A 55,274-nucleotide genomic window follows, 5' to 3' on the forward strand; every position below is an offset into this window, starting at 1 on the left:
CCGACGGCATCCCACTTCTCCGCGAGGCGCGGCGGGTAGTGGCGTTCGATGACGTCGAGGATCTCGGCTAGGGCAGGCACCACGGGATCTTCCCACGACGGCGGTGGCGGCCCCGGGACCCCGAGGCGGCGCGACGCCCCGGCGTCCGAGAAGTCACCGGGGGCGTCCGCCCTCCACCGTCGCTGCACCATCGGACGGCGAAGGTTGGAACCCGGCCGCCGCACCGAGGTCGGGGCACCAGGGCGGCGGCCGGGAGCTGGGTCGGGTTGGTCAGGTGTGGGTGGCGTTCTCGGCGGCTCGGTCCTCCGCGGCTCGATCCCCGGCGGGCTGGTGCTCGGAGGTCGGGCCCTCGGCGACCCTGTCTGCGGCGGCGCGGTCCTCGGCAGGTCGGTCCTCGGCAGGTCGGTCCTCGGCAGGTCGGTCCTCGGCAGGTCGGGCCTCGGCAGGTCGGGCCTCGGCAGGTCGGGCCTCGGCGACGCGGTCTCGGGCGGCGTCCTCGGCGAGCCCGTCGTCGGCGCGGCGGGCCTCGGCGGTGTGGTGGCCGGCGGCGCGGCGGCGGCGGGCCACGAGGATCGCGAGGCGGATCAAGGCGTCGCCGCATTGGGCGGTCTTGGCGAGGTCGTCGATGGTGCGCCCCTGTTCGATGCCGGTCAGGGCCCACGCGGCGAAGTCGGCCACGGTGCGCCGGCCGGCGTCGTCGATGATCTGGCCGGTGTCGCGGTCGGTGTCGACTTCGTGGCCGTCGTCGGTGATCCACCAGCCCACGGTCATCGCCTCGCCCGGAAGCACACGCGGCAGTCGCGGGACTTGTCGCGGTCGTCGGCGAGTTCGTCCGATGACAGTTCCGACCGGAAGGCCCAGCGGGCCGGGATCATGAAGCTGTTCAGCACGCAGCCGGGCTGGAAGGTGCCGCGATCGGGGTCTTCGAGTTGCGATCGCAGGTAGCGGTGGTTGCGGGTGTCGACTGCCCAGAAGTGCACCGCGTACAGCCCCCGCTCGACCATCGCCGGCGATAGTTCGCCCGAGATCCTCACCGTCATGCCCCGCTCCCCGTCGCCGCATCTGATCTCCCGCTCCAGCCGGTGCCGCCCTGGTGCCATACGGTGCCGTTTGGAGCCGGGAAACTATGTATCGCGACACTGTTCGGCACAATGCACCGATCGGGTAACTGTTCGCGACTCTGCGTGTGGTTTCCTATGGCACATGGCTGGCACCAGTCCCAGAGCGCGCGCAATCGGCGCCGAACTCCGCAGGGCTCGAGAGGACGCTGGGCTCAGCGCGCGAACGCTCGCGGCCCGTATCGGCGTCGCACACACCACGGTCGGCCGATGGGAGTCGGGTGAACGGAGCCCGCGGCCAACAGACGTGGCCACGGTTCTCGGCGCGCTCGGCACCGACCATGAGCTTCGCGAGGAACTCGTCGAACTCTCTCGCAACACCGACGGGCGGCATTGGGTCGCTTCGGGCCTGCCCGAGCAGCAACGCCAGCTCGCCGCGCTGCTCGAACTGGAACGCGACGCGACTCGGATCGTGAACGTGTCGCCGCTGCTGATCCCCGGTCTGCTGCAGACCTCGGGCTACGCGCGCGCCATCATCGGCGCCGGTGGTGTTCCCGCCGGGGAGATCGAAACCCGGGTTGCGGTGCGCATCGGGCGCCGTGACGTGATCATGCGACGTGAACGCCCGGCCGAGCTGCTCGCGCTGGTCGACGAGTCCGCACTGCGCCGGAACATCGGCGGCCCGGCCGTGATGGCAGAGCAGTTGGGTGCGCTCGAAGAGGCCAGCCACTGGAGCAACGTGACCCTTCGAGCCATCCCGGAGTCCGCGGGCTGGCATCCCGCGCTGGAAGGTCCGTTCGATGTTCTGGAATTCGTCGACCGCACACCGGTGGTTCAGATCGAAAACCGGCGATCAGCCCTGTTCTTCCACGAATCCGTCGACGTCGAGGCGTACCGGCTGGCGACCGATAGAGTTCAGGACATTGCGATGAGTCCGGACGAAACACGTGCGTTCATCGCTGATGTCCTCGGCAACTTGGAGACGAAGGCATGAAACAGCAGCAGTTCTCCGGCTGGCGGAAGTCGAGCCGGTCACAGAACACCTCGAATTGCGTGGAGGTCGCGGTGGCGACCGACGTCGTCGGGATCCGCGACACGAAGGACCGGCCGGCCGGGCACCTGACGGCCACGCGTGACGGCTGGTCGGCGTTCCTGGCGCAGCTCGGACGCTGATCCGTAACGGAAAAACCCGGAGAAGGCCCTCCAGCGATCCGAGAACCCTGGAGGGCTTTCTCGTGTCCGAGCCACCCACCCGAGGAGTGAAGGAAAACCCGTGCTGACTGTGGTGTTCGTGTGTTCAGGCAACATCTGCCGCTCGCCGATGGCGGAGCTGGTGTTCCGGGCGAAGCTCGCAGAGGAGGGGCTGGAGGACGTCGTGAAGGTGTCGAGCGCCGGCACCGGGCCGTGGCACGCGGGGGAGCCCGCGGACCGGCGGGCGCAGGCGACACTCCGTGCGCACGGTTACCCGACGCAGCACGTCGCGTCGGAGGTGAATGACGAAGACCTGGAGGCCGATCTGCTGCTGGCGGCGGACGAGGGGCACCTCGACTTCCTGCGCGGGCGCGTCGAGGATCCGGCGAAGGTGCGGCTGCTGCGTGAGTTCGACCCGTCGGCGAGGGTCGGCGCGGAGGTGCCGGATCCGTATTACGGCGGTGACGAGGGCTTCGAGGACGTGCTGGCGATGATCGAGCGCGCGATGCCCGCCCTTCTCGACTGGGTGCGCGCGCACGGTTAGGACCGGTTTGTCCCGGGGAAAATCACAGGTGGGAGAGGTCGCCGCGCACCCGGTGGGGGCGACGGCCTACCGTGGAGGGGTGCGGTTGCGGTTTCTGCTCCGGCCCGGCTGGCTGGCACTGACGGTGGTGGTGTTCACCTTCGCCGTCTGCTGCTACACCCTTCTCGCGCCCTGGCAGTTCCGGCGCGACGCCGAGCAGGAGGCCCAGAACAACGCGCTCACCGCGTCGTTCACGGCCCAGCCGGCGCCCGCCGCCCAGCTGATGCCGGCCGACGCGACGCCCGACCAGCAGACGGAATGGCACCTCGTGTCGATCACGGGCACGTACCTGCCGTCGGCGGAGGTCGTGGCGCGGTTGCGGACCGTGCAGGGTGAGGCCGCGTTCGAGGTGCTCACACCGTTGCGCGCGGCCGACGGGACCGTCTACCTCATCGACCGCGGTTATGTGCGGCTCGACGACCAGTCCGGCGTGCTCCCCTACGCCGTCGCGCCCGGAGGCCAGGTGACCGTGGTCGCGCGCGTGCGCAGCGACGAGGTGGACCCGAAGCACCGCGACGCGTTCTCCGACGCGTCGACGAAGGGGAAGCTGCAGAGCTACACCGTCGATTCACAGGTGGTGGCGCGCTCGTCCGGCCTGAAGATCCGGCCCGGCTACTTCCAGCTCGACGAGAACCAGCCCGGCGTGCTCGGCGCGCTGCCGCTGCCGCAGCTGGACTCGGGGCCGTTCTTCTCCTACGCGTTGCAGTGGCTGGCGTTCGGCAGCATGGCGATCTTCGGCTGGCTGTACTTCACGATCCGGGAGCTCAAGCCCGGTGGCGCCCTGACGACGGAGAAGCCGGAGCGCACGCGCCGAAAGTCCGTGGCGGAGATGCTGGCCGAGGACGAGGAAGAGTTCACCCCCTCGGCGTAGCCAAAGCGGTTGCCAAGTGGTCACCTGTTCCAGCCTTAAACTGGCCCTGTTTCGGGGCCACTTCGTGGGGCGATACTCGGTGTCATGCTGATCCACCCTTGGGACGCCGGAGACGACGCGGAATGGCGGCAGTGGCTCAGGAGCCACGACTTCGGCCAGCTGGTGGCCGGTGGTCGCGGCCGCGACGTCCCGGTGGTCGTCCCGACGCACTTCACCTTCGACGGCGAGGCCACCGTGTGGCTGCACCTCGCGCGGCCCAACCCGGTGTGGCCGCTGCTGGAGGAGCACCCGCGGGCCCTGCTGACGGTGATCGGCGAGTACACCTACATCCGGTCGGACTGGAACACCGCGGACGATCCGGCGGTGGGCGTGCCCACGTCGTACTACGCGACCGCGCAGCTCGCCTGCGACGTGCGGATCGTCGACGATCCGGCCGAGAAGGCAGAGGTGCTCAACCGGCAGCTCGGGCACTTCGAGCCGGGCAGCGGCCGCACCCCGGTGTCCTCGGTCGACGCCCCCGACCGGCGGCTGCTGCCGGGGATCCGCGGGATCGAGCTGACGGTGACGTCGGTGCAGGCGAAGTTCAAGTACGGCGGCAACAAGACGCCGGCCGACCGGGAGCGGATCTCGGGGAAGCTGGCGGCGCGGGGCGGGCCGTTGGACGCGGCCGCGCTGGAGCACCTTCAGCGGCGCAGCTGACTCACTTGCAACTGACTCACTTGCGACGACGACGGCGGCGCGCGCCGACGAGGAGGGCCACCGTCACCGAAGTCGCGCCCGCCAGCCAGCCGACGACACGCGACAGCTCCACCGCGCGCGTGACGTGACCGGCGTCCGGGTTGCGGCCGACGCCCAGCACGGGCAGCTCGACCACCCCCTGCGGGTACACCGTGCGCCCACCGACACGGATCTCCAGCGCACCGGCGAACGCGGCCTCCACGCGGCCCGCGTTGGGGCTCGGGTGGGCGATCGTGTCCCGCCGCCAAGCCCGCCACGCGCCGCCCGCGGAGCCGCCGACGACGGGAGCGGCCAGCACAGTGAGGGCGGCCGCGGCACGCGTCGGCACGAGGTGGACGAGCTCGTCGAGCCGGGCGACCAGCCAGTGACCCGCCGAGCCGCGCGCGAGGACGCTGATGGTCCGCGACGCGAGCAGCCCCGGCACCCCGGCAAGCGCTCCCCACAGCAGCGGCGCGACGACCACTTCGGACGTGTTCTCGGCCAGAGTTTCCACGGAGGCACGGGAAAGCGCGATCATGCCGAGCCCGTCGGCGACTCGCGGGTCCAGTTCGGACAGTGTGCCGCGCGCGGGTTCGAGGCGGCCCTCTTCGAGGTCGCGCGCGAGCTCCGTGCCCTGCGTCGCTAGGCCGGCGGCGCCGACGACGGCCCAGGTCGTGACGGCCGTGACCACGGCCTGCACCACAGGACGGTCGCGCGCGGCGCGTTCGGCGACCAGCCCGACCGCAACGACGGCACCCGCCAGGCCGAAACCGGTGACGGCGGCGCGGGCGGACATCGAGGCGGCGAGCTCTCCGGCGGGCGCACCGACAGCCTCGGCGCCGGCTGCAAGCGTGACAGTGGATTCCCCAGGCATCCCAACAGCAACACCGCCCCCCGCGCGAAGCGCAGCGGCGGATTCCCCGCCCTGCCCGGCGCCGGAGCCCAGCGTCGCCAAGCGACGGAACGCCGTCACCGGCGGGCGGTGCCGGGGGTTGCCGAGGACGCCGTCGGCCGCCAAGCCGAGCATCAAGCCGATCGCGCGTGCCGCGCTCACCAGTAGCCCCCCGGGAACGTGGTTTCCGGTGTCGCCGCCGGGCCGATGCCCGGCCGGCGAAACGCCGGTGATTTCAGTGCGTGTGGTTACTTCCCGCCGAGATTACTCGACACCGCGGCGGCGATTTCGTCCCGTGCCTGGTCCACGATGTCGCGCATCGCGCGCTCGGCTCGATCGGCGTCGCCGGCGTCCACTGCCACGGCCACTTCCACGTGCAGCGCGACGGCTTCGGACTGCGGTTCCTCGGGCATCAGGCCGTGGGAGGTGCGGCCCGCGAGCACCTCGGCGACCACCGAGGACAGCTGCGCGAACATCGGGTTTCCCGACGCGGTGAGCAGCAGGTCGTGGAACGCGATGTCGTGGCCGAGGAACGTCGTCAGGTCGCGCGCCCGCGCCGTCTCCTCCAGACGGTGGCCCAGCGCGTGCAGCCGGCCGCGGTCCTCCGGCGTCGCGCGCAGCGCCGCGAACCGCGCGGCCGACGGCTCGACGCCCGAGCGCAGCTCCGTCAACGTCCGCAGCGCCGTCGCGCGCCCGGAACCGTCGAGCTGCCAGCGGATCAGGCGCGGGTCGTAGTGGTTCCACCCGGCCGGGCCGCTCACGATCACGCCGACGCGGCGGCGGCTCGTGGTGAGCCCCATCGTTTCCAGCACGCGCACGACTTCTCGCGCGACCGTGCGTGAGGCGCCGAAGCGTTCCTGCAGCTCGTCGGAGCGCAGCACGGCGCCGGGCGCCAGCTCGCCGTTGGCGATCGCCGCGCCCAGCACGTCGAGGACTTCCTCGTGCCGATCGCTCCCCATCCGGCCAACTTACCGCTCTGATTCGATTAAGTACTACTTCTTCTTGAATAAGTAGTACTTTTGGGTTTGACTCGTGCGGACACAAGGAGGTGCGGATGACCGTCATCGTCGTGATGGGTGTGTCCGGCTCGGGGAAGACGACGGTCGGCGAGGCGCTGGCCGAGCGCCTGGGCGTGGAGTACGCCGAGGCCGACACCTTCCACCCGAAGGCCAACATCGAGAAGATGACCGCCGGCCACGCGCTGACGGACGCCGACCGCGAGCCCTGGTTGCAAGCGATCGCGCACTGGATCGCGGCGCACCAGGAGTCCGGTGGAATCGTGTCGTCGTCCGCGCTGAAACGCCGCTACCGCGACGAACTGAGAGCCGGCGGCAGCGTCTGGTTCCTCCACCTCCACGGCGATCGCGACGTGCTCGCCGAGCGCATGCAGGCCCGCAAGGGCCACTTCATGCCCGTCACGCTGCTCGACTCCCAGCTCGCGGACCTCGAACCGCTGCAGCCGGACGAGCCGGGCCACGTCGTCGAGATCACCGAACCTCCCGCCGCTCTCGTCGAGGCGGCGCTTCACGCGTTCCAGGAGCGTGCATGACCACCACCCTCGCGGCCGGTTGGACCGGCCACGACACCCGCCTGATCCTGGCGACGGTGCTCGCCATCGCCGTGATCGTGGTGCTGATCAGCAAGCTGAAGCTCCACCCGCTGCTGGCGTTGACGATCGGCTCCGGCGTGCTCGGCCTCGTGGCCGGTATGCCCGTGGACAAGCTGTTGAAGAGCTTCGAAAGCGGCGTCGGCAGCACGGTCGCTTCGGTCGGGTTGCTGATCGCGTTCGGCGCGATGCTTGGCAAGCTGCTGGCCGATTCCGGTGGTGCGGACCGGATCGTGGACACGATCCTCGGGCGCGTGCACGGCGCCGGGCTGCCGTGGGCGATGGCGCTGGTGGCCGCGTTGATCGGGCTGCCGATGTTCTTCGAGATCGGTCTCGTGATGCTGATCCCGGTGGTGCTGCTCGTCGCCAAGCGCAGCGGGAAACCCGTGCTGCTGCTGGGAATCCCGGCGCTCGCGGGCCTGTCGGTGCTCCACGGGCTGATCCCGCCGCACCCCGGCCCGCTGGCCGCGGCGGGTGCGCTCGGCGCAAACGTGGGCATCACGCTCGCGCTCGGCCTGCTCGTCGGCATCCCGACGGTGGTCATCGCGGGCCCGCTGTTCGGTCGCGTCGCGGCGCGGTGGGTGCCGGACGCCACGCCGCCGCAACGCTTGGTGCCCGCGTCCGAGAGCACCGAGGTCGACAAGCGGCCCAGCTTCGGCGCGACGCTGACCACGGTCCTGCTGCCGGTGGCGCTGATGTTGCTGAAGGCGCTCTCGGACATCCTGCTGGGCAAGGAAAACGCCGTGCGCCGCGTGCTCGACTTCGTCGGCGACCCGCTGGTGGCGCTGCTGCTCGCGGTCCTCGTCGGCATGGTCACGCTGGGCCGCCCGGCGGGCCTGCATCGCGCGAAACTGTCGTCGATCATCAGCGACTCACTCGCCCCGATCGCAGGCATCCTGCTCATCGTGGCCGCGGGCGGTGGCTTCAAGCAGACGCTGGTGGACGCCGGCGTCGGCGGCGTGATCACCAACCTGTCCACCGGCGCCCACCTGTCGCCGCTACTGCTCGGCTGGCTGGTCGCCGTGGCGATCCGTCTGGCGACGGGCTCGGCGACCGTCGCCACGGTGTCCGCCGCCGGCATCGTCGCGCCGCTCGCCGCCACCCTCGACCCGACGCACAACGCCCTGCTGGTGCTGGCCATCGGCGCCGGTTCACTGTTCTTCTCGCACGTGAACGACGCCGGGTTCTGGCTGGTCAAGGAGTACTTCGGGATGTCCGTGGGCCAGACGCTGAAGACCTGGTCGGTGATGGAGACGGTGATCTCGGTGGTGTCGATCGCGTTGATCCTGCCGCTGGGCGCCTTGCTTTAGGGCGTGCGCGACGGATAGGCGCCGTCGAGGGCCCAAGCCGGATACTCCGGCCGCAGCGCGCTGACGGCGTCCAGCTCGGCGAGGTCCTGCCCCGTGAGCTCCAGGTCGACCGCGGCGAGGTTCTCGCGCAGCTGGTCGGGCCGCTTGGCGCCGACGATCACGCTGGTCACGCCGCGTTGCGCGAGCACCCAGGCCAGCGCGACGCGGGCGACGCCGACGTCGTGGCGGTCGGCGACCTTGCGCAGCGCGTCGACGATGTCGTAGCCGCGCTCGCGGTCGATCGGCGGGTTGTCGGCCTTGGCGCGGCGGCCGGAGGCGTCGTGGCTGTCGCGGGTGAACTTGCCGGAGAGGAAGCCGCCGGCCAGCGGGCTGTAGACGAGCAGGCCGAGCTTCTCCTCGTTGACCAGCGGCAGCAGCTCTCGCTCGAGATCACGGCCGACGAGCGAGTAGTACGCCTGCAGCGACACGAACCGCGGGTAGCCGCGCAGGTCGGCGACGCCGAGGGCCCTGGCGAGTTGCCACGCGAAGGTGTTGGACGTGCCGACGTAGCTGATCTTGCCCTGGCGGACGGCGTCGTCGAGGGCGGCCAGGGTCTCGTCGAGTGGCGTCAGGTGGTCGTGGGCGTGGATCTGGTAGAGGTCGATGTGGTCGGTGCCGAGGCGGCGGAGGCTGTCCTCGATCGCGTGACGCAGGTGCACGCGGGAGAGTCCCACCTCGTTGGGGCCCGCGCCCATGCGCGAGTAGGCCTTGGTGGCGAGCACTACGTCGCGGCGGCGGCCCTTGAGGATCTTGCCCAGCAGCTCCTCGGTCTCGCCGCCGGCGTACATGTCGGCCGTGTCGATGAGGTTCACGCCCTGGCCCAGAGCGATGCCGACCAGTTCGCCGGCCGCCTTGAGGTCCAGCCCGCCGATCACGTCCCAGGGCTGCCGGCCCGAGCCGCCGAACGTCATCGTGCCGAGTGCGATCCTGGACACGAAAGTTCCGGTGGCGCGGTTCAAGGCGCTGGTGGGGTTGTCGCCGATGGACTACCTGCTGCACCGGCGGATCTCCGGCGCCACCCGGGAGCTGGCCGAGGGCCGCACGGTCGCGTCCGTCGCGGCGCGATGGGGGTACGGCTCGGAGAGCGCGTTCAGTGCGGCGTTCAAGCGGGTCACCGGGGTCTCCCCCGCGAGCAGCCGAACCCGCTGATCAGCACAAACGCCAGACCCTGATTCGAGCGCGGGTTGACATGTGACCTTTTGGTCACCTATTCTTGCCGAGTGCCTGACGACGACCTGGTGTTCAAGGCGCTGGCGGATCCGACCCGCCGGGGTCTGCTGGACCGGCTGTTCGAGCGTGACGGCCGCACGCTCACGGAGCTGGAGTCCGAAGTGGACATGACGCGGTTCGGGGTGATGAAGCACCTCAAGCTGCTCGAGGAGGCCGGCCTCGTCGTCACGCGCAAGGAGGGGCGGGAGAAGCTCCACTTTCTCAATCCCGTGCCGATCCGGGAGATCCACGACCGGTGGATCGACAAGTACACCGAGCGCCACGTGTCGGCGCTGATGGAGCTCAAGAGCGATCTGGAGAGGGAGCCACCGAAATGACCGAGACCAAGACCGTGCAGGTCAACCGCGTGTACATCAAGGCGACGCCGCAGGCGATCTGGGACGCGATCACCAAGCCGGAGTGGACGCAGAAGTACGGGTACTCCGGGCTGGCCGAGTTCGACCTCAAGACGGGTGGCAAGCACCGCACCAAGCCGACGCAGGAGTTCATCGACGCGGGGTTCACGAGTGACCTGCTGGACGGCGAGGTGCTCGAGTCCGACCCGCCGCGCAAGCTCGTGATCACGTGGAAGCTGCTGATGGACCCGAGCCTCATCGCGGAGCCCTACACGACGCTCACGTACGACATCGAGGAAACCAAGACCGCCGGGACCAGACTGACCGTGACCCACGACGTCACGGGCGCGCCCGGGCACGCGGCGCTGGTGTCGGGCGCGATGGAGAACGTCGACGCCGGTCCGGGCGAGAACGCCGGTGGCGGCTGGGCCTGGGTGCTTTCCGACCTCAAGTCCGTGCTGGAGACCGGGAAGAACATCGTGGGCTGAGCCCGGCCGACGGCGGCGGCGGTGTCCACACGGGACACCGCCGCCGAACGCGTCAGATCCGTTGCGTGGCGTCCTTCAGCGCGGCCTTGGCCTCCGCGGAAGCACCCAGCTCGTCGAGGCCGAACAAAGCCGCGCCGACGACGGGGTTCACGTCGACCACCCGCACCACCGCCCGCGGAGCCACCTTCAGGCAGCGCCGCTCGATCTCGGAGATCACCGACGGGCCGACGCCCGTGAGTACTCCCCCGCCGAGCACCACCTCGGGTGCCGACTGGGTCAGGTCCAGCTGCCGCAGGATCACCGCGGCGAACACGCTGACCTCCTCCACGAACCGCGTCACAACCTGCTGCGCGACCTCGTCGCCGGCGGCGGCGACGTCGAACAGCAGCGGGCACAGCCCGTGGATCCGGGCGGAGTCGATCTCCTTGAAGTGCAGGCCCTGCACCACGTCGAACACTCTCGAAACACCGAAGAAACCCGAAACCGCCGCCTGCAGCGCCGTAGAAGGCCCGCGGCCGTCTTCCGCCCGCACGGCCCACCACAGGGCTTCCTCACCGAGGCGGTAACCGCCGCCCCAGTCACCGGAGATCTTGCCCAGCGCGGGAAAGCGGTGCACGCGCCCGTCCGGGCCGACGCCGGCGCCGTTGATCCCGGCGCCGCACACCACGGCCACGCCCGTGCCGTCGGAGCTGCCTGCGCGCAGCAGAGCGAGCACGTCGTTGCCCACGTGCAAGGTGGAGCTCCAACCGCGCGCGAACAAAGCGGCGTGCAGCGCCTCTTCCTCACGCGGGAAATCCAGCCCAGCGAGGTAAGCCGAGGTGTGCACGCCGAACGGCCGTGTCGTCGGCAGACCCGCCGACGTCAAGGCCGAAAGCACCAGCGTCTCCAGCGCCGCGACGCAACCGTCGACGCCGACGTTCTGCGGCGAGGCGCCGGGGCCGCGCGATTCGGCAAGCACGTCGCCCTCGCGCGACACCACGAGCACCTCGGTCTTGCTGTTCCCCCCGTCGATCGCCACGACCGCGGGCCCGGCTTCGCTCATCCGCGCGCCCACGGCAGGAAATCACGGTTGATCGACACGAGGGAGTCGGCCAGCTGGTCGGCCTTGGTGTATTGGCCGACGAGCGGGTGGGCCAGCAGCGCGTCGGCCACGCGGTCGCGTCCACCCTTCACGGCGGCTTCGAGCGCGAGGTGCTCGTAGGCCGTGACCGCGGCGATGAGGCCGGCGAAACGCGGTTCCACCGTCTGCTGCGGTATCGCCCGGGCACCGTCCGAATCCACAGTGGACGATACCTCGATCACCGCGTCGTCGGGCAGGAAGGAGAACGTGCCGTCGTTGCGCACGTTCACCACGTGCTCCTCGGCCGGCCCGCCCGCCGTCAGCGCGTGCACGAGCTGCACGGCGGCCTCCGAGTAGTACGCGCCGCCGCGCTTCTCCAGCGAATCCGGCTTGGTGACCTGCCCCGGGTCGAGGTAGATCTTCAGCAGCTCCTCCTCGACGTCACTCACCACCTCGGCGCGCGGCCGCTCGGTGAGCTGCTTGGCCACCTGCGCGTCGTGCGAGTAGTAGTACTTCAGGTAGTACGACGGCACGGCGTTCATCCGGCGCATCCACTCGACGGGCGCGGTCACCTCCTCGCCCAGGAACTCCGCGTGCTTGTCCAGCAGCTCGGGCAGCCGGTCGACGCCGTCGACGAGCACGCCGCGTTCCCAGCTCAGGTGGTTGAGTCCGGTGTGGACGAGCCGAACGTCTCCCGTGGATGCACCGAGCAGCTTGGCGAACTTCCGTTGCAGGTTGATCGCGACGTTGCACAGCCCCACCGCGCGGTGGCCTTCCTGCAGCAGCGCCCGCGTGACGATGCCGACGGGGTTCGTGAAGTTCACGATCCACGTGTCGTCACCCGCGACCTTGCGCACGCGCTCGGCGATGTCGAGCACCACCGGCACCGTGCGCAGGGCCTTCGCCAAGCCGCCCGCGCCGGTCGTCTCCTGGCCGACGCAGCCGCACGCGTGCGGGAACGTCTCGTCCGACGCCCGCGCCTTCTGCCCACCCACCCGCAGCTGGATGAGCACGGCCGAAGCGCCTTCGACGCCTTCCTCCAGGTTCGCGGTGGTGCGGACCCTCGCCGGGTGCCCGGCGTGGTCGAGCAGCCGCTGACTGAACCCGCCGACGGTCTCCACGCGGTAGGCGTCCGGGTCGATCAGCACAATCTCGTCGACATCCAAAGTGGACCTTCGGCCCGCGATGCCGTCGACCAGTTCCGGCGTGTAGGTGGACCCGCCACCGACGACTGCCAGCTTCATCCCTTGACTCCCGTGAACGTGATGCCCTTGACGAACGACTTCTGCGCGAACACGAACAACACGATGACCGGCGCCATGATCAGCGCGGTCGCGGCCATCGTGAGGTTCCACTCCACGTGGTGCATGCCGCGGAACGAGGCGATGGCCAGCGAAAGCGGCCAGTTGTCCTGGTTCTCACCGGTGTAGAGCAGGGGTCCGAAGTAGTCGTTCCAGGTGAACAGGAAACAGAACATCGCGGTGGCCGCGATTCCGGGCTTGGCCATGGGCAGCAGCACCCGCGTCATGGCCCGGAACTCGTTGCAGCCGTCGATCTTCGCCGCTTCCAGGTAATCCTTGGGAATGGTGAGGAAAAACTGGCGCAGCAGGAAGATCGAGAACGCGTCGAAGAAGAAGTACGGAACGATCAGCGGCACGAGCGTGCCGGTGAGGCCCATCCGCACCCACAGGTCGTACAGCGGCACGACGGTGACCTGCGGCGGCAGCATCATCGCGGCCACCGTGAGCATGAAGAACAGGTTCTGCCCACGCCACTTGAGCTTCGCCAGGCCGTACGCCGCCGGGATGGCCGACACGAGCGCGCCGACCGTCGCGAGCGACGAGTACAGCAGACTGTTGCCGAAGTACTCCAACAGAGGCGCCTTTCGGAACACCTCTACGAAGTTCTCGAAATGCCATTCCGTGGGCCACAGGCTCGACGTCATCGCCTGATCGCTCTTCATCACCGCGGTGAGGAACACGAACAGCAGCGGCAACACGAAGATCACACCGAGCGCGATGCCGATGGCGTGGGTCGCGATGAAGCCCAGCCGCTTGTCCCACTGGCGACGGAACTGCACACGAGGCGGGACCGGCGCGGGCTTTGTGGCGGGTGCCGAAATCGTCGTCATGCCCCCTCCTCCTGGTGTTGCGATTTCCTGAGCTGTCGCACCAGCACCCACGTGAAGCCCGCGGACACGATGAACAGCAGCACAGCCATCGCCGCCGCGTAACCCATGTTGAAGTAGCGGAAACCCTGTACGTACAACCAGATCGGATACGTCAGCGTCGAGTTCTCCGGCGCGCCGATGAGTTTCGAGTTGCCGGCCACGTCGGCCGTGCCCGCCGAGGCGGACGACGCCACGATGGCTTGGGTGAAGAACTGCAGCGCGTAGATCATCGAGTTGACCACACCGAAGAGCAGCACCGGCGAGATCGTGGGCAGCGTGACGTGCCAGAACTTGCGGACCGCGCCGGCGCCGTCGAGCTCGGCGGCCTCATACTGCTCGGTCGGCACGTCCAGCAACGCGGCCAGGATGATGATCATCAGCTCGCCCGAGCCCCACAGTGCCAGCAGCGTGAGTGACGGTTTCGACATCACCGGGCTGTTGAACCACAGCCCGCCGTCGATGCCCACGAGGTGCAGGAACCGGTTCACCGGGCCGAACTGCGGGTTGAACACGAAGACGAACGCGAGCGTCGCAGCGGCCGGCGGCGCGAGCGTCGGTAGGTAGCACAGCGTGCGCACCAGGCCGACGCCCGACTTCAGCCGCGAGATCACCGACGCGACGCCGAGCGAGAACAGCACCCGGCAGATCGTCAGGATGATCACGAGCCACAACGTGTTGTACGCGGCGGTCTTCACCAGCGGCTCGCTGGTGAACATGCGCACGTAGTTGTCGAACCCGATCCACTGTGGAGGGTTGATGAGGTCGTAGCGGGTGAACGAGTAGTACACCGTGGCGATGAGCGGGTACCCGAAGAAGATCAGGAACCCCAGCGTCGCCGGCGCCATGAAGTAGAACACCGTGCGACGGCGCTTGGCCCGGCGGGATCCCGCCCGCACCTTGGCAGGTGCAGGCGGGATCGTCGCCTCGGTGGGGAGGACTTGCGCCGAGGTACTCTTTACCGCCGAGGCGCCATCAGGCAGAGTCATCCGCCCGATCCTTTTTGTGCCAGCTCGTCATTGACTTGGGCGTCGACCTGCTTGAGGCCGGCGTCGAGATCGGGCACGGAGCCGGCCTGCCACTTCTCGGCGAAGTCGTTGACCGCCTTGAGGAAGGCGTCACCGATCGGAGTGGACGGGTTGGCGACCAGTTTGCCGCTGCCGTAGATGTCGAGGAACGTCTTGAACTGCGGCGGCGCGTCGAGCTTCGGCGAGGACAGCGAAGCCGTGGTGCTGGGCACGTTCTTGAGGCCGTTGGCCATGTCCACGAGCGTGTCGGTGTCGAGCGTGACCTGCTTGATCAGCTCCCACGCGGCGCCGGGGTTCTTGGCGCCCTTGGGGATCGCGATGATCGTGCCGGTGGCGAAGCCGGCACCGTAGTGGTCGGCCATGCTGTCAAGCACCGGCGCGGGCGCGGTGGCGTAGTTCAGTGTCGGGGTCTGGTCCTTGATGAACGCGGTGCGGAACTCACCGTCGTACATCATCGCCAGCTTGCCCTTCTGGAAGCCGTTGTCGGCGGAGTACTCGTCGCCGAGGCCGGCCTTGAACTTCTCGACCTTGTCGTGGCCGCCGTAGAAGTCGATGAGCTTCTTCTGGAACTCGAACATCGCCTTCCAGCCGGGGCTGGACGAGATCGACGACTTGCCGTCCGGGCCGATGAACTGCGCGCCGAAGTTCGGAGCCCAGTACTGCGCCTGGTTGGCGTAGAACGGCATCGCCGGGATGAAGCCCATCGTCTTGATCGAGCCGTCCGGGTTGAACTCGGTGAGCTTCTTCGCGTCCTCGAACAGCTCGGTCGTGGTCTTCGGCGGCGAGGAGATGCCGTGCGCCGCGAACATGTCCTTGTTGTAGTACAGGCCGTAGACGTCGGCGAGCATCGGCATGGCGCAGCGCTTGCCCTGGTACGACGTGTAGTCACGCACGGCCTGGGGGATCTGGTTCACGTCGATCTTGTCGCGGTCCAGGTACGGCTTGAGGTCGGTGAAGCTGCCGGTGGAGCACCACGCGCCGAGGTTGTCGGTGTAGAAGGAGATGGCCACGTCGGGCGGGTTGCCGCCGCGAATCGACTGCGTGAGCTTGTCGTCGTCCTGGTTGCCCTCGTGGTTGATGGTGATGTTGGGGTACTTGGCCTTCAACTTGTTCAGCGCGGCCGTGACCACGCCGTACTCGCGGTCGGTGAACTTGCTGTAGACGGTGAGGGTGAGCTTGTCGTCCTTGTTCGGCGGCGCGGCGGCGTCGCCCGAGCCGCTCGGCGCGGCCGCGCCGCACGCGGCGGTCGCCAGCAGCGTGGCGGCGGCCGCGGCGGACAGCAGCAGAGAACCACGCCTTCGCGCGATCCTCCGGATGCGGGTCGTGGGGGCCATGACCCTCCTCCTCATGGTGGTTACTCGGTCGGGGACGGGGCAGAGCTCGGGAGTGCCGTCCGAGGCACTCCCGCTGTGTCCTCCAAGGGCCGACGCGACCCGCGGAGCGTGGGGGTGACGACGCCGAAGACGTCTTCACGGGCGGTGGCGAGCGCGGACTGCAACGCGCCCGCCCGCACGGCGTTGCCCTGCACCGAAGCGAGCGCGACCGGGGTGCGGGGCAGGACCAGTTCGTGGAGTTTCCGTGCGACTCTCTGGGCGAATTCGTCGCCACCGGCGCGGCTCGTGTCGCCCGAAAGCAGGATGAGCTGCGGGTCGGCCACGGCCACGAGGCTCGCGAGACCGCCGGCGACGCGGCGGGCCAGGTCGTCGAGGAAGGGTTGGTGGCTTTGGGTTGTCGCTTGGATTACTGCTTGCGGGCCTGTTTCGGCAGTGAGGCCGTGCGCGTGGGCGAGCCTTGCGATGGCGGGCGAGTCCACGAGGTTGCCGAATCGCGCGCCGGCCTCGGGCCAGTGGTCACCGGTGTCCACAGTGGACGGGTCGGGCACGCGCATCCAGTCGATCTCGCCGCCACCGCCGGTCGCGCCGCGCAGCAGCCGGCGCCCGATGACCACGGCGCCACCGACACCTTCGGAGAGCCACACCATCACGAAATCGTCGACTTCCTGGGCTTTCCCGACCGTCATCTCCTCGACGGCCACCAGGTTCACGTCGTTCTCGATAGTCACGGCGATCCCGAGCTCTTCGCTCAGCCTTGCCGGCACGTCGAACCCCAGCCAGCCGGGGATGTGCGGCGCGGAGGAGAGCAGGCCCGTACGCGGGTCGAACGCGCCCTGCGCGCCGATCACGACGTTGGCCAGGTCATCGAGGTTCTTGCCGGCTTTCTTGGTGACGTGCTTGAGCGCCTTGCCGAACGTGCCGATCACGTCGGCGCCCTCGTGCACAGGCAGCTCGACCTGGTACTCGGCTTCGACCGTCCCCGCGACATCCGCGATCACGAAATCGGCGACGTGCGGCGTGAGATCCACGGCGGCGACGTGTGCGAGGCTGCCGTTGACGGCCCACAGCTGGGCCCGCGGCCCGCGTCCACCACCCGCGCGTTCGCCCGCCTTGCCCACGAGATTGTCCTGCTCGAGACGCGTGAGCAGCTGCGCCGTGGCCGGCTTGGACAGCCCGATCACGACCTCGAGCTCCGCCCTCGTGAGCGGCCCGCCGCGCAGCAACGCCTCGATCGCCGCGCGATCGTTGATCTCGCGCAACATCCTCGGGCTTCCGGCGCGCACTCGTGGCCCCTTAATTAGGATACTTTACAGACGGTTTCGGGCGACTGTAGTGAGCGGGGCCACATCGCGTCAATGGTCATCCGGAACGAGCGGGTAACACTTCGAGTCCAGGAGGTTTCGGGCGCGGCGGTGGGTGATGGGGTGGATGCTCAGCGTGCGCGCGGCGTCGGAGGCAGATCTCCGGAGGCCGTCAACCGCCGTAGAAGTCGCCCAGCGAGGTGCGGGTGTAGGAAATCAGCAGGTCAGCCTGGGCGAAGCCGGCGGGCAAGCACTCGCGCACGCCGTCAAGGAGCTCGCCGAATCCGACGGGAGGCGTCACCACGTGGGCGAGCGGATGGTGTTCGCGCAGCTGCTTCATCAGGTCGGCGATGTGGATCACGGCGGCATCGGCGTCGGTCTGCCACAGCCAGGCCAAGATCTCGCCGTACGCGGCCGGCGGACGCGCGACCGCTTCCCGGGCGGTGGTGCGGAATCGGTCGATCAGCACGGTGGCTGTTCCGGCGACACTGGCTTGCCTCAGCGCACTGAGGACGCTCCGCGGAACGACGACGGTGTCCATGCGCCCCATGCTGGCACCGAGCAGCCGTGGTCGACGAAGGCTCGCCGGGCGCAGCCGGTTCGAGGAAACGACGGCACAGGGAAATCACGCTACTGCGAAACGACAAAGGCCCTCCCCGGCTCAAGCCGGGGAGGGCCGTGTCACGAGCAAAACCGAAGGTCACTCCTCCGCGTCAGCCCACGCCTTCAGCATCACGCGGGCGATCGACGAGTTACCCGGCAGAATGATCTCCGAAGCACCACCCGCGATCGGGGTCGGGACAGCCTCCCCGCCCGCGCTGTTACGGAACGCGGCACGGACCTCGTCTCGGGAGACCCACAACGCTTCTTCGATCTCACCGTCCGCGGGGACCAGCGGGGCGGAGCGGTCGGCGCGGGCGGTGAAGCCCAGCATGATCGAGCGCGGGAAGGGCCAGGGCTGGCTGCCCAGGTAGCGGATGTCCGTGACGGAAGCGCCCACTTCCTCGCGGATCTCCCGCGACACGCAGCCCTCCAGCGACTCGCCGGCTTCGACGAAGCCGGCGAGGACGGAGTAGCGGCCCGCGGGCCAGACCGGCTGGCGGGCGAGCAGCACGTGGGAGCCGTTGACGCCGTCCTGGTCGTGGACGAGGCAGATCACGGCCGGGTCGGTGCGTGGGTACTCCTCGTGGCCCTTGGCCTCGCACTTGCTGGCCCAGCCGAACTGGATCAGGTTCGTGGGTGAGCCGTCGCGGGTGCAGAAGCGGGCCTGGCGCCGCCAGTGGCGCAGGGCCTGCGCGGTGGTGAACAGGCCGGCCGAGGTGTCGTCCAGCTGGTCGCCGTAGCCGCGCAGCTCGACCCAGATCTCGCCGTCGACGCGCGGGACCTCTTCGACCACGCCCCAGCTGCCGGACATCTGCACGGTGTCGACGTCGCCCTCGGGGCGGCCGGGCAGCGACCAGTAGTCGGTGTCCTCCCACTCGCCGAGGAACACCGCGTCGGCCGGGGGTTCCGTGCCGAAGTCGATGGCCTTGCGGGCGGCCAGCGAGGAGCTGCCCTCGGCCACCGGCGTGCGGCCGGTGTCGTCGAGCAGCACCACGCGGGCCTCGGACCACTTGGAGATGAGACGCTCCGGGTTGGTGCGCAACGTCTCCTGACGGTCCACAGTGGACCGCGACAGGGTCGGCAGCGACTCCAGGGTGAACGGTACGGTCATCAGTCGGCCGTCTCCGAGCCCACCGTCACGTCACCCAGCGCGGTCAGCTTCGGCGCGAGCAGCTCCGCGTCGCCGACCACCACGCCGGTGAACCGCTTGGGCGCGAAGTACTCCAGCGCCACCTCGGCCACCTGCTCCCCCGTCACGGCCGCGAGGCGCGCCGGGTGCTCCTGCAGCCATTCGACGCCGAGGCCCGTGGTCGCCAGCGCCATCAGCTGCCCGGCCAGACCCGACTGCGAAGACGTGGAGGTGAGCAGCGAGCCGATCGCGTACTGCCGCACCGACTCCACCTCCTCGCCCGTCGGCGGCACGAGACCGAGGCGCCCCAGCTCGTAGCGCGTTTCGAGCAGCGCGGCGGCGGTGACCTCGTTGGCCGTGTCGGCGTCGACGTTCACCACCGCGTTCTCGCCGGTGAACTCGAAGCCGGAGTGGGCGCCGTAGGTGTAACCCTTGTCCTCACGGATGTTCTCGACCAGGCGCGAGGAGAAGTACCCGCCGAAGGCCAGGTTCGCCAGCTGCAGCGCCGCGTACGACGGGTGCGTGCGGGCCACCGTCTGGGCCGAAAGCCGGATCTGCGACTGCACGGCGCCGGCGCGCGGCACCAGCAGCACGTTGCCGCCGGTCAGCTCCGGCAGCGGCGGAAGCACGAGAGCCGAGCGGTCCGAGGCCCAGCCGCCGAGCGCGCGGTCGAGCTCGGCCGGCACGGTGTCGGGGTCGATGTCGCCCACGATCACCAGCACGGAACCACGCGGCAGCACCGAAGCCGCGTGCAGCGCCCGCACCTGCTCGGGAATGACGACAGCAACATCAGAAGCCTGCGGGACCTCACGCGTGACGGGGTGGTCGCCGTAGCGCTGCTTCTGCAACGCCTCCCGCGCGATCGTGCGCGGCTGCGTGCGCGACACCGCGATGCGCTCGATCAGCCGCTCGCGTTCACGGGTCACCTCGGCCTCGCCGTAGGTGGCGCCGGTCAGCACGTCGCCGAGCACGTCGAGCAGCGTCGGCAGGCCTTCAGCCAAGGCGGAACCGTTGAGGTACAAGCGTTCCGGGTCCACGCCCGCGCCGAGGTCGCCGCCGATCAGCGCCAGCTCGGCGTCGATCTCCACGCGGTCGCGCTTCGCGGTGCCGGTGAGCAGCGTCTCGGCCAGCACCTCCGCGGTGGCCGGGTGCAGCGCGTCCTCACCCGCGAACGGGATCCACAGCCGCACCTCGACGAGCGGGACCGAAGCCTTGCGCACGGCCAGCACGCGCAGGCCGTTACTCAGCGTGGTGTCCACATGGGACAGGTCGGTGGCGGCGCGCTGCGCGCCCAGCTCGGGCAGCGGACGCGGACCGGTCGCGGTGCGCCCGATCTCCTGCGCGCTGCGATGCGTAGCCGAAGTCACTGCTCGTCCATCCCTTCGGAGTTGGCGGGCTTCACGACGAGCACGGCGCGCGCGTCGGGGCGCAGCGCCTTCGCCGCGGCCGAAACGGCTTCGCCGGTGACCGCCGACATGCGGTCGGCCAGCCGGTGCACCAGCGACGCGTCGCCGTAGAGCAGCTCGAACGCACCCAGCGCCAGCGTGCGCGACACCAGCCGGTCGTGTTCCGAGTGCAGGCTCGCGGCCCAGCGCGCGGTCACCTTCTTGAGCTCCTGCTCGTCGGGCGGCGTCGTCGCGAGCTCGTCCAGCACCTCGTCGAGGGCGGCCAGCACGCGCTCGCGATCCACGTCCGGCGGGTGGATCGCGGTGATCGTGAACGTGTCGGGGTCGCGCGCCTCGAACGGGCCGAACAGCCCGGCGCCGGCGCCGATGTCGACCACCAGTGGCTCGCGGTGCACCAGGCGCTGCTGCAGGCGGGAGCCGTCACCGTCAGTGAGGACGCCGGCCAGCACCAGATACGCGAGGTAACCGTCGAGGTCGTTGATCGGGTCGGGCATGCGGTAGCCCACGGCGATCGCGGGCAGCGGCGCGTGCGCGTCCTCGTGCTCGCCGTGCAGCTCCGTGGTGGGCAGTGGCTCGGCAAACGAAGGCCGCACCGGCGCGGGCCGGTGCGGCACGTCGCCGAAGTGCTTTTGGATGAGCGCCTTGGCGTTCTCCACCTCGAAGTCGCCGGCGACGGTGAGCACCGCGTTGGCCGGCGAGTAGTAGGTGTCGAAGAAGGCGGCGCAGTCGTCGAGCGTCGCGCCTTCGAGGTCCTCGAACGCGCCGTAGCCGTCGTGGGCGTTGGCGAACGTCGAGTACAGCACCGGCGGCAGGAGGATCCAGGGGAACCCGCCGTACGGGCGGTTGCGCACGTTGAGGCGGATCTCCTCCTTGACGACCTCGATCTGGTTCGCCAGGTTCTCCGCGGTCAGCTTCGGGGCGCGCATGCGGTCGGCTTCGAGGAACAGCGCGCGCTCGAGGGCCGCCGACGGCAGCACCTCGTAGTAGTCGGTGTAGTCGGGGTGGGTGGACCCGTTGAAGGTCCCGCCGCTCGACTGCACGTGGCGGAAGTGGGCCAGCTTCTCCAGGCTTTCACTGCCCTGGAACATCAAGTGCTCGAAGAGGTGCGCGAAACCCGTCAACCCCTCCGGCTCGGAGCGAAAGCCCACGTCGTAGTGCACGCTGACCCCGACAACAGGCGCGGTCGGGTCCGGGGCGAGCACCACGCGCAGACCGTTGTCAATCGTGAAACGGACGAGCTCGGGATCGGCCATGCCCCCACCCTACGCAGAGGACCCGACCCTCGGCTCGGCTGGTGGCACCCCTCCCAGCGCATGGGGCGCGCTCTTGGTCGCGGCGCCGAGCGCGGCCAGGAAAGCGCTGGTCCGGGCGGGTGTGGCAGGGGCGCCGAACCAGTACGCCTGAAGCGAACAAACCGGTTCCGCGAGCGTGCCGAGCCAACGGTCGGCTTCGCCGAGCGCGACGGCGTACGGAAGGGCGCGGGAGAAGATCAGTTCGGTGACTTCCGCCGGGGTGGCCAGTTCGGTGCGCAGGCCCCGGAGTTGGTCGCGCAGAAGGCTGCCGTCCTGCGTGCGCGGAGGCAACCATTGGGCGAAGAGGGCGAGCGCGGCGCCAGTGGCGACCACGACCAGGCCGAGCTGGGCGTAACCGGCGGTGAAAGCGAGCAGGGCGGTGAGGAAGACGCCGTAGAAGCACAGGCGGGCGGCGATTTTGGCGAGCAGGGCCGGCCGGCGCGTGAGCCAGCCGCGGCGGACGACGGCGGTGCGCAGTTCGTCCTCGATGTCCGGCGTGATGGCCGACAGCGGCGCCGAATCGCCGGGGACAGCGGTTTCGTAGACCGTCCGTTCGAAGGCGGTGAGGTACTCGTCGGGTGGGTTGCGGCGGTGGAGAGTCCAGCCTTCTTGCCCGTCTTCGCTGACCCACAGGTAGTTGCGGACGCAGAGGTCGAGCACGGTGACGGCGACGTCGAGGTCGTCGGTACGGCCGGTGAGCAGGAACCCGACGTGACCGGGGAGCACGCCCTGGGGTGAGGAGAACTGACCGTCGACTTCGAGCCGGACCGGGAGCACGGCGGCCCGGTCGCGTCGGCGCAGGACCCGCAGCGTGACGAGGCCGGCGATGACGAGCGCCGCCAAGGCGAGCCACGCGGCCAGGATCGGGGTGGTGACGAGGAAGGCGCCGGCCACGGACTTCGCGGGCACGAGCTGTTCGGTCGCGGGCACGGTGCCGGCGGGCAGCTCCGCGGTGAGCTCCACGCGGTCGCCCGGCGCCAGCTTCGACACCGACACGCGCGTGAGCCCGGAGTGGTCGAGCTGCGCGGCACCGCACGGGGTGGCGGAGCCTGGCGGGCCCGCCAGGCAGACCACGGCGTCGGGCAGGTTCGGTGCGGCGAAGGTCGCGCGCAGCAGCTCCAGGCGGGTGTCCCAGCCGCCGGCGAGGTCCCAGGTCAGGTGCTCGACGCCGAGCGTCCTGCCGACGGTCCCGGCCACGGTGTAGCGGACCACCGAAGTGCCCCCGCGCAAGTCGACGACGATCTGGTCGTCCGTGGTCTGCGTGCTGCCGGAGCCCTCGATGCTGAGGTCGCGCACGGTGAGCACGCGGTCGTGGCCGGCGTCGGCGGAGGTGCGCAGCGGAAGGGTGCGCGTCATCGTGGTGCCGGCCGGGACGGAGACGGCCTCGGTGACGGACAGGGTGCCGTCGCGCTGGAGTTTGAGCGTGACCTCGGCGCTTTGCGGCAGGGCGGGCAGGTCCTGGGCTTGGGCCGGGGTCGCGGCGAAGACGAGGGCCGGGATCGCCAGGACGACGGCGAAGCTGCGGAAGCTACTGTGCCGATCGTTACCGATCCGACCACAGTCACGGCCGAATGACTTCGCGGCAACGGTTACGTGCCGCGCGGGGGTCGGCCTACTTTTGGCCGGATCAGTAACCATGGCTGAGCACCTCGCAGCGGTTCTTGCCACGACGACGGTGCAGCCACGTCGGCACGGCGGCGATCAGCAGCAGGACCAGGGCGAGCACGGGAATGCCCGGGCCCTTGAAGAAGTCGGCCACCGGGGAGACCGCGACGAACCGGGCGTTGGCGGGCAGCGCGCCGGGCGGGATCTCGACCGCGAGGTCCACGCGCTCGCCGCGGCGCAAGCCGTCCTGCTCGACGCGGGCGATGCCGCCGGCACCGAGCTCGGAGAACGTGCAGTGGCGCGCCGAGCCGATCGCGCCGGCGTAACAGTCCACTGTGGAGATCCCCGGGGCGCTGAACGCCGTGGTGAGGCGGGTGAGGTCGGCGTCCCAGCCGCCGGTGACCTGCCAGCGCAGCTGCCCGCCGCCGGCGACGGCACCGTCCACTGTGTACGACAGGGTGGCGGGGCCGGTGTAGGTCGCGACGAGGCCGTCGGAGTCCTCGTCGAGGTGGCCGGAGCCGGTGAGGCGGGCGTCGCGGACGGTGTAGACGCGGTCCTCGTCGTCGGTGGTGGCCACGCGCAGGGCGATGCGGTGGGTGGCGGGAGTGCCGGTGGTGACCTGTTCGGTGACCGTGACGGAGCCGTCAGGGTGGGCCGTGGCGGTGACGTCGGCGGTGAGCCCGGCGAGCGCCGTGGCGAGTTCCAGGAGCATCGGGTCAGCTCGGCGGGGTGAAGGGGTTCTCCGGCTCCGGCTCCCGCTCCGGCGGGGCCGGTGGCGCGGGCTGTTGCGGCGAGTACTGCTGGGCAACCGGCTGGGACGCGTGCTGGGCGGCGGGTTCGAACTGATGGGGCTGGGTCTGCTGCGCAACCGGCTGGAACTGCTGCTGCGGCTGAGGCGCGACCGGCTGGAGCTGTTGGGCCGTCGGCTGGACTTGCTGCTGGTACTGCTGAGTCTGCTGGGCGGCGGGTTCGAACTGCTGCGGCTGAAACTGCTGAGACGGCTGCCGCTGCTGGAACGGCTGCGGCTGGTACGCCTGCGGCTGCGGCCCCGCGTATACCTGCTGCGCCAGCCGCGCCTGGTCGCGGTTGCGCCGTTCCGCCAAAACCGCCGAGAGGAACACCCACGCCGGCATCCCGTACGGCACCGCCACCCCCACGGCGTGGGCCGTCTGGTCGGCAAGCCCCTGGCCGAGCGCGTGGGCCGCGTCGGGCCGCAGCTCGTGGAAGCGGTTCAGGTACTGGCGCGCGGCGAGCGCCAGGTCGTCGGGCAGGCGGCTGAGGTCCAGCTGCGCAGCCCAGCCTTCGAGGCCCGGCGGCATCACGACCTGGGCCTGAGCGCTCTGCGGCACGCGTTCGCGGATCACCAGCGTGCCGGCCAGGTAGTCGCCGACGCGGCGGCCGTTCGACGAGCTCAGCGAGACGATCACGGCCACCGCGCCCAGGAACCCGAGAGCCCAGAAGTCGACGAAGAAGCCGGCGAGAGCGCGGGTGAGGGCGTGGCGGAAGCGGATGGGGCCGCCGTCGAGCCGGACCACGCGCAGTCCCAGCGCCATCTTGCCCAGCGACTTGCCGCGGGTGAGCGTCTCGAACAGGACCGGGTAGCCGATCACGATCAGCACGAACACCGACAGGAACAGCGCGATCGTGAGCGCCGGGTCGAGGTCGGACGAAGTTGCGGCCACGGTGACCACGACGATCAGCAGGAGCGCGCCCTGCACGAGCACGTCGAGCAGCATCGCGGCGCCGCGGCTGGCGAGCTTGGCCACCCGAAGGTCGAGGACCACAGCCTCACCGGTGACGAGATCGGACTCTTCCTGCACCGGGCCAGCCTAGTTGCCGGTCCGGCCAAAAGTAGGCGGACACCCAACCGAGAGCCGCCTGCATGTCGCAACGTTTCCGCCGTGGCTGTGGCCGGATCGGCAACAGACGGCCCAGTTGCCGGTCCGGCCAAAAGCAGGCGGACACCCAACCGAGCGCCGCCTGCAAGTCGCAACGTTTTCCGCCGTGACTGTGGCCGGATCGGCAACAGCCACGGCGCAGTGAGCCCTAGGCTGGGGTCCCAGGAGGTGATCCGGTGGATGTCGACGTCTTCGTCGCGGCGCACGGCGCGGAGTGGGCCCGGCTCGGCGAGCTCGTGCGGCAGCGCAGGCTGTCCGGGGCCGAGGCCGACGAACTCGTGACGCTCTACCAGCGCACGGCGACGCACCTGTCGATCATCCGCTCGACCGCGCCCGACCCGGCCCTGCTGGCACGGCTGTCGGCCCTGGTCGCGCGGGGCCGTTCGGCCGTCACGGGCTCGCACAGCCCGGCGTGGCGCGAGGTGGCGCTGTTCTTCACCCGCCGTTTCCCGGCCGCGGTGTACCTCAGCCGGCGCTGGTGGATCCCCGCCGCGCTGGCGTCGGTGGTCGTGATGGCGGTGCTCGGCGTGTGGATCGCGAGCGACGAGTCCGTGCGTTCGGCGCTGGTCTCCCCCGACGAGATCAAGGCCATGACGGCGCCCGGCGGCCAGTACGAGACGTACTACTCGACGGGGCCGGCGAGCTCGTTCGCCGCGAAGGTGTGGACGAACAACGCGTGGGTGGCTGCGACCTGCCTGTTCCTGGGCGTCGCGCTGGGCCTGCCCGTGATCAGCGCGCTGTGGCTCAACTCACTCAACGCGGGAATCGCCATCGGCCTGATGTCCTCGGCGGGCCGCGGCGACGTGCTGCTCGGCCTGCTCCTGCCCCACGGTCTGCTGGAGCTCACGGCCGTGTTCATCGCCGCGGGCACCGGCCTGAAGCTCGGCTGGACCGTGATCGACCCCGGCCGCCGGTCCCGCAGCGCCGCGCTGGCCGAACAGGGCCGGTCCGTGGTCGTGATCGCGCTGGGGCTGGCATGCGTGCTGCTGGTGTCCGGCGTGATCGAGGCCTTCGTGACGCCGTCGGGCTGGCCGACGTGGGTGCGCATCGGCATCGGCGCGGTCGTGGAACTGCTGTTCCTGACCTACGTCTTCACGCTCGGCCGCCGCGCCGCGCGTGACGGCGAGCGGGGCGACCTCGACCGCCGCTACACCGGCGACGCGCTGCCGGAAGCGGGCTAGCAGAGGCAGCTGCCCTCGAAGGCGATGGAATTGCCGTCGTCGAGGGTGGCGCTGCCGGTGAAGCGGATGTCGAACTCGCCGGGGTCGGTGAGGACGAGCTTCGGGCTCGTGGCTTCCCCGTCGGCGCCGGTTTTGGCTTGTGCGGTTTCCTTGCCGCCTTCGAAGACCAGCACGTTCTGCGCCCGGGCGGCGTGGACGTAGAAGGTGACGGGCACGTCGGGCGCAGGCTGGCCGTTCTCGCCGATCACGCGGACCACGAACGGGTTTGCGGGGTCTTTCGTGGCCAGGTGCTGGCCGTTGCCGGACAGGATGGCGAGCGTGCGGCCACCCGCCGCCCACGCGTTGGACAGGCCCGGCAGCGAACAGACTTCCTGGTACAGCCGCGCACCCGGCGTCGGCGCCTCGGCGGTGAGGCAGCGCGCGGAGGCGACGTTCGCGATCGTCACCAGCCCCGGGTTTCCCGCGACACGGCGCCACTGCTGCTTGTGGTCCCCGTCGGCGCAAGCGGCCGGCAGCACGCCCACGCCGTCGACCGGACTCTGCGCGGCGAGGCACTGTCCACTCGCGACATTGCGGTAGTGCTGGGAACCCTTGTCGTACGTCCAGGCCGCGCCCGGATCCTTCGCGTCGGCCAGCTGCACCTTGCCGCCGACAGTGGCGAGCGAGACGGTGCCACCACCGTCGGCGAGGTAGACGGGCGCGCCGTCGGCCGCATCGGCACCCCGCCGGACCCGATGAACAACAGCACCACCACGAACAGCAGCCGACGCACGCAAGCACTCCCTCGAGCCGAAGTTGCTTCCGGCTTAACAGCACCGGCCGCGGCGGACCAAGGGGAGCCACTCCATCGGGTGCGGATCACGTGCTGGCCCGCGTCGGCCCAGAACCCGACTCCCCTACAGCCGGCCGGCGGCTTTCAGCGCCAGGTACCGGTCCGCCAGCGCCGGGGGCAGGTCTTCCGGCACGGCGTCCACCACGTCGACGCCGCGGCGGCCCAGGCGGGCGGTGACGGAGGCGCGTTCGGCCAGCGTGCGCTCGGCGGCGGCGGCGTCGTAGACGGCTTCGGCGTCGCCGCGGCCTGATGCCATCTCGGCGACGCGCGGGTCGGCCACCGACGCGACGATCACCTGGTGCCGGGAGGTCAGGGAGCTCAGCACGGGGAACAGGCCCTCTTCGAGCGGTGCCGAGTCGAGGCCTGTCAGGAGCACGACAAGGGCGCGGCGGCGGGTGCGCTGGAGGATTTCCGCGACCATGCCGCGGGAGTCGGTCTCCACAAGGGACGGTTCGAGCGGCGCCATGGCGTTCACGAGCGACGGCAGCAACGTCGTGGCCGACGAGCCCGGCACGGCGGCGCGCACGTGGCGGTCGTAGGCCAGCAGGTCCACGCGGTCGCCGGCGCGGGAGGCCAGGGCGGCGAGCAGCAGCGCGGCGTCCATGGCGGCGTCGAGCCGGGGTGCGTCGCCGACGCGGCCGGCGGAGACGCGGCCGGTGTCGAGAACGAGCACCACGTGGCGGTCGCGTTCCGGGCGCCAGGTGCGGACCATCACGTCGGCCGCGCGGGCGGTGGCGCGCCAGTCGATGGAGCGGACGTCGTCGCCGGCCACGTATTCGCGCAGGGAGTCGAACTCCGTGCCCTGGCCGCGGATCATCACGGCGCTGCGGCCGTCGAGCTGTTGCAGCCGCGCCAGCCGTGACGGGAGGTGCTTGCGGCTGTGGAACGGCGGCAGCACACGCACCGACCACGGCACCTCGTGCGAACCCTGGCGCGCCGCGAGGCCGAGCGGTCCCGCCGCGCGCACGGTCACGCGGACTGCCCGGCGGTCTCCTCGGCGCGTCGGCAGCATGGCGGTGGTGAAGAGCCGGCGTTCGCCCGGTGGCACGGAGATCCGGTGCCGGTCGTCGGCGCCCGCGCTCGGCGGCCACGCGTCGCGCAGCAGCCCGACCACCGCGCGCCGGCCCGGGTTCGTGACGGTCAGGGCGACCTCGGCAGGCTCGCCGAGGCGCACGGAAGTGGTGCCACTGCGCGAAAACCGCAGCGCACGCACGCTGCCGGCGAACACGAGGTCCACGGCAACCAGCACGAGCAGCACCACGACGACGCCGAGCACGCCGGCCGCGGACGGGAACAGCAGCCCGACCACCAGCGCACCCAGCAGCGCCAGCAGCCCGAGCCGCCCGGTGAGAGCCATCGCTCAGCGCGGCACCGGCACGGAGGCCAGCACCCGGTCGAGGACCCCATCGGCGGTCACGCCCTCGAGCTCGGCCTCGGGCCGCACGTCGAGCCGGTGCCGCAGTGCGGGCCGGGCCAACGCCTTCACGTCGTCCGGCGTCGCGTAGTCGCGCCCGGCGAGCCAGGCCCACGCGCGCGTGACGGCGAGCAAAGCCGTTGCGCCACGCGGGGAAACGCCGATGCGCACGGCCGGCAGCTCGCGCGTCGCGCGGCACAGGTCCACGACGTAACCGATGACCTCGGGCCCGATCGTCACACGGGCCACGGCCCGGCGCGCGGTCGCGAGCTGCTCCGCGCCGGCGACCGGGCGGAGGCCCGCGGCGGCGAGGTCCCGCGGGTCGAAGCCCTGCGCGTGGCGCCAGAGGATGCCGATCTCGTCCTCACGCGAGGGCGCCGGCATCGTGAGCTTGAGCAGGAACCGGTCCAGCTGCGCTTCCGGCAGCGGGTAGGTGCCCTCGTACTCCACGGGGTTCTGCGTCGCGATCACCATGAACGGGTCGGGCAACGGCCGCGGCGTACCGTCGATCGACACCTGCCGCTCCTCCATCGCCTCCAGCAGCGACGATTGCGTCTTCGGCGGCGTGCGGTTGATCTCGTCGGCCAGCATCAGGTTCGTGAACACCGGGCCCTCGCGGAAGGAGAACTCGCCGCTGTGCGCGTCGTACACGAGCGAACCCGTGACGTCGCCCGGCATCAGATCGGGCGTGAACTGCACGCGCTTGGTCTTCAGGTCCAGCGACGCCGCCAAAGCCCGCACCAGCAACGTCTTCGCGACGCCGGGCACGCCCTCCAGCAGCACGTGGCCGCGGCAGAGCAGCGCCAGGATGAGCCCGGTGACGGCCGCGTCGTTGCCCACCACGGCCTTGCCGACCTCGGCGCGCAGGGCGATCAAGGCCGCTCGCGCGTCTTGAGCCTGATTCGGCGCCTGCGTCTGTTCGGTACTCAAGACCGCTCCACCTCTCGTTCCACGCTGTCCAGTTCGTCCGCCAGCCGGACCAGCCCGGCTTCGTCGGCCGGGGGCGGACCGTAGAGCACGCCGCCGACCTCGGCCGGGTTCCGGCCCGTGCGCGCGCTCACCGTCTCGACGACCGCGGCCGCCTCGGCGTCACGCGGCAAGCCCAGCGTCGTGCGCAGCCGCGCGCGGGCCGCTTCCCGCAACGTCTCCGCCGCGTGCCCGGCCGCACCGCCCCGGCGGTACAGCCGCGCGCGGCCCTCGGCCGTTTCCGCCGCGCGCACCACGATCGGCAACGGTTCGCTCACCACCGCGCCGAGGCGGCGCGCGCGCCACAAAGCCAGCAACACCACGGCGATCCCGGCCGTCAAAGCGCCGTAGCGCCAGCCGGGCGGGATGAGTTCGTAGAAGGACTTCTGCCCACCGGCGAGCGCGGGATCCGTCGGCGACGGCACGTACCAGACGAGCCGCTGGTGGTCGCCCAGCAACCGCATGCCGAGCGCCGCGTTGCCCTCGTCGGCGAGGCGGTCGTTGGTCAGCGGTGCGCCCGTGCCGAGCACGGTGACGGTGCCCGAACGGTCGGCGACCTGCACGAACGTCGGCGCGTCGCCGTCGCGGTAGCACTGGCGGGCTTCGGGGTCGTCGGTGCGGAAGCGCGTGCCGCCGAGCGTCACGGGACCGGCGCCGACCGCGGCGCCGACCGTGCAACCCGGGTCGAGCGTGGCGACGTCGGTGCTGCCGACCGCGCTCACCGTCGGGAGCACTTTGGACAGTGCCTCCGGCCCCGGCGCCAGCAGCACGAGGTGCGCGACGCGGCGGCGCAGGTCGACGAGCCCGTCGCCCGGCACCCGGTCCGGCGCGGTGATCACGAGCGTGCCGCCGTCGACCTGCTCCAGCGCCTCGGCGATGGTGTGGACGGGGTGGACGTCGACGCCTTCTTCCTGCAGCAGGTGGGAAAGGGCGTGGCTGCCGTTCGGTTCGTAGGAACCGGGCTCGAGCTCGCCGCTCGTCTGGTCGCCGCGGCTGAGCACGAGCGCCAGCGCGACGAGCACGATCAGCAGCAGGAGCGCGAGCGGAACCCGCACGCCGTGCCAAATACGCCGGAGATCAGGCGAGACAGAAGTGCTCACGCGCCCACCAGCACCGGCCGCTCACGGCGGACGCGGTCGTCGAGGTCCGTCAGGGCGCGATAGGCGGCTTCGGTGCCGGGGCGGCCGCCGTAGTGCACGTCGTCGAACTGCCGGGCGCCCGCCGCGAGGTCGGCGGCGAGGGCGGGCAACAGCGCGCCCGCTTCGGCGGCGGCTTCGTCGGCCGTGCGGCCGGTGCGCGAGTCGAGCAGCGCCCGCTCTTCGAGGCCGCGCACGATGGCGCGGAAGCGCTCACGCACGGCGTCGGCGAACTGTCCTTGTGCGGCAGCCTGTTCGGCCGCCTTGCGGTACTCGTCGGCGCTGCGGCGGCGGCCCGAGAAGACCTGCCGCGCCGCCTGCGCCGCGCGTCCGACCTTCCCGACGCGCAGCCGCACCACCACGATCAGCACGATCAGGAGCCCGATGATCAGCAACAGACCCAGCGGCCCGCCCGGCACCCCGGACAGGCTGTTCAGCAGCTCGCTGAACTTCTCGCCGAGCCAGTGTGCGAGCTGCTGCAGCACACCGGGCCGCGCGGCCGCGTACGACGGGTCGCTCAGCTCCTGGATCGCCCGCAGGCGGGCGGGGTCCCGGTCGATGTCGACCGGGACGTCGGTGAGCAGGAACGTCACCACGCCTGCCGCGGCGCCGGCGGCGGGTTGAGGCCCGCGGCGCGCGCCAGCTCGATGTCCATGCCCTCGCGGCGCATCCGCTGGTCGATGTAGAGGACCACCGTGACCAGCGCGATGAACGGCGCGACGATCGTCCTCGCGATCACCACGCCCACCGCGCTCAGCACCAGGCCGCCGGTGGTCTGGACCGGCGCCGCGGCCTGCGGGTCGAACAGGCCGGAGAACGCGCCCGAGCCCAGGTCGAACGGGATGGCGATGATCGCCGAGATCAGGTAGCCGATCACGGCGGCGAGCAGCAGGATGCCGAGCACGCGCCAGAACGCGCCCGACACGAGCGTGCGCGAACGGCCGAACGCCTGCCGGATCGTGCCGCGCTCCAGGATCAGCGCGGGGCTGGCGAGCGCCCAGAACACGTACGGGATCACGGCCGGCAGCAGGCAGAAGATCGCGGCGACCATGGTGGCCAGCGCATACAGGACCGTCAGGCCCAGCAGCGGAAGCAGCCGCGGCGCGGCTTCGCGCAGCGCCGTGCGGAAGTCGACGGGACGGCCGAGCACGGCCTTGCCCATGACCACCGTGAGGAAACCGGTGAGGAACGTCTGGCCGAGCAGCGTGATGATCAGCGTCGGGATCAGCGACAACGCGGTGCTGCCCAGCAGGTTGTACATCGCGTCGAGCGCTTCCTGCTGCGTGGCGGCCGGACCGAGCGTCGCGACGCGGTTGAGGTCGGGCTGCACCACGAGCTGCACGATGAGGTTCAGACCCGCCACGAACACCGCGATGACCGCCGACGTGCCCAGGATCAGCGCCGGGTAGCGGCGGATGGCGGTGATCGCGCCGTCGAGGATGTCGCCGACGTTGAGCGGGCGCAACGAGATCACGCCGGGTTTGCCGAGGCCGTGCGGGGTCCAGCCGCCCTGCTGCCCATAGGCGCCGGCGGGGTACTGCGGCATCGGCTGCCCGTACTGCTGACCGGGCGACTGCCACTGACCACTGGGCGGCGGGGTCTGCTGCTGGCCCGGCGACTGCCAGCCGCCGGACGGCGGGGTCTGCGAGGTCTGGGGCTGCTGCGGCGAAACGCCGCCGGTGCCGGGTGTCTGCTGCGAGCCTTCGGGCTGCGAGGTGCCGGACGCGGGCGTGCCGGAAGCGGGCGTGCCGGAAGCGGGCGTGCCCGTGGAACCGGTCGCTTCAGGACTGGTCGGTTCGGGACGCTGGAAACCCTGGCTCGGGGTGGGCGCGTCGTCGGGTGCGCCGGACCCCGGCGAACCGGGTGTGTCTGTCATCGAAGCCCCTCGTATTCACGACCCGTCACTTGCTGCCGCTCACTCTTCCAGAGGCGCCCAAACCGGGCCAGACCTGGGGTGACACCCGGGTCGGGTGACGGCGTCGGCACGAGTGGTGCGTACGCCCCCCGTTCCCCCGATATGCTGAACGGAAGCCGGGGGCCGCCCGGCCCGTGCCGAGACCCTCCGGGACTGCCCTGATGACGCAACCGCCTTACGGCCAGGTGCCGCCTCGCGGGACCGTTCAACCACCGCCGGTCCCGGGTCACGGGCCTGGCAGGCAGGGACCCGCGGGTCCCCCGCCCCAGGGTCCGACGATGCAGGGTCCGTCGATGCAGGGCCCGTCTCAGGGACCTCCGCAAGGGCCTCCACCGCAGAGCCCGTGGATGGGCCAGTACCCGCCGCAGCGCTTCCCGCCGCAGCACCAGAAGAAGTCGCCGGGCGCGATCATCGGGATCGCGCTCGGTGCCGTCACGGTGCTGGTCCTCGGGGTCGTCGCGATCGTCGCGCTGAACCGGCCGAGCCAGCACGTCAACGCCACCGGCTACCAGAACCCGCCGGCACCCGCGCCGACCAGCGCGTTCGAGCTGCCGCCGAACAACGGCTCGTCCTCCACCGCGTCCTCGGCGCCGACGGAGTCCTCCGAACCGAGCTCCGCCGGCCCGCAGAAGATCCTCAAGCTGGCCGACCACCCGATCCTGCAGGACCCCAACGCCGGGCTGCAGAACCGCGTCTGCGACCTGCCGACGTGGCAGAGCACGCAGTCGGGCGCGGAAGCGTTCTTCACCTCGGCCAGCAAGTGCCTCGACGCGGCGTGGGGCCCGTTCCTCCAGGCCTACAACCTGCCGTTCACCCCGCCCGCGCTGCACTTCCCCACCGGGCCGAGCTTCGAAACCGCGTGCGGCACGATCCAGGTCGGCATCGCGACGGCGGCGTACTACTGCGAGGACAACCTGTACGTGCCCTTCGCGGGGCTGCAGACCGACCAGTACGGCAACAACCCGGGTGTTTACCTGGCGTTGTTCGCGCACGAGTACGGCCACCACGTGCAGGAGGTCGCCGGGATCATGGACGCCGCGTGGCAGAAGATCTACGCGGCCGGCCAGAACAGCCCCGAGGGCCTGGAGATGTCGCGGCGCAAGGAGCTGCAGGCCCAGTGCTTCTCGGGCATGTTCCTCGGCGCCCACGTGGACCAGGGCGGCACGATCACCCGCGACATGTACAACAAGGCCTGGAACGACCAGGAGACCCGCGGCGACAACACCTCCCACAGCCACGACCACGGCACCAACGCGCACTACGCCTACTGGTGGCGCCAGGGCGCGAAGGCCAACCGGATCGCCGACTGCAACACGTTCGCGGCGCCTTCGTCCTTGGTCAGCTAGGCGGTCAGTGCAGCAGGGCCAGCTTGCCCGAGCCCCTGATGACCAGGAACGCGTACGTGCCGCCGGCGAAGCACGCGAAGACCAGCAGCACAAGCGCGACCGGGCCGCGCGAGTCCTGAGCGCCCGCCGAGGTGTCGGCCGCGCTGACGGTGATCGGGCCGTCGGCCGGAGCGTCCACGGGCACGCCGACCTCGACGCGTTCGCCCTTGGCGTGGCCACAGCCGTTGAGCGTGCCCTGGCGCGGCTTGCCGCCCAGGCTGAACGTGACGGACTCGACCGGGTTCCCCGCCGAACACGCGGCCGGCTGAGTCACTTCGGCCTGCACGGGCGCGCCGGCCTCGTCGCCCGCGATGCCGAACAGGCCGGGCCCGGCGAGCCACGCCAGCACCACCACGAGCACGCCGGCGGCAGCCGGGATGCCCACCTGCAGCCACCTCTGGACTGAGGTCTTGCTCGTGAGGTCGGAGAGCTGCACGCCGCCATGGTTCCAGATCCACGGGGCAAAACCCAGTGAGGTCCCGACCATCGGCGTCACCCTCCGCCGATCGGCCGTCACCCAGTGGTCAGGAAGTCACGGATCAGGATTCGACCTTGTCGGCCGAGGTGACCTTCTTGACGTACAGCAGCCGGTCGCCCGGTTCGATCGCATCGGCCTGCGGGGCGTCGACGCGGTAGAGCACGCCGTCGCGGACCACGCCGAGCACGATGTCGGGCAGGTGCCGCGGCGAACCGCCCTCTTCGGACGGCTCCACGGCGCGCTCGGCGATCGCCAGCCCCGACTCCGGCGTGATGAGGTCCTCGACCATGTCGACCACGAGCGGCGTCGACGTCGCCATGCCCAGCAGGCGCCCGGCCGTCTCGCTCGAGACCACGACCTGGTTCGCGCCCGACTGCTTGAGCAGGTGGACGTTCTCCGCCTCCCGCACCGACGCCACGATGTGCGACTTCGGCGCCAGCTCGCGCGCGGTGAGCGTGACCAGCACGGCGGTGTCGTCGCGGTTCGGGGCAACGACCACGGCCTTCGCGTGCTGCACGCCGGCCACCCGCAACACGTCGGCCCTGGTCGCGGAACCGTGCACGGTCACCAGGCCCATCGAGCTCGCCGCCTCCAGCGCCTGCTGGTCGGTGTCGACCACGACGATGCGGCTGGGCTGCACGTCCTCGTCACCGAGCAGCGCGTTGACGGCCGAGCGGCCCTTGGTGCCGAATCCGACGACGACGGTGTGGTCACGCACCTTCGTCCTCCACTTCTGGATCTTGAATGCCTGCCGGGAGCGCTCCGTGAGCACCTCCAGCGTGGTCCCGACGAGGACGATGAGGAAGAGCACGCGCAGAGGCGTGATGATGAGGACGTTCACGAGCCGCGCCGAGGCCGAGGCCGGCGCGATGTCGCCGTAGCCGGTCGTGGAGAGCGAGACGGTGGAGTAGTAGATCGCGTCGAGGAAGGACACCCCGTCGCCGTTGACGTCGCGGTAGCCGCCGCGGTCGGCGAACACGATCAGCACCGTCGCCAGCAGGGCGAGCAGCGCGCCGATGATCCGCTTGACGATCGAGCGCATCGGGCTCGTGGTGAACTCCGGCATGCGGATCACGCCGACGAGCTCGTGGTCGGGGCGATCGTTGAGCCGGACGTTCAAGGGCAGCCGTTTCAAGGCTTTCATGCACCGGCTCCCCGCGGGTGTTCGGCGTCACTCACAGCGGGGAGGATAGCCGAAGGTCATCGCCCGCACACCCGTCGCGCTGATCACGTTGTGGCAGGCTGGACGCATGTCCGACTCGAGCAGGCCGCAACGGCCCGCGTACTGGCTGGCCGGTTTCCTCGCCTCCGCGGGCCTGACGCACTTCCTGCGCCCCAAGCAGTACGACGCGCTGGTACCGGAGGAGCTCCCCGGTTCGCGTCGCGCGTGGACGTACGTCTCGGGCGCCGCCGAGCTCGGCGTGGCGGCGGCCATCGCGCTGCCCCGGACCCGCCGGCTGGGCGGGCTCGCGGCGGCGCTGCTGTTCGTGGGTGTGTTCCCCGGCAACGTGAAGATGGCGCTGGACTTCGAACGCAAGAAGCTGGCGGCGCCGGTGCGCGCGGCGGCCTGGTTCCGGTTGACAGCACAGTGGCCGCTCGTGAAGTGGGCGTTGAAGGTTCGCGACAACGCCTGAGTCATTCGCGCGGGACAGTCATTCGCGCGGGACACGGCGGAGCAGGTCCCTCAGGCCTTCGGCGTCCAGGAGGTCGGCGGGGCTGAGCGTGTGCCCGTGGCGGACGTAGTGGAACGCGGCGCGGACGCGGTCCACCGGCACGTTCTTCAGCGCCGCCCACGCGAGCCGGTACGCGCCGAGCTGCACGGCCAGCGCGGGCAGGCGGTCGGCTGACGGGACGGAGCCGGTTTTCCAGTCCACCACGGTCCAGCCGCCGTCGGGATCCGCGTAGACGGCGTCCATCCGGCCGCGCACGGTGATGCCCTCGACGTCGGCCGAGAACGGCACCTCCACGGCCAGCGGCACGCGCTCGGCCCACTCGCTGCGTTCGAAGGCTTCTTGCAGTACTTCGAAATCGGAGTCGGGGGCCTCGCCGACGTCGGCGGCGCCGGGCAGGTCGTCGATCTCCAGCAGGCCCTCGCCGGAGAAGCGCTGTTCGAGCCAGGTGTGGAACGCGGTGCCGCGGCGGACGAAGGTGTTGGGCGGCAACGGAAGCGGGCGTCGTAGCTTCCGGGCGAGCGCTTCGGCGTCGGCGGCGAGCTCCACGAGCTGGCTCACGGAAAGCTGGGTGGGGAGTACGACTCGGTCCACAGTGGCCTGGGCGCGGGCGCGTTCGGCGAGCAGCACGTCGGTGTCGGCGGCCCAGCCGTCGGGGTCTTCGGGGTCGACCTCGTCTTCGTCGTCTTCGTCGTCTTCCTCGTAGGTTTCTTCGTCCGCGTAAGGTTCTTCGTCGAACTCGTCGGGTTCGGGCGGGAGCGGCACCTCGTCGTCTTCGGCGACGCCGAACAGTTCCGGCTGCTCGGGCTCGGCCTTCACCGGCGCAGGTTCTGTCTCTTCGGGTGTTTCGGGCAGCGCCGCCATCGCCGCGAACACCATCTCGACGCCCGTCGACACCCCGGTCCGCCGGTCGCCCAGCGGGTCGACGGGCCAGCTCGCCTTGCGGGAGTCCGCGACCAGCGGGTTCTCCTCGTCCTCGGCGGGTTCGTCGGCCCACGCGTCGAGCACGCCGATCGGCGGCTCGGCCGCGCGCAGCACGTCGGCGATCTCCGTGAGGAACACCGACGGTCCCTTCGCGCGCGTGCTGCTCTCGTTCCACCAGTGGCCGGACACGATCAGCGCGCGCTCCGACCGCGTCAACGCGACGTAGCAGAGCCGGCGTTCCTCGTCGGCCTCCCGCTCGACGAAACCCTCCTCGTGCAGTTCGAGGGCCTCCTGCACCTCCTTGCGGTCGAAGCCGTCGGAAACGCGCAGCTCAGGCAGGTCGGCCGAGTCGCCGCGCAGCAACGCGGGCAGCGACGTCGCCGTGCGCAGCCACGACGAGGACCGGCGCTTGCTCGGGAACACCTCCGCGACGAGGTGCGGCACGGCCACGACCTCCCACTCCAGCCCCTTGGCGGAGTGCACGGTGAGCACCTGCACGCGGTCGGGCACGACCTCGACCTCGCCGGGCGTGAGGCCGTCTTCGGCGTGGGCCGCGGTGTTGAGGTAGTCCACAAAGGACAGAAGGGTCGCGGTCGGCGCGGTCTCGGCGTAATCGGTGACGACCTCCGCGAACGCGTCGAGGTGCGCGCGGCCGGCCGAGCCCGGCCGGGCGAGGGACTCGACGTCGAGCAGCATCGTGCGTTCGACGTCGGCCACCAGCTCGGGCAACGACTGGTCGAGGCGCCGCCGCAACGCCGCCAGCTCCGAGCCGATACGCCGGATTCGCCGGTAGCCGTCCGCGGAGTAGCGCTCGGGCTTGCCGGGTTCGTCGACGGCGTCGATGAGCCCGGCCTGCTCGGCGCGTTCGGTGACCAGCACGGGTTCGTCTTCGGAATCCGCCTGTGGCACGGGCGAAGACAGCTCCCCCGCGCGCCGCCACAGCGCGGCCAGGTCCGCCGCCGCGAGCCGCCAGCGCGCGCCCGTGAGCAGGCGGGCCGCCGCACTGCCGGCGAGCGGGTCGGCCAGCACCCGCAGCGTGCTGACGAGGTCGGCGACCTCCGGTTCGTCGAGCAGCCCGCCGAGACCGACGACCTCGACCGGCAGCCCGCGCATCCGCAGCTCGGCCGCGATCGGCGCCATGTCCGCGCGCCGGCGCACCAGCACGGCGGCCGTCGGCGGCTTGCCCGTCTCCTCTTTCTCGGCGAGCCAGCGCCGAGCCAGCGCGTCGGCCACCCACTCGCGTTCGGCTCGAACATCCGGCAGCAGTGCCACGGCGATGTCGGCCGGGCCGGCGCCCTCACGCGCCCGCAGTGGCTCGACGCCGAGGCCGCGCGCCCGCAACGGCTCGGCCACGGCGTTGGCCAGGTCCAGGATCTGCGGCGGGTTACGGAAGCTTGTGAGCAGGCCGAACTCGTGCGCGGGCGCGAGCCGCCCTTCGGCGTGGCGCGGGAAGTCGGTGGTGAAGCGCGGCAGGTTGGCGGCCGAAGCGCCACGCCAGCCGTAGATGGCCTGCGCCGGGTCGCCGACGGCGGTGACCGGCATCGGCGCGTGGTCTCCCCCGCCGAACAGCGACCGCAGCAGCACGCGTTGCGCGTGGCCGGTGTCCTGGTACTCGTCGAGCAGCACGGCGCCGTAGCGCTCGCGTTCACCGGTGATCACGGCCGGGTAGCCGTCGGCCAGCTGCGCCGCGAGCGACATCTGGTCGGCGAAGTCGAGCGCGCCCTCGGCCCGCTTGCGCCGGTGGTAGGCCTCGACGAGCGGCAGCAGCGCGAGCCGGAACCGTTGCGCCGCCATTACTTCCTGCAGCTTCTGCGGCAGCGCCGTCCGCTGGCCCTTGGCGCGCGGGGCGTTCTCGATCACCTCGCACAGCCACGTCGTGTACTGGGCGAGCCGTTCGGTCGACACGAGGTGCTCGCCGAGTTCCCCGGCCAGCGCGAGCAGCTGCGCCGTGACCGAGGACGGCACGCGGTCGGTGTCGAGGTCGTCGTCCCAAGTGGACACCACGCGGTGCGCGAGCTGCCACGAAGACGTCTCCGAAAGCAGCCGCACGCCCGGCTGCACCGGCAGCCGCAGGCCGTGCTCCGACAACAGCCGCCCGGCGTAGGCGTGATAGGTCAGCACGGTGGGCTCACCGGCGACGACCGTGGCGCGCAACCCGCCCGACGGGTCGAGCTTCTCCAGCAGCCCGGACCCGGCCAGGCGGCGCAGCCGGGCGCGCACGCGCTCGCCGAGCTGGCGCGCGGCCTTGCGGGTGAACGTCAGGCCCAGCACGCGTTCGGGGCTCACGATCCCGTTGGCCACCAGCCACACCACGCGCGCGGCCATCGTCTCCGTCTTGCCCGCACCGGCGCCCGCGACGACCAGCGACGGCTCCACGGGCGAGGCGATGACCGTGGCCTGCTCGGGGGTCGGGCGGTGCAGGCCCAGTGCGTCGGCGATCTCCGCGGGCTCGACCGGGTTGGCGATGAGCCGCAAGCTCACGGGCCGGTCACCTGCCTGCCCTCGGGCCGCAGCGGGCAACAACTGCGGGCGGGACAGCGGTCGCAGTCGGGGTTCTCGTGGGCTTGGTAGCCGGGCCCGGCCGCAGCGGCCGCCGCCGACCGCACGAGGTCGAGCCACTGCCGGCCGCCATCGTCGTCGAGCGGCGGCTGGTCGCGTTGCGTGGCGCCGGTCTTGTTGTTGGTCTTCGCGACGTAGACCAACCGCGCACCACCCGGGGTGTTCTTGCCCTCGATCGCGCCGAGCAGCACGGCGAGCTGGTACGCGGCGAGCTGCGGGTGCTGCTCGGCGTCGGCGCTGGACACGGGCACCTTGCCGGTCTTGATGTCCACGATCACCGGGCGGCCGTCCTTGTCCAGCTCCACGCGATCGACGCGGCCGCGCAGCATCACGCGCACCTCGTCGTCGCCCATCGGCAGCTCGACCTCGATGTCCTGCTCGACACCCGCCTCGATCAGCTCCTTACGGCTGCCCTCCAGCCACGCGACGAAATTGCGCAGCATCTGCTCCACGCGGTTGCGCTCGCGCCGGGAGAACCACGGTGCGCCGGCGTCCACGCGCACCCACGCGTCGTCGAGCGCGGCCTGGATCTGGTCTTCGGTGCGCCCGCCCGCGACGGCCTGCGCGAGGCCGTGCACCAGCGTTCCCGTGACCGCGGCGAGCTGCGCGGGGTCGCTGCCGCCGTGGCGTTCGACGAGCCAGCGCAGCGGGCACTTCACCAGAATTTCCACTGTGGACGGTGAGATCCGCATGAGGTCACCGGGTTTGTGCACCGGTTCGTCGGTGGAAGACGGCAGCAGGCCGTACCACGTGCTGGGGTGCGCGCCGGGCACGCCGGCGTCGGCCAGCCGTGCGAGCTGCTTCGCCGCGCGGGCACGACGTTCGGGGTCGGCCTTGTCGTCGCACACGACCTCGCGCAGCTCGCCGACGAGCTCGGCCAGCACCAGCGAACGGCCGGGTGGCTTCATGCGGGAGTCGAGCGCGCCGTCGTCGGCGCCGTTCTCTTCCAGGTCGTCGAGGAAGCGGGACGGCTGCTCGTCCTCGCCCGCCACGGCCGTGACCAGCAACGTCCGGCGTGCGCGGGCGGCGGCGACGTAGAACAGGCGCCGCTCCTCGGCGAGGATCGGGGCGATGGCGGAGACCTTGTCGCCGTCGTCCACCCCGGACAGCAGGTCGACGAGCCGCTCCACGCCGAGCACGGAGCCGCGCAGGCGCAGGTCCGGCCACGCACCTTCCTGCACGCCCGCCACGGCCACGACCGTCCACTCGCGACCCGCGGCCGCGTGCGCGGTCAGCAGCGACACGCCCTCGCCCGGGATCGCGGCGGGCGCCAGCGTGTCCCCCGCGATGTTCTGCGACGACAGGTAGTCGGCGAACGACGCGACGCTCGCGCGCGGCAGCCGGTCGACATAACGACCGGCGGCGTCGAACAACGCGACCACGGCGTCGAGGTCACGGTCGGCCTGCGCACCGAGCGAGCCGCCGCGGTCGACGAACCGCAGCAGCCGTTCCTGCAGGCCACTGGCCTCCCACAGCTCCCACAGCACTTGTTCCACGCCTTCACCGCGAGCGACCGCCTGGTGCGTGACGCTCAGCAGCTTGCCGACGCGCCGCACCGGCGTCGCCTCGGCGTCGGCGAGCCCGACCAGGATGTCGCCGCCGCGCAGGGCTTCCACGAGCAGCTCGTCGCTGGAGCGCTGGCCGCCGCCGGCCAGCTCGAGCCGGCGCAGGCCGCGGCGGACCCGGCGCAACGCGAGCGGGTCGGCCCCGCCCAGCGTCGAGGACAGCAGCATTTCGGCGAGGTCGACGTCGAGCAGCTCCGGTTGGGCCGCGATCCGCAGCACGGCCAGCAGCGGCCGGACGGCGGAGTGCTTGGCCAGCGGCAGCTCTTGCGTCGCCGAGCCGATCGGCACCCCGGCCGCGCGCAAAGCTCGTTGCAGCACCAGGAAAGTCCGCGCGGGCGAGCGCACGAGCACCGACATCTCGGACCACGGCACACCGTCGATGAGGTGGGCGCGGCGCAGCTGGTCGGCGATCCAGCTCGCCTCGGCGGCCGGCGTCGGCATCAGCCGGACGCGGACTTTGCCCCCGCGTTTTCCCGGGGGAGAAACGAGTTTCCGGTGTTGCGACGCGCCCGGCAGCGTGGCGCCGAGCTTCGTCACGGCCTCGCGCACGGCCGGGGCGAGCCGGTGGGAGGTGGTGAGCGTGACCGTGCGGTCGCCGTCGGAGTCCGCGTCGGCAAACAGCCGGGGATCGGCTCCGCGGAAGGAGAACACGGACTGGTCGGGGTCACCGGCCACCACGAACTCGGCCGCGGTCTGGCCGATCTGGCGGATCAGCTGGACCTGCAGCGGGTCGAGGTGGTGGGCGTCGTCCACGAACAGGTGCCGCACGCGGCCGCGTTCGCGCTCGCGCAGCTCCTCGTCGTCTTCGAGAGCGAGCAGGGCGGAGGTGACCAGCTCGGCGGCGTCGAGCGCGGGCGCGCTGCGAACGCCGAGCGCGTTGCCGCCCGCGCCCTGCAGCTGCGTGACCTCCTCGTACTGCGCCCAGAAATGCCCAGCCGCCACCCACTCCTCGCGGTCCTTGCGGTGGCCGAGCGCCACGAGGTCCTCGGGGCCGAGCCCGCGCTCGGCCGCGCGCATCAGCAGGTCGCGCAGCTCCTCGGCGAAGCCCGGCACGAGCAGTGCCGGACGGAGCTGGTCGGGCCAGTCGGGGGCGCCGATCTCGAGATCGCCCTGCAGCAGGTCGCGCACGACGACGTCCTGCTCCGCGCCGGCCAGCAACCGTGGCGGCGGCAGCTCTTCGGCGCGGGCTTCGAGGCGAAGCAGCGAAAACGCGTAGGAGTGCACCGTGCGCACGAGCGGTTCACTCACCGTGCGCGGCAACACCGACGACTGCTCGGGATCGGCCGTGAGGCGGCGCGTGATGTCGGCCCGCAGCGCGTCGGCCGCGCGGCGTGAAGCGGTGAGCACGAGCACACTCTCCGGGTCGGCGCCGTCGGCGATGCGGCGCGCGGCCGCGGTGGCGAGCAAGGTCGTCTTGCCGGTGCCGGGCCCGCCGAGCACGCGGAGGAACCCGGCGGGTGCGGACAGCAGCCGGCGCGCGCCTGCGTCCCAGGTGAACGTGGGTGCGCCGACGGCGGGCGGGCGCACGAGCCGCGCCCTGCCCTGCGCCGTTCTCCGCCCGTTCACGCCTACGATGGAAGCACGCTGACACGCACGGGTGGCGCACCGGCACGCAGTTGCGCGACCGGCGGTCGAAACTGTCGGTGGCGTGCGGCACAGTGCTCGGGTGGACGACGAACTTCACGAACGGATCCGGGCTGTGATCAGCGACGTGCCGGCGGGCACGGTGGCGACGTACGGTGACATCGCCGCACTCAGCGGCGCTCCTTCACCCCGGCTCGTCGGGCGCGTGCTCGCTGAAGACGGGCACGACCTGCCGTGGCAGCGGATCCTGCGCGCCAACGGCACTCCGGCGCCGCATCTGGCCCACCGACAGCTCGAACTCCTGCGCGCGGAAGGCGTGCTCGCCGACGGCCAGCGCGTGAACCTGCGCGAGTACCGCTGGCGTCCCGACGGGCTGCCGCAGGAGGAGGAACCCGAAGGTCTGTTTTAACCCCGCCACTTAGGTTAGGTTTGCCTAATGGCATTGCTGACTGCGCACCGCGGCCGGGTCACCGCGGTCCGGCGGGTCACCCCGCACATGGCCAGGGTCACGTTCGACTGCGCCACGCTCGCCGCGACCGAAGGCTTCGGACCCGACGCTTACCTGAAGGTGTTCTTCCCGCTCGACGGTCAGGACGAGCCGCAACTGCCGCCCCCGCCGACGAGCGGCGACGTGGTGTCCTGGTACCAGTCCTACCTCGCGATGCCCGACGAGGTCCGGCCGCCGATGCGCACCTACACCGTGCGCGCGTTCCGGCCCGCGCTCGGCGAGGTGGACATCGACTTCGTGCTCCACGACGACACCCTGGGCCCGGCCTCGGCGTGGGCCGCGCAGGCGGCGGAGGGCGACCGGGTCGCGTTCGTGGGGCCGCACAGCCTGTACGAGGTGCCGGAAACCGCCGAGTGGCAGCTGCTGGTCGGCGACGAGACGGCGCTGCCCGCGATCGGCGCGATCGTGGAGAACCTGCCGCGGTCGACACGGGCTTCGATCTACGTCGAGATCCCGGACCGCGCCGAACGCCAGACGTTCGACACGGCCGGTGGCGTCGAGCTGCACTGGGTCGTGCGCGGCACCCGGCCCCACGGCGAAGCCCTGCTCGATGCCGTGCGCGCCGCGAACCTGCCCGGTGGCGCGCCGTACGCCTGGGTTTCGGGCGAGGCCAACGTCGTGAAGCACGTCCGCCGGCACCTCGTGCGCGAGCGCGGCTTCGACAAGGACACGATCTGTTTCACCGGCTACTGGCGCCACGGCCTCAGTGAGGAAGCGGTCGGGCGCGAGCGAGTGGCTGCAATTTCCTGAGCTGTGGCTTCCTGAGCTCAGGCGGCCAGGATCTGTTCGCGCAGGATGTCGGCGTGGCCGCAGTGGTGGGCCAGCTCCCGCAGCACCTGCAGGTACACCCAGCGAACGGTGCGCGGGCCGGACCGGTGGCCGGTCGCGACGGCGTCCAGCGCCAGATCCGCGACCACCGTCCGGGCCGTGGCGCAGGCTTCCCGGTAGGCCGCCGTGACCGAGGCGACGGTGTCGTCGTCGGCGAGCCGGAACGACTCGTCCGGACTCCGCACCAGCCCGAGCTCACCGCGGGACGTCCCACCGACGCATTCCTCGAACCACACCCGCTGCATCCAGGTGACGTGCTTGAGCAGCCCGAGCGGCGTCGTGGCCGACGCCACGAGCCGACGGCGGGCCTGCTCCTCGGTGAGCCCGTCGAGCGTCATCTCGATGCCCACGCGGTATTCCTCGATGAACGCCTCGAGCTGAGTGCGTTCGTCGTCCAGCGGCACCGCGAACGAACCCCTGAACTCACCCATCAGGCCCTCCCCAACGTCGAGACCACCAGCTTCACCAAAGCACCGAGCCGTTGCCGGTCCGGTTGGCACGTCGGAATGCCCTGCGCTTCGAGCGGGGCCGCCGTCACCGGGCCCACGCAGAAGGTCTTGATCCGGCCCGCGCGCACCACGTCGAGGGCGCCGGTGCCGGCGGTCAGGGTGAGGAAGTTGGTGGCGGCCGGGGCGCTGGTGAAAACGAGGGCGTCGACTTCGCCCGCCTGGATGTCGTGTGCCAGGGAGAGGACCGGGGCAGTGTCGGCGGGTGAGTGCCAACGGTAGGGCTGCACCGCGACCACCTCGGCGCCGACCAGCTGCCCGGTGAACTCCGGCAGTGGAGCGCCGTGCAGCTGGACGGCAACGCGGGAATCGACCACACCCGCGGACACCAGCGCGGCGAACAGCTCGGCGTTGCTCTCCCCCGGCGCCGAGAACTCCTCGCGCAGCCCCGCTCCCCGCACCGCGCCCACGGCTTTCGGGCCGCGCGCGAAGATCCGCGACGAGCCCAGCGTCGTGAGCAGGTCGTTCTTGAGGCCCCAGCCGTCGGCGGCGGCAAGCCAGCCGCGGAAGCCGGCACCGGTCGTGACGGCCGTGAAAGCAACCGGCGCGGCGAGCACGGCTTCGGTGCTGAGCCGCAGCTCGGGGTCTTCGGCGAGGGGCACGATGGTGATCGTCGGCGCGTGGCGCACCTGCGCGCCGTAGCGGAGCAGTGCGGAGATGAGGTCCTCGGCGCGGCGCTCGGCCGTGACGCCGATCCGCACCCCGTCCAGCTCACCCATAGGTCGCGCCCATCTCCCTGATCGCCTCCGCGAGCTGCGCCCGCAGGTCCGCTGGCTCGAGCACCTCCAGGTGCGGCCCGAACCGCAGCAGCTCGCCGATCGCGGGTTCACCCGGCTCGACCGGCAGCCGCATCGTGAGCCAGCCTTCCTCATCGGCGACCGCGCCGCCGTCCAGGGCCTCGCGCAGCGCCCGCGCCCCCACGCTGCCCGCGTAGAACGGCAGCAGACCCTGCGCCCGCGGCGACAGGCGCACGGTCGCGAGCCGCGGGTACATGCGCCGCTCGAACTGCTCCGACCACTCCTGCCAGTAACGAGGCAGGTCGAAATCCGCCGGTCGCTCGAAAGCCTCGCCGAGGTCCGTCAGCTCGAGGATCCGGGAAATCCGGTACGTGCGATCGGACCCCTCGCACCGGCCGGCGAGGTACCAGTTTCCCGCCTTGAGAATCAGGCCGAGCGGCTCCAGCACGCGCTCGACCTCGCGTTGGCCCCAGCGTTCGTAGCGGATCCGGACGCGGTGGCTCGACCACACGGCGTCGGCGACCGCGGACAGCACCGGCAGGCTCTCGATCCCGCGGTGCCACCCGGGCACGTCCAGGTAGAACCGCTCGGCGACGCGACCCGCGCGGCTGCGCAGCTCCTTCGGCAACGCGGCATACAGCTTGAGCTGCGCTGCCGCCAGCACCGTGCCGAGGCCCAGCTCCGCCGCGGCCACGGGCAGGCCGGCCAGCGAAAGCGACTGCGCCTCCTCCTCGGTGAGCCCGGTCAGCCGCGTGCGATAGCCGTCGACCAGCTGGTAGCCGCCGGTGCGGCCGCGGTCGGCGTAGACGGGCACGCCGGAAGCCGACAGCGCGTCGATGTCGCGGTAGACCGTCCGGACGGAGACCTCCAGCTCGGCGGCCAGCTCTTCGGCCGTCATCCGGCCACGGTTCTGCAGCAGGAGCAGCACCGTGAGCAGCCGGGACGCGCGCATGAATCGAGTATGACCGAAAATCCTGACACAAGCTGACAGGTATGGGCGGTTGAGTGGGTCCCATGAACACGTTCAGCATGAAGAACTGGGACGAACACCTCGCCAGCGGCAGCGAAGGCGGCCCGCGCGTGGCCTACGCGCACGCCACGATGGAGTACAGCGGCGTGATCGAAGGTGATTCGATCTGCGATTACCTGCTGTACTACGCGGGCGAGGGTTACGACGGCGGCGGCACCACGTCGCCGAGCTTCGAACGGTTCGACGCGACCGTGGACGGTCGTCGCGGCACGTTCGTGGTCCGGCACGAGGGTGGCTTCGACCCGAAGGGCATCTGGTCGAAGTTCGACGTCGTGGCCGGCTCCGCGACGGGCGAGCTCACCGGCCTGACCGGGTCGGGCACGGTGAAGGGCACGATGGGCGAACCGACGGTGTCGTACACCTTCGACTACGCGCTGAGCTGAAGGAGGCCGCTGTGCTCGAGGTGTCACGCAAGCAAGTGATGGCGTACCGGGTCGCGCGGCACGGGCTGCACCGGGACTTCGCGGACCCGATGGCGTCGCCGCTGTTCGACCTCGGTCTGCAGGACAGCATGCGTGACACCGCCCTGCTCGCCCTCTCGGCGCGGTCTTCGACGCCGGTGGAGCCGACGTCCCTTGTGGACGATCCGCGCGTGGTGCTCGTCTGGTCCCACCGCGGCGCGCCGCACTTCCACCGGCGCGAAGACCTGCGCGAGCTCGTGACGTCGCTGATCCCCCTCGACGACGCCGACGCCCTGGCCCGGATGCTGTGGCAGAAAAAGGAAATCGGCGCGACGGGCGTGCCCGCGTCGGAGGTGCTCTTCACCGCGGCGCGGGCCATCCGCAAGGTCGTGACGCAGCCGATGTCGAAGGGCGCGGTGAGCGCCGCCGCCACGCGCGAGCTGCCGCCCGAGTACTCCCGCTGGTGCCGCCCCTGCAACGCCACGCACATCCAGGAGCAGCTCATGCGCCTGGCCACCCTCCACGGCGGCGTGCGCCTGGAAGCCGACCAGTCCCCGGCGACGCTGGCGCCGTTGGAAGACCGTGGCCGCATGCGCACTTCGCCCGACGCGGCGGCCGTGTCGCGCGTGGTGCGCGGCTACCTCGTTGCCAACGGCCCCGCCACCCAAGGCGACGCGGCGGGTTTCGTGGGCACGGCGAAGACGGCTCTGTCGGCTGCGTGGCCTGATGATCTGGTCGAGGTCAAAGTGGACGGTCGCCGGGCGTTCCTGCCCGCCGATCAGGTGGCTGCGCTGGAGAATCCGCCGTCGCCGTCGGTGGTTCGGTTGCTGCCGCCGCTGGATCCGTTCACGCAGGCCCGTGACAAAGCCGTGCTGGTGCCGGACAAGGCCCGCGCGAAGGAAGTGTGGAAGATCCTCGGCAGCCCCGGCGCGTTGCTGGTGGACGGCGAGCTGATGGGCGTCTGGCGCACCCGCGGTTCAGGCAAACGCCTGGCCGTCACGGTGACCACGTTCGACCCGCTTCGCGCGGCGGATCGGGATGCGGCTGAGGAAGAAGCTTCCCGGGCCGCCACGGCTCGCGGGCACGCGGATTTCTCCGTCGCCTGGGGCTAGTCACTCCACTTCGGACAGCCGGGCCGTCAGGTCGTCGACGAACCGGTTCAGCAGCGTGCCGAACGTCCGCTGGTCCTCGATCGACCAGTCGGCCACCGCCTCGGTGAACCAGCTCAGGACGGTCTGCAGGTAGCGCCCGGCCGCGGCGACGCCGTCCGGCGTGAGCTCGATGAGGCGGGCGCGCTGGTCGTCGGGGTCGGTGACGCGGCGGACGAGCCCGCGCTTCTCCAGCGTGTTCAGGTGGCGCGTGACGTGCGGCCCTACGACCTGCATACGTGTGGCGATCTCGCCGACGCGCAGCGGCTTGCCCGCCATCTGCAGGGTGATGATCACGGTGAGCGCCGGCCGGTCGAGGGCGAGGCCGGCCTGCTCCATGGCGCGTTCCCCGAGGTGGCTGCGGTTGAGCACCGTGCTCAGCTGCATCAGGCGCGGCAGCACCGTCATCGGGTCGAGCCGGCCTTCTGTGTCGCTCATCACACCTCTTACATACCTAAGTTAGCTATATAGTTGCCTCGAGCGCAGGAGTCGTCCAGGGCCCGTTGCGCTCGCGAGAAGCATACCTAACTTAGCTATCGAGGAGACACCATGACCACCGTCCTGATCTCCGGCGCCAGCATCGCCGGCCCCGCGCTGGCCTACTGGCTGCGTGAATACGGCTTCGACGTCACTGTCGTCGAGAAGGCCGAGGCCCTGCGCGGCGGCGGCTACCCCATCGACATCCGCGGCACCGCCCTCGGCGTGGTCGAACGCATGGGCCTGATGCCGCGGCTGCGCGAAGCCCACGTCGACAGCCGCAGGCTCACCTTCCTCAACGAAGACGGCAGCACGGTCGCGTCGCTCAGCCCCGACGCCATCGCCGGCGGCGTCGAGGGCCGCGACCTGGAGGTCCGCCGAGGCGACCTCGCCGAGGCGCTCTACAGCACCATCCGCGACGACGTCGAGTTCCTCTTCAACGACAGCCTCGCCGCCCTCGACGACCGCGGCGACGCCGTCGACGTGACCTTCCGCAGCGGCCGGCGCCGCACGTTCGACCTGGTCATCGGCGCCGACGGCCTGCACTCGGGCGTCCGCGCGCTGGCGTTCGGCCCGGAGGAGCAGTTCCACCGCTACCTCGGCTACTGCTTCGCCGGTTTCACGATGCACAACGACTTCGGCTTGGCCCACGAAGGCGTCCTCTGGTCCACCCCGGGCCGCGGCGCCGCCCTCTACGCCGTGGGCGACAGCGACACCATCTTCGGCTTCCTCAACTTCACCCGCCCCGAGCCACCCTTCGACGCCTTCCGCAACCCGGCCGCCCAGCGCGAGCTCGTCGCCGAGGTCTTCGAAGGCGACGGCTGGGAGATCCCGCGCCTGGTCGCGGCCATGCGCACGGCCGACGACCTGTTCTTCGACATCGTCAGCCAGATCCACCTGCCTCGCTGGTCCTCCGGCCGCGTCGCCCTCGTCGGCGACGCCGCCCACGCGCCGTCGTTCCTCACGGGCCAGGGCTCCAGCACCGCGCTCGTCGGCGCCTACGTGCTGGCGGGCGAGCTGGCCTCGCACGCCGACCACACCGCGGCGTTCGCCGCCTACGAACAGACCGCGCGCCCGTTTGTCGAGGCCAACCAGGCCCTCGTCACCGTCGGCAACGCCACCATGTTCCCCGCCACGCCCGAAGCCCTTGCCGAACGCAACGCCGGCCTGCGCGAACTCACGACGCTGCCCGTCGGCCCGGGCCGCCCGGAGCACAGTGCGCTGGTACTGCCGGACTTCACCGGTCGACGGCCGGCCGGTAGCCGCGCCTGACCGGGTTGCGTCCTTTTCGGACAGTCCGGTGCGTGCTCATCCTCGAAGCTCGGCAGAGCCGAACCTCGCCACGTAGTGCCAGACCCGCTTGAGTGCCTGCTCGTCGTGCCGGCCGGCGCGCGACGCGTCACCGAGAACACGGGGATCGAGGCGGCCGTCACGGGCCAGCGATTCCCCGAGCCGCACGAACTCCGAGCCTCGGTACTCCGGATACCGACGCAGTTCGCTCGTAGCCAGGACAAAGCCGCCGTGCCATTCGACGGCGCACGGCAACCGGGCGGCAGCGGCCTCGATCGGAGTGCCGCGGTAGCAGGGGTCCAGCACCACAGCTTCGACGTCGGCGTGAAGATCGAGCACACCGTGGACGTGCGCTTCGACGTAGTCGTCGAGCGGATCCGGGTCGTCCGCCAGGGCTGCCGCGATCAGCGCCGACAGGCTCGACGCGACGCCGAATCGCCGGGGTTCGAAGAAGCTGTCGGGGTAGCAGAACGTGGTGCGAGCCAGAACCGGCCCGGCCAGGCGCAGGTGGGCCGACCCGAAACGCGGTGAGCCACCGATCCGGCGTCGGCGGAAGTTCAGCGAACCGTACTTCGGCCGCTGCGCCGGCGGTGCGTCGTCGTAGGCCCCGGCGAAGATCCGGCTCTCCCAGCGCCAGCGGGCGCCGCCGGGGTGCGCGGTGAGGCCCCCGTTGCCCGTGCCGGTCTCGAACTGCGACCGGTACACCGCGTCACGAGCCAGCAGTTCCAGAATCGGTGTCCCTGCGACGAGCCGATCCGGGTGGAAGTGCAGGGTCACTCGCCACGACGGGTCCGCGGGCGCACCGGCCGCGAGGGTTGCCATGTGGGCGATCGCGGTCTCGTGCGGCTGCGGCATGGCTCCAGTATCCGCGCCGGCCTCACCGGTCGACGGCCAGCCGGTAGCCGCGTTTGACCACGGTCTGGATCACGGCCGGGCCGCCGAGGGCGGTGCGCAGGCGGCCGATCGCTGTCTCCACCGCGTGTTCCTCGCCGCCGCCGGGGAGAGAGGTGGTGAGTTCGCGGCGGGAGACGACGCGGCCGGGTGAGTGGGCCAGGGCGCGGAGCAAGGCCATGGGGGCGGGGGCGATGTCGTGCCAGTCGCCGTCGAGGAGGACGGCGTGGCCGCGCAGTTCCAGCGCGTGGCCGGCGACGGAGAGGCACGGGGTGCGGACCAGGAGCGCGTCGGCGACGATGCGGGCGAGGGCGCCGAGGCGGGAGCGCGCGGGCTGGACGGTGGGGATGCCCAGCGCCGCAAGGGGTGCGGCCGTGATGGGGCCGACGCAGGCGACGACCACGCGCGACGTCAGGGCGTCGACCAACGCCGGCAGACGGCCGGTGCGGCGGGCCAGGGCGAGCGTCGATGCGGCGGCCGGCGCGGACGTGAAGGGCAGGGCGTCCACGGTGCCGTCGAGCACGGCGTCGACCAGGCGGTCGAGCGGGCCCGGATCGGCCGGGCCGACCCAGCGGTAGACGGGGATCTCGATCACCGACGCACCCGCCGCCCGCAGGGCCTCGGTGAAGAACGGCAGGGGCTCGCCGTGGAGCTGGACGGCGATCGTCAAACCGTCCACACCGGACGCCAGCAGGTGCTGCAGCACGCCCGCGTTGCTTTCGGACGGTGGGGAATAGTCCTCCGACAAGCCCGCGGCCCGCAGGGCGCCCGTGGCTTTCGGGCCACGGGCGACGAGGCGGGCGCGGGCAAGGTGGGCCAGCAGCGCATCGCCGAGGTTCCAGCCCTCGGCGGCCTCCACCCAGCCACGGAAGCCGATGCCGGTGGTGGCGACCACTACATCCACGGTGGACCCCAGCAGCCGCACGGTGGCCGCGTGCAGCTCCGTATCGTCGGCGAGCGGGACGATCCGGATGGCCGGGCCGTACCGAACGGCAGCCCCCTTGCGCACCAGCAGCGCGCCGAGCTCGTCCGCCCGGCGCGCCGCGGTGATGCCGGCGACGAAACCGGCCAGCGGGAGCACGTCCGTCACGGGGAGCCCACCTCGACGATCCCTTCCCGCACGCGCACGCGATAGACCGGCACGGAAACACCCGGCGCGTCCAGACACTGTCCGGTGTGGAGCGAGAACCGTTCCTTGTAGACCGGGGACGTGACCACGGGCTCACCCCCGGCGTCGCCCACGATCCCGCGCGACAGCACCGCCGCGGCACTGCACGGATCCCAGTTGGACAGAGCGAACCACTGCGAGCCGACGTGGAACACGGCCACCTGCTCGCCCTCCACCAGCGCCGCCACGCCGGAGCAGTCGCCCACCCGCGAGACCGCGCACACCGCCGTCCAGGTCCGTTCGATCGATGTCGTCATCGCCGCACCTCCGGAACGCCCAGCAGTACCGGAACCCGTTGGAGGCGCTCCGGCCGGAACGAGATCGACGGGTCCGGCGTGCCCGGCGCGTTCACGAACGAGCTGAACCGCGCCAGCTTCTCCGGATCCTCCAGCACGCCGCGCCACTCGTCTTCGTAGTCCGTGACGTGCTTGGCCATCGCGGCGTCGAGGTCCTCGCAGATGCCGAGGCTGTCGTCCACGATCACCGCGCGCAGGTGCTCCAGGCCGCCGTCGAGCTCCTCCAGCCACGGTGCCGTGCGCTGCAGCCGGTCGGCCGTGCGGATGTAGAACATGAGGAACCGGTCGATCGTCCGGATCAACGTCGGGGTGTCCACATCGGACAGGAACAGCTGCGCGTGGCGCGGGGTGGCGCCGCCGTTGCCCCCCAGGTAGAGGTTCCAGCCGTGCTCGGTCGCGATCACGCCGAAGTCCTTGCCGCGTGCCTCCGCGCATTCCCGCGCGCAGCCGGAGACGCCGGACTTGATCTTGTGCGGCGAACGCAACCCGCGGTAGCGCAGTTCCAGCTCGATCGCGAGGCCGACGCTGTCCTGCACGCCGTAGCGGCACCAGGTCGACCCGACACACGACTTCACCGTCCGCAGCGCCTTGCCGTACGCGTGCCCGGACTCGAACCCCGCGTCCACGAGCCGCCGCCAGATCTCCGGCAGCTGGTCCACCGTCGCGCCCAGCAGGTCGATCCGCTGGCCTCCGGTGATCTTCGTGTACAGCCCGAAGTCCTTCGCGACCTGCGCGATCACCATCAGCTTCTCCGGCGTGATCTCGCCACCGGGGATGCGCGGGACCACGGAGTAGCTGCCGTTGCGCTGCAGGTTGGCGAGGAACTTGTCGTTCGTGTCCTGCAGCGTCGCTTGTTCACCGCCGAGGATGTGGCCGTTGCCGAGCGTCGCCAGGATCGACGCGACGGCCGGCTTGCACACCGCGCAGCCCGAACCCGTGCCGTAGCGGCTGACCAGCTCGCTGAACGTGGTGATGCGCGTGGCCCGCACGATCTCGAACAGCTCCGCCCGCGAGTGCGCGAAATGTTCGCAAAGCGCCGTCGACTGTTCGACTCCGCACGCGTTGAGCAACTTCGCCAACATCGGCACACACGAGCCGCACGACGTGCCCGCTCGCGTGCACGCCTTGAGCTTGCCGACCGAGTCGCAGCCCTCCTCGTGGATGGCCCGCGTCAGCGCACCCTTGGAAACGCCGTTGCACGAACAGATCTGGGCCTCGTCCGGCAACGCCTCCACTCCGACCGCCGCGCCGCCGCCGGCCGGCGCGAGCAGCGCACCCGGCTCCGCGGGCAACGGACGGCCGACCAGTGCCCGCAGCGTGTGGTACTCGGCCGCGTCGCCCACCAGCACGCCGCCGAGCAGCGTCCGGCCGTCGTCGGTGACCACGAGCTTCTTGTACGTCCCTGCCACGGCGTCGTTCACCGCGACTTCCAGCGCGCCTTCGGTTGCCGCGTGCGCGTCGCCGAAGCTGGCGACGTCGACACCCATCAGCTTCAGCTTCGTGGCCGTATCGGGCTCCGGGAACGACGCCGCTCCCCCGGTGAGCCGCGCCGCGACGACCTCCGCCATCGCGTACCCCGGGGCGACGATCCCGTACACCCGCCCCTCGACGGCCGCGCACTCGCCGATCGCGAACACGGCCGGATCGCTGGTGCGGCACTCGGGGTCCACCAGCACCCCACCGCGTTCGCCCACGGCCAGGCCACACTCACGCGCCAAGTCGTCGCGTGGGCGGACACCCGCGGAGAACACCACGAGGTCCACGTCCAGCTCCGTACCGTTGCCGAGCTTGGCCAACAGCCTTGACCCGTCAGCCTCGAGGGCGTCCGTCGACGTTCCCGTGTGGACAGTCACGTCGAGCTGCTGGATGAGCCGGCGCAGCAGCGCGCCACCACCCTCGTCGACCTGCAGCGGCATCAGCCGCGGCGCCATCTCCACGACGTGCGGCGACAAGCCCATGTCCCGCAACGCCTTCGCGGCCTCCAGTCCGAGCAGCCCGCCGCCGATCACCACCGCGGACCGTCGCCCACGGCCCGGCTTCGAGGCAGCCACCCGGATGGCATCCAGGTCGTCGATCGTCCGGTACACGAACACACCCGGCAGCTCCCGCCCCGGCACCGGCGGCACGAACGGCCGCGAGCCTGTGGCCAGAACCAGAGCGTCGTACTCCTGCACGCGACCGGCCGAGGTCGTCACCGTGCGAGCTTCGCGGTCCACCGCCACCACGGCGTCACCGAGGCGAAGATCCACAAGGGAATCGTCCGCGTAGTCCGCGCCCGGCAGGGCCAGCGCGGCCGGATCCCACGTGTCCACATAAGACGTCAGCGCCACCCGGTCGTACGCGGGCCGGTTCTCCTCCGCCAGCACCACGACGCGCCACTCGCCGGCCGTGTCCGCCGCGCGCAGCGCCTCCACGAGCCGGTGCGCGACCATGCCGTGCCCGGCCACCACGAGTGTCCTCATCAGACCTCCGCCCCGGCCAGCGCGACCTGCGCCCGCACCGCGGGTTTGCGCAGGTACACCACCCACGTCACGCCCACGCACACCGCGTAGAACACCAGGAAGCCGACGAACGCGGGAATCCCGCTGTGCGCGTCGGCGAACGACTGCCGAAACGCGAGGTTGATGAACAACCCGCCCAAGGCTCCGATCGCCCCCGCGAGCCCGATCAACGCACCCGACAGGCGACGGGCCTTGAGCAGTTCCGCCGCCTCGTCACCACCGAGGTCGATGGCCGCGCGCGCCTTCACCTGGAAGATCGCGGGGATCATCTTGTACGTCGAACCGTTGCCGATGCCCGTCAGGACGAAGAGGACGATGAACGCGACCGTGAACAACCCCAGCGAGCTCGCCGACGAAGCCAGCACCAGCACCACCGTGGCGAGCGCCATCAAGCCGAACGTCGCGAACGTGACCCGGCCGCCGCCGAGCCGGTCGGACAGCCGGCCGCCCAGCGGCCGGGCCAGCGAACCGAGCAGCGGCCCGAGGAACGTCACCGCCGCCGCCTGCAACGGCGTGCGGCCGAACTGGTTCTGCAGCACCAGCCCGAACGCGAAGCTGTAGCCGATGAACGACCCGAACGTGCCGACGTACAGCAGCGACATCACCCACGTGTGTCCATATCGGACGACCTCACGCATGGCCTTGGTGTCACCGCGGACCGTGGCGAGGTTGTCCATGAACAGCGCCGCGCACAAAGCCGCGATCACGATCAGCGGCAGGTAGATGAACAGCACCAGCCGC

56 protein-coding genes (2 of these 56 cut by a window edge) are annotated in these 55,274 nt (G+C 71.1%); 18 read left to right on the top strand and 38 right to left on the bottom strand.

Translation table 11 applies throughout. The features are described from left to right. From AB0H62_RS00230 to AB0H62_RS00240, 3 genes are all read right to left on the bottom strand, one after another. Positions 1 to 80 carry the 5' end (the start) of a Nif3-like dinuclear metal center hexameric protein gene (locus AB0H62_RS00230; RefSeq protein WP_360583180.1) on the bottom strand. It extends 736 nt beyond the left edge of the window, so 80 of the gene's 816 nt are visible here — the first part of the coding sequence; the start codon lies at positions 78 to 80; its stop codon lies off the left edge, out of view. Between the two features lie 190 nt (positions 81 to 270). Next, positions 271 to 771, bottom strand: a complete 501-nt coding sequence (locus AB0H62_RS00235) for a hypothetical protein (RefSeq protein WP_360583182.1) — start codon at positions 769 to 771, stop codon at positions 271 to 273. Then, a complete protein-coding gene (locus AB0H62_RS00240) occupies positions 768 to 1,040 on the bottom strand; it encodes a hypothetical protein (protein WP_220246503.1) in 273 nt (90 codons plus the stop codon). The genes AB0H62_RS00235 and AB0H62_RS00240 overlap by 4 nt, the downstream gene beginning before the upstream one ends. A gap of 163 nt (positions 1,041 to 1,203) precedes the next feature. Here AB0H62_RS00240 and AB0H62_RS00245 point away from each other — a divergent pair, with 163 nt between their 5' ends. The 5 genes from AB0H62_RS00245 to AB0H62_RS00265 all read left to right on the top strand — a co-directional run bounded on the left by AB0H62_RS00245 (position 1,204) and on the right by AB0H62_RS00265 (position 4,402). After that, positions 1,204 to 2,052 carry a helix-turn-helix transcriptional regulator gene (locus tag AB0H62_RS00245; protein WP_360583184.1) on the top strand — a complete coding sequence of 283 codons (849 nt, stop codon included), beginning with the start codon at positions 1,204 to 1,206 and terminating at the stop codon, positions 2,050 to 2,052. Beyond that, a complete protein-coding gene (locus tag AB0H62_RS00250; protein ID WP_360583186.1) occupies positions 2,049 to 2,231 on the top strand; it encodes a DUF397 domain-containing protein in 183 nt (60 codons plus the stop codon). The genes AB0H62_RS00245 and AB0H62_RS00250 overlap by 4 nt, the downstream gene beginning before the upstream one ends. A 100-nt stretch (positions 2,232 to 2,331) precedes the next feature. Further along, entirely contained in the window at positions 2,332 to 2,793 is a 462-nt protein-coding gene (locus tag AB0H62_RS00255) for a low molecular weight protein-tyrosine-phosphatase (protein ID WP_220246501.1), read from the top strand. 79 nt (positions 2,794 to 2,872) lie between these two features. Then, positions 2,873 to 3,703, top strand: a complete 831-nt coding sequence (locus tag AB0H62_RS00260; RefSeq protein WP_220246500.1) for an SURF1 family cytochrome oxidase biogenesis protein — start codon at positions 2,873 to 2,875, stop codon at positions 3,701 to 3,703. An 84-nt stretch (positions 3,704 to 3,787) separates the two neighbouring features. After that, entirely contained in the window at positions 3,788 to 4,402 is a 615-nt protein-coding gene (locus AB0H62_RS00265) for an FMN-binding negative transcriptional regulator (RefSeq protein ID WP_360583189.1), read from the top strand. A gap of 16 nt (positions 4,403 to 4,418) precedes the next feature. On the opposite strand, the gene AB0H62_RS00270 is transcribed toward AB0H62_RS00265, so the two are convergent. Next, a complete protein-coding gene (locus AB0H62_RS00270; RefSeq protein ID WP_360583191.1) occupies positions 4,419 to 5,474 on the bottom strand; it encodes a cobalamin biosynthesis protein in 1,056 nt (351 codons plus the stop codon). 86 nt (positions 5,475 to 5,560) lie between these two features. Beyond that, positions 5,561 to 6,271, bottom strand: a complete 711-nt coding sequence (locus tag AB0H62_RS00275) for an FCD domain-containing protein (RefSeq protein ID WP_360583193.1) — start codon at positions 6,269 to 6,271, stop codon at positions 5,561 to 5,563. Between the two features lie 95 nt (positions 6,272 to 6,366). Here AB0H62_RS00275 and AB0H62_RS00280 point away from each other — a divergent pair, with 95 nt between their 5' ends. Both AB0H62_RS00280 and AB0H62_RS00285 read left to right on the top strand, forming a co-directional pair. Next, positions 6,367 to 6,861, top strand: coding sequence for a gluconokinase (locus AB0H62_RS00280; RefSeq protein ID WP_220246497.1), 495 nt, complete (start codon positions 6,367 to 6,369; stop codon positions 6,859 to 6,861). Next, positions 6,858 to 8,228, top strand: a complete 1,371-nt coding sequence (locus tag AB0H62_RS00285) for a gluconate:H+ symporter (RefSeq protein WP_360583195.1) — start codon at positions 6,858 to 6,860, stop codon at positions 8,226 to 8,228. Before AB0H62_RS00280 ends, AB0H62_RS00285 begins: the two co-directional genes overlap by 4 nt. On the opposite strand, the gene AB0H62_RS00290 is transcribed toward AB0H62_RS00285, so the two are convergent. Beyond that, positions 8,225 to 9,202 carry an aldo/keto reductase gene (locus AB0H62_RS00290; protein ID WP_360583197.1) on the bottom strand — a complete coding sequence of 326 codons (978 nt, stop codon included), beginning with the start codon at positions 9,200 to 9,202 and terminating at the stop codon, positions 8,225 to 8,227. The genes AB0H62_RS00285 and AB0H62_RS00290 overlap by 4 nt on opposite strands. Before the next feature lie 10 nt (positions 9,203 to 9,212). On the opposite strand from AB0H62_RS00290, the gene AB0H62_RS00295 reads away from it, so the two are divergent. The 3 genes from AB0H62_RS00295 to AB0H62_RS00305 all read left to right on the top strand — a co-directional run bounded on the left by AB0H62_RS00295 (position 9,213) and on the right by AB0H62_RS00305 (position 10,320). Then, complete coding sequence (locus tag AB0H62_RS00295; protein WP_220246494.1) at positions 9,213 to 9,416, top strand: helix-turn-helix transcriptional regulator; 204 nt, start codon at positions 9,213 to 9,215, stop codon at positions 9,414 to 9,416. 71 nt (positions 9,417 to 9,487) lie between these two features. Beyond that, positions 9,488 to 9,814: a metalloregulator ArsR/SmtB family transcription factor gene (locus AB0H62_RS00300; protein ID WP_354871546.1), complete on the top strand. Its 327-nt coding sequence runs from the start codon at positions 9,488 to 9,490 to the stop codon at positions 9,812 to 9,814. Then, positions 9,811 to 10,320 (top strand): SRPBCC domain-containing protein, encoded by a 510-nt coding sequence (locus AB0H62_RS00305; protein WP_360583200.1) that lies wholly within the window; start codon positions 9,811 to 9,813, stop codon positions 10,318 to 10,320. Before AB0H62_RS00300 ends, AB0H62_RS00305 begins: the two co-directional genes overlap by 4 nt. A gap of 52 nt (positions 10,321 to 10,372) precedes the next feature. Here the strand turns inward: AB0H62_RS00305 and AB0H62_RS00310 are convergent, their stop codons facing one another. The 13 genes from AB0H62_RS00310 to AB0H62_RS00370 all read right to left on the bottom strand — a co-directional run bounded on the left by AB0H62_RS00310 (position 10,373) and on the right by AB0H62_RS00370 (position 25,065). Next, on the bottom strand, positions 10,373 to 11,362 hold the full coding sequence (locus AB0H62_RS00310; protein ID WP_360583201.1) for a BadF/BadG/BcrA/BcrD ATPase family protein: 990 nt from the start codon (positions 11,360 to 11,362) through the stop codon (positions 10,373 to 10,375). Continuing rightward, positions 11,359 to 12,624 carry a 6-phospho-beta-glucosidase gene (locus tag AB0H62_RS00315; protein WP_360583203.1) on the bottom strand — a complete coding sequence of 422 codons (1,266 nt, stop codon included), beginning with the start codon at positions 12,622 to 12,624 and terminating at the stop codon, positions 11,359 to 11,361. Before AB0H62_RS00315 ends, AB0H62_RS00310 begins: the two co-directional genes overlap by 4 nt. Further along, the gene (locus tag AB0H62_RS00320) at positions 12,621 to 13,511 is read right to left on the bottom strand and encodes a carbohydrate ABC transporter permease (protein ID WP_360583205.1); all 891 of its coding nucleotides are present in this window, start codon (positions 13,509 to 13,511) and stop codon (positions 12,621 to 12,623) included. Before AB0H62_RS00320 ends, AB0H62_RS00315 begins: the two co-directional genes overlap by 4 nt. Further along, positions 13,508 to 14,536: a sugar ABC transporter permease gene (locus tag AB0H62_RS00325; protein WP_360583207.1), complete on the bottom strand. Its 1,029-nt coding sequence runs from the start codon at positions 14,534 to 14,536 to the stop codon at positions 13,508 to 13,510. Before AB0H62_RS00325 ends, AB0H62_RS00320 begins: the two co-directional genes overlap by 4 nt. Continuing rightward, positions 14,533 to 15,909, bottom strand: coding sequence for an extracellular solute-binding protein (locus AB0H62_RS00330; protein ID WP_220246488.1), 1,377 nt, complete (start codon positions 15,907 to 15,909; stop codon positions 14,533 to 14,535). The genes AB0H62_RS00325 and AB0H62_RS00330 overlap by 4 nt, the downstream gene beginning before the upstream one ends. A 20-nt stretch (positions 15,910 to 15,929) precedes the next feature. After that, the gene (locus AB0H62_RS00335; RefSeq protein WP_220247382.1) at positions 15,930 to 17,171 is read right to left on the bottom strand and encodes an ROK family transcriptional regulator; all 1,242 of its coding nucleotides are present in this window, start codon (positions 17,169 to 17,171) and stop codon (positions 15,930 to 15,932) included. A gap of 211 nt (positions 17,172 to 17,382) precedes the next feature. Further along, the gene (locus AB0H62_RS00340; protein WP_360583209.1) at positions 17,383 to 17,751 is read right to left on the bottom strand and encodes a hypothetical protein; all 369 of its coding nucleotides are present in this window, start codon (positions 17,749 to 17,751) and stop codon (positions 17,383 to 17,385) included. A gap of 159 nt (positions 17,752 to 17,910) precedes the next feature. After that, complete coding sequence (gene nudC, locus AB0H62_RS00345) at positions 17,911 to 18,924, bottom strand: NAD(+) diphosphatase (protein ID WP_360583211.1); 1,014 nt, start codon at positions 18,922 to 18,924, stop codon at positions 17,911 to 17,913. After that, positions 18,924 to 20,309, bottom strand: a complete 1,386-nt coding sequence (locus tag AB0H62_RS00350) for a pitrilysin family protein (RefSeq protein ID WP_360583213.1) — start codon at positions 20,307 to 20,309, stop codon at positions 18,924 to 18,926. The genes nudC and AB0H62_RS00350 overlap by 1 nt, the downstream gene beginning before the upstream one ends. After that, positions 20,306 to 21,601, bottom strand: a complete 1,296-nt coding sequence (locus AB0H62_RS00355) for a pitrilysin family protein (RefSeq protein WP_220246484.1) — start codon at positions 21,599 to 21,601, stop codon at positions 20,306 to 20,308. The genes AB0H62_RS00350 and AB0H62_RS00355 overlap by 4 nt, the downstream gene beginning before the upstream one ends. A gap of 9 nt (positions 21,602 to 21,610) precedes the next feature. After that, positions 21,611 to 23,278 carry a DUF2207 domain-containing protein gene (locus tag AB0H62_RS00360; RefSeq protein ID WP_360583215.1) on the bottom strand — a complete coding sequence of 556 codons (1,668 nt, stop codon included), beginning with the start codon at positions 23,276 to 23,278 and terminating at the stop codon, positions 21,611 to 21,613. Then, the gene (locus AB0H62_RS00365; RefSeq protein ID WP_220246482.1) at positions 23,268 to 23,957 is read right to left on the bottom strand and encodes a DUF2207 domain-containing protein; all 690 of its coding nucleotides are present in this window, start codon (positions 23,955 to 23,957) and stop codon (positions 23,268 to 23,270) included. The genes AB0H62_RS00360 and AB0H62_RS00365 overlap by 11 nt, the downstream gene beginning before the upstream one ends. Before the next feature lie 4 nt (positions 23,958 to 23,961). After that, positions 23,962 to 25,065, bottom strand: a complete 1,104-nt coding sequence (locus AB0H62_RS00370) for an RDD family protein (protein WP_220246481.1) — start codon at positions 25,063 to 25,065, stop codon at positions 23,962 to 23,964. Positions 25,066 to 25,319: 254 nt separating this feature from the next. Between AB0H62_RS00370 and AB0H62_RS00375 the strand changes: the two genes are divergently transcribed. Continuing rightward, the gene (locus AB0H62_RS00375) at positions 25,320 to 26,324 is read left to right on the top strand and encodes a stage II sporulation protein M (protein WP_360583218.1); all 1,005 of its coding nucleotides are present in this window, start codon (positions 25,320 to 25,322) and stop codon (positions 26,322 to 26,324) included. On the opposite strand, the gene AB0H62_RS00380 is transcribed toward AB0H62_RS00375, so the two are convergent. The 6 genes from AB0H62_RS00380 to AB0H62_RS00405 form a co-directional block, all read right to left on the bottom strand. Next, complete coding sequence (locus AB0H62_RS00380; RefSeq protein ID WP_360583220.1) at positions 26,321 to 27,100, bottom strand: RICIN domain-containing protein; 780 nt, start codon at positions 27,098 to 27,100, stop codon at positions 26,321 to 26,323. The two genes, AB0H62_RS00375 and AB0H62_RS00380, sit on opposite strands and share 4 nt — an antisense overlap. A gap of 120 nt (positions 27,101 to 27,220) precedes the next feature. Next, entirely contained in the window at positions 27,221 to 28,513 is a 1,293-nt protein-coding gene (locus tag AB0H62_RS00385) for a DUF58 domain-containing protein (protein WP_360583222.1), read from the bottom strand. A 3-nt stretch (positions 28,514 to 28,516) separates the two neighbouring features. Further along, positions 28,517 to 29,500, bottom strand: coding sequence for a MoxR family ATPase (locus tag AB0H62_RS00390; protein WP_220246478.1), 984 nt, complete (start codon positions 29,498 to 29,500; stop codon positions 28,517 to 28,519). After that, positions 29,497 to 30,636 (bottom strand): DUF4350 domain-containing protein, encoded by a 1,140-nt coding sequence (locus AB0H62_RS00395; RefSeq protein ID WP_360583224.1) that lies wholly within the window; start codon positions 30,634 to 30,636, stop codon positions 29,497 to 29,499. The genes AB0H62_RS00390 and AB0H62_RS00395 overlap by 4 nt, the downstream gene beginning before the upstream one ends. Beyond that, complete coding sequence (locus AB0H62_RS00400) at positions 30,633 to 31,268, bottom strand: DUF4129 domain-containing protein (protein WP_360583226.1); 636 nt, start codon at positions 31,266 to 31,268, stop codon at positions 30,633 to 30,635. Before AB0H62_RS00400 ends, AB0H62_RS00395 begins: the two co-directional genes overlap by 4 nt. Next, complete coding sequence (locus AB0H62_RS00405) at positions 31,262 to 32,548, bottom strand: hypothetical protein (protein ID WP_360583228.1); 1,287 nt, start codon at positions 32,546 to 32,548, stop codon at positions 31,262 to 31,264. The genes AB0H62_RS00400 and AB0H62_RS00405 overlap by 7 nt, the downstream gene beginning before the upstream one ends. Positions 32,549 to 32,934: 386 nt before the next feature. Between AB0H62_RS00405 and AB0H62_RS00410 the strand changes: the two genes are divergently transcribed. After that, positions 32,935 to 33,933, top strand: a complete 999-nt coding sequence (locus AB0H62_RS00410; protein ID WP_360583230.1) for a neutral zinc metallopeptidase — start codon at positions 32,935 to 32,937, stop codon at positions 33,931 to 33,933. Between the two features lie 4 nt (positions 33,934 to 33,937). On the opposite strand, the gene AB0H62_RS00415 is transcribed toward AB0H62_RS00410, so the two are convergent. Both AB0H62_RS00415 and AB0H62_RS00420 read right to left on the bottom strand, forming a co-directional pair. Then, positions 33,938 to 34,459 carry a hypothetical protein gene (locus AB0H62_RS00415; protein ID WP_360583232.1) on the bottom strand — a complete coding sequence of 174 codons (522 nt, stop codon included), beginning with the start codon at positions 34,457 to 34,459 and terminating at the stop codon, positions 33,938 to 33,940. 52 nt (positions 34,460 to 34,511) lie between these two features. Continuing rightward, positions 34,512 to 35,594 carry a potassium channel protein gene (locus AB0H62_RS00420; RefSeq protein WP_285970266.1) on the bottom strand — a complete coding sequence of 361 codons (1,083 nt, stop codon included), beginning with the start codon at positions 35,592 to 35,594 and terminating at the stop codon, positions 34,512 to 34,514. A gap of 106 nt (positions 35,595 to 35,700) precedes the next feature. Between AB0H62_RS00420 and AB0H62_RS00425 the strand changes: the two genes are divergently transcribed. Continuing rightward, on the top strand, positions 35,701 to 36,084 hold the full coding sequence (locus AB0H62_RS00425; protein ID WP_220246472.1) for a hypothetical protein: 384 nt from the start codon (positions 35,701 to 35,703) through the stop codon (positions 36,082 to 36,084). Between the two features lie 18 nt (positions 36,085 to 36,102). On the opposite strand, the gene AB0H62_RS00430 is transcribed toward AB0H62_RS00425, so the two are convergent. Then, positions 36,103 to 39,525 carry an ATP-dependent DNA helicase gene (locus tag AB0H62_RS00430; RefSeq protein WP_360583235.1) on the bottom strand — a complete coding sequence of 1,141 codons (3,423 nt, stop codon included), beginning with the start codon at positions 39,523 to 39,525 and terminating at the stop codon, positions 36,103 to 36,105. Next, entirely contained in the window at positions 39,522 to 42,695 is a 3,174-nt protein-coding gene (locus tag AB0H62_RS00435) for an ATP-dependent DNA helicase (RefSeq protein WP_220247380.1), read from the bottom strand. Before AB0H62_RS00435 ends, AB0H62_RS00430 begins: the two co-directional genes overlap by 4 nt. 139 nt (positions 42,696 to 42,834) lie before the next feature. On the opposite strand from AB0H62_RS00435, the gene AB0H62_RS00440 reads away from it, so the two are divergent. Then, positions 42,835 to 43,161 (top strand): MGMT family protein, encoded by a 327-nt coding sequence (locus AB0H62_RS00440; RefSeq protein ID WP_220246470.1) that lies wholly within the window; start codon positions 42,835 to 42,837, stop codon positions 43,159 to 43,161. A gap of 27 nt (positions 43,162 to 43,188) precedes the next feature. Next, the gene (locus AB0H62_RS00445; RefSeq protein ID WP_220246469.1) at positions 43,189 to 44,010 is read left to right on the top strand and encodes a siderophore-interacting protein; all 822 of its coding nucleotides are present in this window, start codon (positions 43,189 to 43,191) and stop codon (positions 44,008 to 44,010) included. A 17-nt stretch (positions 44,011 to 44,027) separates the two neighbouring features. Here the strand turns inward: AB0H62_RS00445 and AB0H62_RS00450 are convergent, their stop codons facing one another. The 3 genes from AB0H62_RS00450 to AB0H62_RS00460 are packed head-to-tail and all read right to left on the bottom strand — an operon-like array spanning position 44,028 to position 46,283. Further along, positions 44,028 to 44,519 (bottom strand): DinB family protein, encoded by a 492-nt coding sequence (locus tag AB0H62_RS00450; protein ID WP_360583238.1) that lies wholly within the window; start codon positions 44,517 to 44,519, stop codon positions 44,028 to 44,030. After that, positions 44,519 to 45,313, bottom strand: a complete 795-nt coding sequence (locus AB0H62_RS00455) for a uroporphyrinogen-III synthase (protein WP_220246467.1) — start codon at positions 45,311 to 45,313, stop codon at positions 44,519 to 44,521. The genes AB0H62_RS00450 and AB0H62_RS00455 overlap by 1 nt, the downstream gene beginning before the upstream one ends. Next, complete coding sequence (locus tag AB0H62_RS00460) at positions 45,306 to 46,283, bottom strand: YafY family protein (RefSeq protein ID WP_220246466.1); 978 nt, start codon at positions 46,281 to 46,283, stop codon at positions 45,306 to 45,308. The genes AB0H62_RS00455 and AB0H62_RS00460 overlap by 8 nt, the downstream gene beginning before the upstream one ends. Before the next feature lie 62 nt (positions 46,284 to 46,345). Here AB0H62_RS00460 and AB0H62_RS00465 point away from each other — a divergent pair, with 62 nt between their 5' ends. Together AB0H62_RS00465 and AB0H62_RS00470 are read left to right on the top strand one after the other, a co-directional pair. Further along, positions 46,346 to 46,744, top strand: a complete 399-nt coding sequence (locus tag AB0H62_RS00465; RefSeq protein ID WP_220246465.1) for a DUF3224 domain-containing protein — start codon at positions 46,346 to 46,348, stop codon at positions 46,742 to 46,744. 11 nt (positions 46,745 to 46,755) lie between these two features. Next, a complete protein-coding gene (locus AB0H62_RS00470; protein WP_360583241.1) occupies positions 46,756 to 47,874 on the top strand; it encodes a winged helix DNA-binding domain-containing protein in 1,119 nt (372 codons plus the stop codon). Here AB0H62_RS00470 and AB0H62_RS00475 read toward each other — a convergent pair whose 3' ends face one another. Next, positions 47,875 to 48,348, bottom strand: coding sequence for a MarR family transcriptional regulator (locus AB0H62_RS00475; RefSeq protein WP_255638681.1), 474 nt, complete (start codon positions 48,346 to 48,348; stop codon positions 47,875 to 47,877). 111 nt (positions 48,349 to 48,459) lie between these two features. Here AB0H62_RS00475 and AB0H62_RS00480 point away from each other — a divergent pair, with 111 nt between their 5' ends. Continuing rightward, positions 48,460 to 49,659: an FAD-dependent monooxygenase gene (locus tag AB0H62_RS00480; RefSeq protein WP_360583244.1), complete on the top strand. Its 1,200-nt coding sequence runs from the start codon at positions 48,460 to 48,462 to the stop codon at positions 49,657 to 49,659. 36 nt (positions 49,660 to 49,695) lie between these two features. Here AB0H62_RS00480 and AB0H62_RS00485 read toward each other — a convergent pair whose 3' ends face one another. The 5 genes in view from AB0H62_RS00485 to AB0H62_RS00505 are tightly spaced (at most 55 nt apart) and all read right to left on the bottom strand, a layout consistent with a single transcriptional unit that may run on beyond the window. Further along, the gene (locus AB0H62_RS00485) at positions 49,696 to 50,499 is read right to left on the bottom strand and encodes a DUF3626 domain-containing protein (RefSeq protein ID WP_360584623.1); all 804 of its coding nucleotides are present in this window, start codon (positions 50,497 to 50,499) and stop codon (positions 49,696 to 49,698) included. Positions 50,500 to 50,554: 55 nt separating this feature from the next. Further along, positions 50,555 to 51,658 carry a uroporphyrinogen-III synthase gene (locus tag AB0H62_RS00490; protein WP_360583246.1) on the bottom strand — a complete coding sequence of 368 codons (1,104 nt, stop codon included), beginning with the start codon at positions 51,656 to 51,658 and terminating at the stop codon, positions 50,555 to 50,557. Next, positions 51,655 to 51,993 carry a nitrite reductase small subunit NirD gene (nirD, locus tag AB0H62_RS00495; protein ID WP_220246461.1) on the bottom strand — a complete coding sequence of 113 codons (339 nt, stop codon included), beginning with the start codon at positions 51,991 to 51,993 and terminating at the stop codon, positions 51,655 to 51,657. Before nirD ends, AB0H62_RS00490 begins: the two co-directional genes overlap by 4 nt. Continuing rightward, positions 51,990 to 54,494 (bottom strand): nitrite reductase large subunit NirB, encoded by a 2,505-nt coding sequence (gene nirB, locus AB0H62_RS00500; RefSeq protein WP_360583248.1) that lies wholly within the window; start codon positions 54,492 to 54,494, stop codon positions 51,990 to 51,992. Before nirB ends, nirD begins: the two co-directional genes overlap by 4 nt. After that, positions 54,494 to 55,274, bottom strand: partial view of a nitrate/nitrite transporter gene (locus AB0H62_RS00505; protein WP_360583250.1) — the 3' portion only. It continues 557 nt past the right edge of the window; only the last 781 of its 1,338 coding nucleotides appear in the window; the start codon falls outside the window, past its right edge; it ends in the stop codon at positions 54,494 to 54,496. The genes nirB and AB0H62_RS00505 overlap by 1 nt, the downstream gene beginning before the upstream one ends.

The sequence above is a fragment of the Amycolatopsis sp. NPDC050768 genome (assembly GCF_040654155.1).
In the GTDB taxonomy this organism is placed as follows: Bacteria; Actinomycetota; Actinomycetes; order Mycobacteriales; family Pseudonocardiaceae; genus Amycolatopsis.

Bases quoted from the DNA above. Each gene is read 5' to 3' on its own strand.
- AB0H62_RS00325 (WP_360583207.1), bottom strand. From the start codon at position 14,536: ATGACTCTGCCTGATGGCGCCTCGGCGGTAAAGAGTACCTCGGCGCAA.
- nirB (WP_360583248.1), bottom strand. From the start codon at position 54,494: ATGAGGACACTCGTGGTGGCCGGGCACGGCATGGTCGCGCACCGGCTC.
- AB0H62_RS00280 (WP_220246497.1), top strand. From the start codon at position 6,367: ATGACCGTCATCGTCGTGATGGGTGTGTCCGGCTCGGGGAAGACGACG.
- AB0H62_RS00265 (WP_360583189.1), top strand. From the start codon at position 3,788: ATGCTGATCCACCCTTGGGACGCCGGAGACGACGCGGAATGGCGGCAG.
- AB0H62_RS00310 (WP_360583201.1), bottom strand. From the start codon at position 11,362: ATGAGCGAAGCCGGGCCCGCGGTCGTGGCGATCGACGGGGGGAACAGC.
- AB0H62_RS00405 (WP_360583228.1), bottom strand. From the start codon at position 32,548: ATGACAGACACACCCGGTTCGCCGGGGTCCGGCGCACCCGACGACGCG.
- AB0H62_RS00340 (WP_360583209.1), bottom strand. From the start codon at position 17,751: ATGGACACCGTCGTCGTTCCGCGGAGCGTCCTCAGTGCGCTGAGGCAA.
- AB0H62_RS00365 (WP_220246482.1), bottom strand. From the start codon at position 23,957: ATGCTCCTGGAACTCGCCACGGCGCTCGCCGGGCTCACCGCCGACGTC.
- nudC (WP_360583211.1), bottom strand. From the start codon at position 18,924: ATGACCGTACCGTTCACCCTGGAGTCGCTGCCGACCCTGTCGCGGTCC.
- AB0H62_RS00285 (WP_360583195.1), top strand. From the start codon at position 6,858: ATGACCACCACCCTCGCGGCCGGTTGGACCGGCCACGACACCCGCCTG.
- AB0H62_RS00335 (WP_220247382.1), bottom strand. From the start codon at position 17,171: ATGTTGCGCGAGATCAACGATCGCGCGGCGATCGAGGCGTTGCTGCGC.
- nirD (WP_220246461.1), bottom strand. From the start codon at position 51,993: ATGACGACATCGATCGAACGGACCTGGACGGCGGTGTGCGCGGTCTCG.
- AB0H62_RS00250 (WP_360583186.1), top strand. From the start codon at position 2,049: ATGAAACAGCAGCAGTTCTCCGGCTGGCGGAAGTCGAGCCGGTCACAG.
- AB0H62_RS00410 (WP_360583230.1), top strand. From the start codon at position 32,935: ATGGGCCAGTACCCGCCGCAGCGCTTCCCGCCGCAGCACCAGAAGAAG.
- AB0H62_RS00235 (WP_360583182.1), bottom strand. From the start codon at position 771: ATGACCGTGGGCTGGTGGATCACCGACGACGGCCACGAAGTCGACACC.
- AB0H62_RS00385 (WP_360583222.1), bottom strand. From the start codon at position 28,513: ATGGCTCTCACCGGGCGGCTCGGGCTGCTGGCGCTGCTGGGTGCGCTG.
- AB0H62_RS00465 (WP_220246465.1), top strand. From the start codon at position 46,346: ATGAACACGTTCAGCATGAAGAACTGGGACGAACACCTCGCCAGCGGC.
- AB0H62_RS00425 (WP_220246472.1), top strand. From the start codon at position 35,701: ATGTCCGACTCGAGCAGGCCGCAACGGCCCGCGTACTGGCTGGCCGGT.
- AB0H62_RS00480 (WP_360583244.1), top strand. From the start codon at position 48,460: ATGACCACCGTCCTGATCTCCGGCGCCAGCATCGCCGGCCCCGCGCTG.
- AB0H62_RS00450 (WP_360583238.1), bottom strand. From the start codon at position 44,519: ATGGGTGAGTTCAGGGGTTCGTTCGCGGTGCCGCTGGACGACGAACGC.
- AB0H62_RS00330 (WP_220246488.1), bottom strand. From the start codon at position 15,909: ATGGCCCCCACGACCCGCATCCGGAGGATCGCGCGAAGGCGTGGTTCT.
- AB0H62_RS00240 (WP_220246503.1), bottom strand. From the start codon at position 1,040: ATGACGGTGAGGATCTCGGGCGAACTATCGCCGGCGATGGTCGAGCGG.
- AB0H62_RS00305 (WP_360583200.1), top strand. From the start codon at position 9,811: ATGACCGAGACCAAGACCGTGCAGGTCAACCGCGTGTACATCAAGGCG.
- AB0H62_RS00445 (WP_220246469.1), top strand. From the start codon at position 43,189: ATGGCATTGCTGACTGCGCACCGCGGCCGGGTCACCGCGGTCCGGCGG.
- AB0H62_RS00475 (WP_255638681.1), bottom strand. From the start codon at position 48,348: ATGAGCGACACAGAAGGCCGGCTCGACCCGATGACGGTGCTGCCGCGC.
- AB0H62_RS00420 (WP_285970266.1), bottom strand. From the start codon at position 35,594: ATGAAAGCCTTGAAACGGCTGCCCTTGAACGTCCGGCTCAACGATCGC.
- AB0H62_RS00360 (WP_360583215.1), bottom strand. From the start codon at position 23,278: ATGGTTACTGATCCGGCCAAAAGTAGGCCGACCCCCGCGCGGCACGTA.
- AB0H62_RS00315 (WP_360583203.1), bottom strand. From the start codon at position 12,624: ATGAAGCTGGCAGTCGTCGGTGGCGGGTCCACCTACACGCCGGAACTG.
- AB0H62_RS00485 (WP_360584623.1), bottom strand. From the start codon at position 50,499: ATGGCAACCCTCGCGGCCGGTGCGCCCGCGGACCCGTCGTGGCGAGTG.
- AB0H62_RS00355 (WP_220246484.1), bottom strand. From the start codon at position 21,601: ATGGCCGATCCCGAGCTCGTCCGTTTCACGATTGACAACGGTCTGCGC.
- AB0H62_RS00320 (WP_360583205.1), bottom strand. From the start codon at position 13,511: ATGACGACGATTTCGGCACCCGCCACAAAGCCCGCGCCGGTCCCGCCT.
- AB0H62_RS00455 (WP_220246467.1), bottom strand. From the start codon at position 45,313: ATGGGTGAGCTGGACGGGGTGCGGATCGGCGTCACGGCCGAGCGCCGC.
- AB0H62_RS00245 (WP_360583184.1), top strand. From the start codon at position 1,204: ATGGCTGGCACCAGTCCCAGAGCGCGCGCAATCGGCGCCGAACTCCGC.
- AB0H62_RS00415 (WP_360583232.1), bottom strand. From the start codon at position 34,459: ATGGTCGGGACCTCACTGGGTTTTGCCCCGTGGATCTGGAACCATGGC.
- AB0H62_RS00275 (WP_360583193.1), bottom strand. From the start codon at position 6,271: ATGGGGAGCGATCGGCACGAGGAAGTCCTCGACGTGCTGGGCGCGGCG.
- AB0H62_RS00460 (WP_220246466.1), bottom strand. From the start codon at position 46,283: ATGCGCGCGTCCCGGCTGCTCACGGTGCTGCTCCTGCTGCAGAACCGT.